General features: G+C 69.0%; 55 protein-coding genes and 4 tRNA genes (2 of these 59 only partly in view). 28 read left to right on the top strand and 31 right to left on the bottom strand.

What is annotated here, in order from left to right; genetic code table 11:
* The 3 genes from ASF88_RS08945 to ASF88_RS08935 form a co-directional block, all read right to left on the bottom strand.
* Positions 1–696, bottom strand: partial view of a hypothetical protein gene (locus ASF88_RS08945; protein ID WP_082518817.1) — the 5' portion only. Its footprint begins 384 nt before the window's first position; 696 of the gene's 1,080 nt are visible here — the first part of the coding sequence; its start codon is at positions 694–696; its stop codon lies off the left edge, out of view.
* Positions 697–757: 61 nt separating this feature from the next.
* Positions 758–1,549, bottom strand: coding sequence for a hypothetical protein (locus ASF88_RS08940; RefSeq protein ID WP_055916489.1), 792 nt, complete (start codon positions 1,547–1,549; stop codon positions 758–760).
* 320 nt (positions 1,550–1,869) lie between these two features.
* The gene (locus ASF88_RS08935) at positions 1,870–3,132 is read right to left on the bottom strand and encodes an MFS transporter (RefSeq protein ID WP_055916487.1); all 1,263 of its coding nucleotides are present in this window, start codon (positions 3,130–3,132) and stop codon (positions 1,870–1,872) included.
* A 75-nt stretch (positions 3,133–3,207) separates the two neighbouring features.
* On the opposite strand from ASF88_RS08935, the gene ASF88_RS08930 reads away from it, so the two are divergent.
* Positions 3,208–3,768, top strand: a complete 561-nt coding sequence (locus ASF88_RS08930; protein WP_055916485.1) for an ArsR/SmtB family transcription factor — start codon at positions 3,208–3,210, stop codon at positions 3,766–3,768.
* A 27-nt stretch (positions 3,769–3,795) separates the two neighbouring features.
* On the opposite strand, the gene ASF88_RS08925 is transcribed toward ASF88_RS08930, so the two are convergent.
* The 4 genes from ASF88_RS08925 to ASF88_RS08910 all read right to left on the bottom strand — a co-directional run bounded on the left by ASF88_RS08925 (position 3,796) and on the right by ASF88_RS08910 (position 7,668).
* A complete protein-coding gene (locus ASF88_RS08925; protein WP_055916483.1) occupies positions 3,796–5,838 on the bottom strand; it encodes a glycosyl hydrolase family 28-related protein in 2,043 nt (680 codons plus the stop codon).
* A 202-nt stretch (positions 5,839–6,040) separates the two neighbouring features.
* Positions 6,041–6,116 (bottom strand) — tRNA-His (locus ASF88_RS08920).
* A gap of 60 nt (positions 6,117–6,176) precedes the next feature.
* Positions 6,177–6,800, bottom strand: coding sequence for an oligoribonuclease (gene orn / locus ASF88_RS08915; RefSeq protein WP_055916481.1), 624 nt, complete (start codon positions 6,798–6,800; stop codon positions 6,177–6,179).
* A gap of 10 nt (positions 6,801–6,810) precedes the next feature.
* Positions 6,811–7,668 (bottom strand): SGNH/GDSL hydrolase family protein, encoded by an 858-nt coding sequence (locus ASF88_RS08910; protein ID WP_082518816.1) that lies wholly within the window; start codon positions 7,666–7,668, stop codon positions 6,811–6,813.
* A gap of 96 nt (positions 7,669–7,764) precedes the next feature.
* Between ASF88_RS08910 and ASF88_RS08905 the strand changes: the two genes are divergently transcribed.
* Entirely contained in the window at positions 7,765–8,067 is a 303-nt protein-coding gene (locus tag ASF88_RS08905) for a thioredoxin domain-containing protein (protein ID WP_055916962.1), read from the top strand.
* On the opposite strand, the gene ASF88_RS08900 is transcribed toward ASF88_RS08905, so the two are convergent.
* The 3 genes from ASF88_RS08900 to ASF88_RS08890 form a co-directional block, all read right to left on the bottom strand.
* Positions 8,030–8,563, bottom strand: a complete 534-nt coding sequence (locus tag ASF88_RS08900) for a 2'-5' RNA ligase family protein (RefSeq protein ID WP_055916479.1) — start codon at positions 8,561–8,563, stop codon at positions 8,030–8,032. The genes ASF88_RS08905 and ASF88_RS08900 overlap by 38 nt on opposite strands.
* Positions 8,564–8,623: 60 nt before the next feature.
* Positions 8,624–8,699, bottom strand: a tRNA-Arg gene (locus ASF88_RS08895).
* A gap of 43 nt (positions 8,700–8,742) precedes the next feature.
* The gene (locus ASF88_RS08890) at positions 8,743–10,047 is read right to left on the bottom strand and encodes an MFS transporter (RefSeq protein ID WP_055916959.1); all 1,305 of its coding nucleotides are present in this window, start codon (positions 10,045–10,047) and stop codon (positions 8,743–8,745) included.
* A 207-nt stretch (positions 10,048–10,254) separates the two neighbouring features.
* Between ASF88_RS08890 and ASF88_RS08885 the strand changes: the two genes are divergently transcribed.
* Complete coding sequence (locus tag ASF88_RS08885) at positions 10,255–11,109, top strand: LysR substrate-binding domain-containing protein (protein ID WP_055916478.1); 855 nt, start codon at positions 10,255–10,257, stop codon at positions 11,107–11,109.
* A gap of 18 nt (positions 11,110–11,127) precedes the next feature.
* Here the strand turns inward: ASF88_RS08885 and ASF88_RS08880 are convergent, their stop codons facing one another.
* Positions 11,128–12,345, bottom strand: a complete 1,218-nt coding sequence (locus tag ASF88_RS08880; protein ID WP_055916956.1) for a cation:proton antiporter — start codon at positions 12,343–12,345, stop codon at positions 11,128–11,130.
* 75 nt (positions 12,346–12,420) lie between these two features.
* Here ASF88_RS08880 and nadE point away from each other — a divergent pair, with 75 nt between their 5' ends.
* Positions 12,421–13,263: an ammonia-dependent NAD(+) synthetase gene (nadE, locus tag ASF88_RS08875; RefSeq protein ID WP_055916476.1), complete on the top strand. Its 843-nt coding sequence runs from the start codon at positions 12,421–12,423 to the stop codon at positions 13,261–13,263.
* 114 nt (positions 13,264–13,377) lie between these two features.
* Here nadE and ASF88_RS08870 read toward each other — a convergent pair whose 3' ends face one another.
* Positions 13,378–14,172, bottom strand: coding sequence for a hypothetical protein (locus ASF88_RS08870; RefSeq protein WP_082518815.1), 795 nt, complete (start codon positions 14,170–14,172; stop codon positions 13,378–13,380).
* Between the two features lie 107 nt (positions 14,173–14,279).
* Between ASF88_RS08870 and msrA the strand changes: the two genes are divergently transcribed.
* The 5 genes from msrA (at position 14,280) to ASF88_RS08845 (ending at position 18,183) form a co-directional block, all read left to right on the top strand.
* Positions 14,280–14,807, top strand: coding sequence for a peptide-methionine (S)-S-oxide reductase MsrA (gene msrA / locus ASF88_RS08865; RefSeq protein WP_055916475.1), 528 nt, complete (start codon positions 14,280–14,282; stop codon positions 14,805–14,807).
* 27 nt (positions 14,808–14,834) lie between these two features.
* Positions 14,835–15,323 carry a single-stranded DNA-binding protein gene (locus ASF88_RS08860; RefSeq protein ID WP_235493344.1) on the top strand — a complete coding sequence of 163 codons (489 nt, stop codon included), beginning with the start codon at positions 14,835–14,837 and terminating at the stop codon, positions 15,321–15,323.
* Between the two features lie 10 nt (positions 15,324–15,333).
* A complete protein-coding gene (locus ASF88_RS08855) occupies positions 15,334–15,876 on the top strand; it encodes a DUF6993 domain-containing protein (RefSeq protein WP_055916953.1) in 543 nt (180 codons plus the stop codon).
* A gap of 128 nt (positions 15,877–16,004) precedes the next feature.
* Complete coding sequence (gene ettA / locus ASF88_RS08850; RefSeq protein ID WP_055916471.1) at positions 16,005–17,687, top strand: energy-dependent translational throttle protein EttA; 1,683 nt, start codon at positions 16,005–16,007, stop codon at positions 17,685–17,687.
* A 10-nt stretch (positions 17,688–17,697) separates the two neighbouring features.
* Positions 17,698–18,183 carry an acyl-CoA thioesterase gene (locus tag ASF88_RS08845; RefSeq protein WP_055916469.1) on the top strand — a complete coding sequence of 162 codons (486 nt, stop codon included), beginning with the start codon at positions 17,698–17,700 and terminating at the stop codon, positions 18,181–18,183.
* Positions 18,184–18,193: 10 nt separating this feature from the next.
* Here the strand turns inward: ASF88_RS08845 and ASF88_RS08840 are convergent, their stop codons facing one another.
* The gene (locus ASF88_RS08840; protein ID WP_055916467.1) at positions 18,194–18,622 is read right to left on the bottom strand and encodes a QcrA and Rieske domain-containing protein; all 429 of its coding nucleotides are present in this window, start codon (positions 18,620–18,622) and stop codon (positions 18,194–18,196) included.
* Positions 18,623–18,747: 125 nt separating this feature from the next.
* Here ASF88_RS08840 and ASF88_RS08835 point away from each other — a divergent pair, with 125 nt between their 5' ends.
* Positions 18,748–19,260 carry a sigma-70 family RNA polymerase sigma factor gene (locus tag ASF88_RS08835; RefSeq protein WP_055916465.1) on the top strand — a complete coding sequence of 171 codons (513 nt, stop codon included), beginning with the start codon at positions 18,748–18,750 and terminating at the stop codon, positions 19,258–19,260.
* Positions 19,257–19,949, top strand: a complete 693-nt coding sequence (locus tag ASF88_RS08830) for an anti-sigma factor family protein (protein ID WP_055916463.1) — start codon at positions 19,257–19,259, stop codon at positions 19,947–19,949. The genes ASF88_RS08835 and ASF88_RS08830 overlap by 4 nt, the downstream gene beginning before the upstream one ends.
* 36 nt (positions 19,950–19,985) lie before the next feature.
* Here ASF88_RS08830 and ASF88_RS08825 read toward each other — a convergent pair whose 3' ends face one another.
* Complete coding sequence (locus ASF88_RS08825; RefSeq protein WP_055916460.1) at positions 19,986–20,867, bottom strand: acyl-CoA thioesterase; 882 nt, start codon at positions 20,865–20,867, stop codon at positions 19,986–19,988.
* Between the two features lie 39 nt (positions 20,868–20,906).
* Here ASF88_RS08825 and ASF88_RS08820 point away from each other — a divergent pair, with 39 nt between their 5' ends.
* Positions 20,907–21,665: a hypothetical protein gene (locus ASF88_RS08820; RefSeq protein WP_055916458.1), complete on the top strand. Its 759-nt coding sequence runs from the start codon at positions 20,907–20,909 to the stop codon at positions 21,663–21,665.
* Between the two features lie 13 nt (positions 21,666–21,678).
* On the opposite strand, the gene ASF88_RS08815 is transcribed toward ASF88_RS08820, so the two are convergent.
* From ASF88_RS08815 to pepN, 8 genes are all read right to left on the bottom strand, one after another.
* Positions 21,679–23,328: an FAD-binding dehydrogenase gene (locus tag ASF88_RS08815; protein WP_055916456.1), complete on the bottom strand. Its 1,650-nt coding sequence runs from the start codon at positions 23,326–23,328 to the stop codon at positions 21,679–21,681.
* A gap of 55 nt (positions 23,329–23,383) precedes the next feature.
* Positions 23,384–23,788, bottom strand: coding sequence for a globin (locus ASF88_RS08810; protein WP_055916454.1), 405 nt, complete (start codon positions 23,786–23,788; stop codon positions 23,384–23,386).
* A gap of 1 nt (position 23,789) precedes the next feature.
* Positions 23,790–24,953 (bottom strand): mechanosensitive ion channel family protein, encoded by a 1,164-nt coding sequence (locus tag ASF88_RS08805; RefSeq protein WP_055916452.1) that lies wholly within the window; start codon positions 24,951–24,953, stop codon positions 23,790–23,792.
* A 55-nt stretch (positions 24,954–25,008) separates the two neighbouring features.
* Positions 25,009–25,698, bottom strand: coding sequence for a response regulator (locus ASF88_RS08800; RefSeq protein ID WP_055916450.1), 690 nt, complete (start codon positions 25,696–25,698; stop codon positions 25,009–25,011).
* Positions 25,695–27,020 (bottom strand): sensor histidine kinase, encoded by a 1,326-nt coding sequence (locus ASF88_RS08795; protein WP_235493343.1) that lies wholly within the window; start codon positions 27,018–27,020, stop codon positions 25,695–25,697. Before ASF88_RS08795 ends, ASF88_RS08800 begins: the two co-directional genes overlap by 4 nt.
* Positions 27,017–27,868, bottom strand: a complete 852-nt coding sequence (locus tag ASF88_RS08790; protein ID WP_055916447.1) for an ABC transporter permease subunit — start codon at positions 27,866–27,868, stop codon at positions 27,017–27,019. Before ASF88_RS08790 ends, ASF88_RS08795 begins: the two co-directional genes overlap by 4 nt.
* Positions 27,865–28,776 carry an ABC transporter ATP-binding protein gene (locus ASF88_RS08785; RefSeq protein WP_055916445.1) on the bottom strand — a complete coding sequence of 304 codons (912 nt, stop codon included), beginning with the start codon at positions 28,774–28,776 and terminating at the stop codon, positions 27,865–27,867. Before ASF88_RS08785 ends, ASF88_RS08790 begins: the two co-directional genes overlap by 4 nt.
* A 140-nt stretch (positions 28,777–28,916) precedes the next feature.
* Complete coding sequence (gene pepN / locus ASF88_RS08780; protein ID WP_055916443.1) at positions 28,917–31,460, bottom strand: aminopeptidase N; 2,544 nt, start codon at positions 31,458–31,460, stop codon at positions 28,917–28,919.
* A gap of 114 nt (positions 31,461–31,574) precedes the next feature.
* On the opposite strand from pepN, the gene ASF88_RS08775 reads away from it, so the two are divergent.
* The 4 genes from ASF88_RS08775 to ASF88_RS08760 are packed head-to-tail and all read left to right on the top strand — an operon-like array spanning position 31,575 to position 35,149.
* Positions 31,575–32,063, top strand: a complete 489-nt coding sequence (locus ASF88_RS08775; protein ID WP_055916440.1) for a ribose-5-phosphate isomerase — start codon at positions 31,575–31,577, stop codon at positions 32,061–32,063.
* The gene (locus tag ASF88_RS08770; protein ID WP_055916438.1) at positions 32,063–33,037 is read left to right on the top strand and encodes an Fpg/Nei family DNA glycosylase; all 975 of its coding nucleotides are present in this window, start codon (positions 32,063–32,065) and stop codon (positions 33,035–33,037) included. The genes ASF88_RS08775 and ASF88_RS08770 overlap by 1 nt, the downstream gene beginning before the upstream one ends.
* Before the next feature lie 10 nt (positions 33,038–33,047).
* A complete protein-coding gene (locus ASF88_RS08765; protein WP_055916436.1) occupies positions 33,048–33,686 on the top strand; it encodes an FMN-binding negative transcriptional regulator in 639 nt (212 codons plus the stop codon).
* Positions 33,687–33,736: 50 nt separating this feature from the next.
* The gene (locus ASF88_RS08760; RefSeq protein WP_235493342.1) at positions 33,737–35,149 is read left to right on the top strand and encodes an amidohydrolase; all 1,413 of its coding nucleotides are present in this window, start codon (positions 33,737–33,739) and stop codon (positions 35,147–35,149) included.
* 93 nt (positions 35,150–35,242) lie between these two features.
* On the opposite strand, the gene ASF88_RS08755 is transcribed toward ASF88_RS08760, so the two are convergent.
* The gene (locus ASF88_RS08755) at positions 35,243–35,725 is read right to left on the bottom strand and encodes a Dps family protein (protein ID WP_055916432.1); all 483 of its coding nucleotides are present in this window, start codon (positions 35,723–35,725) and stop codon (positions 35,243–35,245) included.
* Positions 35,726–35,892: 167 nt separating this feature from the next.
* On the opposite strand from ASF88_RS08755, the gene ASF88_RS08750 reads away from it, so the two are divergent.
* The 3 genes from ASF88_RS08750 to ASF88_RS20060 all read left to right on the top strand — a co-directional run bounded on the left by ASF88_RS08750 (position 35,893) and on the right by ASF88_RS20060 (position 40,117).
* The gene (locus ASF88_RS08750; protein WP_235493341.1) at positions 35,893–37,314 is read left to right on the top strand and encodes a sensor histidine kinase; all 1,422 of its coding nucleotides are present in this window, start codon (positions 35,893–35,895) and stop codon (positions 37,312–37,314) included.
* 38 nt (positions 37,315–37,352) lie between these two features.
* Positions 37,353–38,009, top strand: coding sequence for a response regulator transcription factor (locus ASF88_RS08745; protein WP_055916427.1), 657 nt, complete (start codon positions 37,353–37,355; stop codon positions 38,007–38,009).
* 1,403 nt (positions 38,010–39,412) lie between these two features.
* Positions 39,413–40,117, top strand: coding sequence for a TIGR02391 family protein (locus ASF88_RS20060; RefSeq protein WP_082518813.1), 705 nt, complete (start codon positions 39,413–39,415; stop codon positions 40,115–40,117).
* Positions 40,118–40,166: 49 nt separating this feature from the next.
* Here the strand turns inward: ASF88_RS20060 and ASF88_RS08740 are convergent.
* Positions 40,167–40,237, bottom strand: a tRNA-Gly gene (locus tag ASF88_RS08740).
* 100 nt (positions 40,238–40,337) lie between these two features.
* Between ASF88_RS08740 and ASF88_RS08735 the strand changes: the two genes are divergently transcribed.
* The 6 genes from ASF88_RS08735 (at position 40,338) to clpX (ending at position 45,441) form a co-directional block, all read left to right on the top strand.
* Positions 40,338–40,412: transfer RNA gene (locus ASF88_RS08735), tRNA-Pro, on the top strand.
* A gap of 59 nt (positions 40,413–40,471) precedes the next feature.
* On the top strand, positions 40,472–41,881 hold the full coding sequence (gene tig / locus ASF88_RS08730) for a trigger factor (RefSeq protein WP_055916425.1): 1,410 nt from the start codon (positions 40,472–40,474) through the stop codon (positions 41,879–41,881).
* A 144-nt stretch (positions 41,882–42,025) separates the two neighbouring features.
* Positions 42,026–42,514 carry a tetratricopeptide repeat protein gene (locus ASF88_RS08725; RefSeq protein ID WP_055916423.1) on the top strand — a complete coding sequence of 163 codons (489 nt, stop codon included), beginning with the start codon at positions 42,026–42,028 and terminating at the stop codon, positions 42,512–42,514.
* Between the two features lie 110 nt (positions 42,515–42,624).
* Positions 42,625–43,218 (top strand): ATP-dependent Clp protease proteolytic subunit, encoded by a 594-nt coding sequence (locus ASF88_RS08720; protein WP_055916421.1) that lies wholly within the window; start codon positions 42,625–42,627, stop codon positions 43,216–43,218.
* A 29-nt stretch (positions 43,219–43,247) separates the two neighbouring features.
* The gene (locus ASF88_RS08715) at positions 43,248–43,931 is read left to right on the top strand and encodes an ATP-dependent Clp protease proteolytic subunit (protein ID WP_055916419.1); all 684 of its coding nucleotides are present in this window, start codon (positions 43,248–43,250) and stop codon (positions 43,929–43,931) included.
* Positions 43,932–44,166: 235 nt separating this feature from the next.
* Positions 44,167–45,441, top strand: a complete 1,275-nt coding sequence (clpX, locus tag ASF88_RS08710) for an ATP-dependent Clp protease ATP-binding subunit ClpX (protein ID WP_055916417.1) — start codon at positions 44,167–44,169, stop codon at positions 45,439–45,441.
* Here the strand turns inward: clpX and ASF88_RS08705 are convergent.
* Positions 45,398–46,705, bottom strand: a complete 1,308-nt coding sequence (locus ASF88_RS08705) for an ion channel protein (protein ID WP_055916415.1) — start codon at positions 46,703–46,705, stop codon at positions 45,398–45,400. The two genes, clpX and ASF88_RS08705, sit on opposite strands and share 44 nt — an antisense overlap.
* Positions 46,706–46,786: 81 nt before the next feature.
* Entirely contained in the window at positions 46,787–48,826 is a 2,040-nt protein-coding gene (locus ASF88_RS08700; RefSeq protein WP_055916413.1) for a M3 family metallopeptidase, read from the bottom strand.
* 106 nt (positions 48,827–48,932) lie between these two features.
* Here ASF88_RS08700 and ASF88_RS08695 point away from each other — a divergent pair, with 106 nt between their 5' ends.
* The 3 genes from ASF88_RS08695 to ASF88_RS08685 are packed head-to-tail and all read left to right on the top strand — an operon-like array spanning position 48,933 to position 51,054.
* On the top strand, positions 48,933–49,565 hold the full coding sequence (locus tag ASF88_RS08695; protein ID WP_055916411.1) for an ArsR/SmtB family transcription factor: 633 nt from the start codon (positions 48,933–48,935) through the stop codon (positions 49,563–49,565).
* On the top strand, positions 49,562–50,872 hold the full coding sequence (locus ASF88_RS08690; RefSeq protein ID WP_055916409.1) for an MFS transporter: 1,311 nt from the start codon (positions 49,562–49,564) through the stop codon (positions 50,870–50,872). Before ASF88_RS08695 ends, ASF88_RS08690 begins: the two co-directional genes overlap by 4 nt.
* Entirely contained in the window at positions 50,869–51,054 is a 186-nt protein-coding gene (locus ASF88_RS08685) for a hypothetical protein (RefSeq protein ID WP_055916407.1), read from the top strand. The genes ASF88_RS08690 and ASF88_RS08685 overlap by 4 nt, the downstream gene beginning before the upstream one ends.
* Before the next feature lie 25 nt (positions 51,055–51,079).
* Here ASF88_RS08685 and ASF88_RS08680 read toward each other — a convergent pair whose 3' ends face one another.
* The 5 genes from ASF88_RS08680 to ASF88_RS08660 form a co-directional block, all read right to left on the bottom strand.
* Positions 51,080–51,346, bottom strand: a complete 267-nt coding sequence (locus ASF88_RS08680) for a hypothetical protein (protein ID WP_055916406.1) — start codon at positions 51,344–51,346, stop codon at positions 51,080–51,082.
* Positions 51,346–51,816 carry a GNAT family N-acetyltransferase gene (locus ASF88_RS08675; protein ID WP_055916404.1) on the bottom strand — a complete coding sequence of 157 codons (471 nt, stop codon included), beginning with the start codon at positions 51,814–51,816 and terminating at the stop codon, positions 51,346–51,348. Before ASF88_RS08675 ends, ASF88_RS08680 begins: the two co-directional genes overlap by 1 nt.
* Before the next feature lie 70 nt (positions 51,817–51,886).
* The gene (locus ASF88_RS08670; RefSeq protein WP_055916402.1) at positions 51,887–52,333 is read right to left on the bottom strand and encodes a GNAT family N-acetyltransferase; all 447 of its coding nucleotides are present in this window, start codon (positions 52,331–52,333) and stop codon (positions 51,887–51,889) included.
* The gene (valS, locus tag ASF88_RS08665) at positions 52,330–54,939 is read right to left on the bottom strand and encodes a valine--tRNA ligase (RefSeq protein ID WP_055916400.1); all 2,610 of its coding nucleotides are present in this window, start codon (positions 54,937–54,939) and stop codon (positions 52,330–52,332) included. The genes ASF88_RS08670 and valS overlap by 4 nt, the downstream gene beginning before the upstream one ends.
* A 94-nt stretch (positions 54,940–55,033) precedes the next feature.
* On the bottom strand, positions 55,034–55,200 hold the 3' end of the coding sequence (locus tag ASF88_RS08660) for an MFS transporter (protein ID WP_055916398.1). Its footprint extends 1,195 nt past the window's final position; 167 of the gene's 1,362 nt are visible here — the last part of the coding sequence; the start codon falls outside the window, past its right edge; its stop codon occupies positions 55,034–55,036.

Raw genomic sequence — 55,200 nt, 5'->3', positions numbered from 1 at the left:
GACCTCCACGTCGTCGGGGACTGCGGCGGCCTGGCGGACGGCGCGAGCGACGACCCCGTCGAGCACCTGGTCGGAGCCGGCTTCCGCGAACCACGGTTCGATGCGGCCCTCGAGCAGGGCGAACTCGACGGCGGTGTCCCACTGGATCGCGAGATCGGCGTGCGGGATGCCGTCGAGGATGCGCGCGAGCTCGGCGAACAGCGCCCTCTCGTAGGCGGGTTCGACGGCTGCGCGATCCTCCGGCACGACGAAGGCGCCGATGACGGCCGCCGGGGTGGGGAGCGAGACCTGGAATCGTGTTCCGGGGGCGATGACGCCTGCGGAGCGCAGCCGGGCGAATTCGGAATAGGAACCGAGGGCGGCCTCCGCATAGCCGAGATCGGGGAAGACGAGGTCGTCGGCGCTGAGGCCCTCGTCGAGATGGAACGGCCGGCCGTCGAAGATGCCGCGGAGGTAGTACGGCTCCACCGGGATACGGGAGAGGCCGCTCATCGTGTCGAAGCGCTTGGTCTGGAACTGGATCCAGTAGAAGCGTTCGCCGACCTCCCCGTCGGGGATACGGCGCAGCCGATCGCCGAGATGTTCGCTCACCGTGCGGAACACCGTCTGGGCGTCGGGGAGGTTGACGCTCCCGACGAGGTGCGCTCCACGGATGTCGGGAGACGACGAAGGGACGGGGGCCGGGCCGGTGCTCACCTGGGCGAGTCTACCGGCGCGGCCGCCGTCCCTCGTGTCGCGGGATCGGCCCGCTCGTGGATCAGTACCAGTTGACGGATTGGGAGTGGCCCCACGCGCTGCACGGGGTGCCGTAGCCGCGCTTGATGTAGTCGAGACCCCACTTGATCTGGGTCGTCGCGTTGGATGCCCAGTCGGTGCCGAAGGACGCCATCTTGCTGCCGGGGAGCGCCTGCGGGATGCCGGTCGCGCCGCTACTGCCGTTGGAGGCCTGGTAGTTCCAGCCGGACTCCTTGCTCCAGAGGTTGCTGAGGCACTGGAACTGGTCGTCGCCCCAGCCGTAGGTGCTCGCGGCGATGCTGCGGGCGGTGGCCTTGGCGCCGTCCGGGGTGTTGGCCGCGGCCTGGGCGGCGGCTGCCGCGGCGGCGGCGGCAGCGGCTGCTGCAGCGGCGCGCTGATCGGCGGCGACACCGGCTGCGGCGAGCGATGCGGTCGCGGCGTCGGTCGTGTCGATGCTCTTGCGGAGCTTCGAGTCGTCGAGCTTCTTGTAGTCGTCGAGCCCGGCGATCGCGGTCTTGGCGGCGGAGGCGTCGGCCTTCGCCGCATTGGCCTGCACGGTGGCCTGGGCCTTGGCGAGGCTCTGCTGGGCGACGCCCTCGAGGCGGTCGCGCCAGAGCTTGTCGTAGACACCGAGCTGGTCGTGGTGGATGCCGGTCGACTGCGAGAGTTCGGCGGTGGCGCGCTCGCTCTCCTGCTGCTGGGCGAGCATCGGCGTGACGATGCTCGCCGACATGATGATCGCCGCCGCGCCAGAGACGACACGGCCGAAGGAGAGGTTGGAGGAACGCAGGGTGGAACGAAGAGAACTGAGCATTGGTTTCCTGGGTCGGGCTTCCCCGCCAGGCCGCGCGCGAGCTTCTCAGCTGCGCGCACAGCGGTGACCACTCCCGGGGGGTGAGTGGTCGAAAGGGCGGGCTGGAACCGCGCCGGGACGCACGGGAGCGCCCGTGGGCCTGTGGCCCTGAGCGCAGCGTTCGACGCGGGTGTGCCGCACCAGGATCTTCGGGGGTGTCGTCCGCGGGTCAGGGTGGGACGCACGGCGCAGCACGGACGGCGATCGATGCCGTCGGGTATTCACGCTAGACGCCTACTCTGGACAACTCGGGCATGATCCCTGGAAAAGTCGTGTGTGCGTCAGCGCTCGGCGGCCGCGGCCTGTGTCTCACCGTCCAACTGTTCGGCCTCCGCTTCTGCCGCCTCCATGCGGCCGTCGGTCACCCAGATCATCCCGATCGTCAGACACAGGACGATGCCTCCCATGGTGAGGAAGACCGCGGGGATCCCGAAGAGTTGCGCGATGATCCCGGCGGCGGCGGCGCCCAGCGGCATGGTGCCCCACGCCAGCAGCCGATAGGCGGAGTTCAGCCGGCCCAGGAGGCGCTGCGGTGTCACGCGCTGGCGCAGGGAGACGGTGATCACGTTCCAGATCGAGACGGTGATGCCGCCGACGAAGAAGCCCGCGCCGATGATCACCGGGTTCGTCGTGAACGCGGGCGTCGCGACGGTCAGGAGGGAGCCGAGGATGGTGAGGGTGAGCGAGCGCGACCTCCCGAGCAGACGCTCCGCCGGCTCCGCCAGGAACGTTCCGAGTACGCTGCCGACCGCTGACGCGGTGAGCAGGAGGCCGTAGCCGGGGTCGGTGAGCTTCATCGCGGAGGTCGGCCCGACGGCGTAGAGCACCAGGACGGTGAAGACCGCGCTGCTGGCGAAGTTGAAGCCGCCGACCATCACGGCGAGCGTGCGCAGCAGCGTGTTGTCCCGGAGGAATCGGAGCCCCTCGGCGATGTCGGCGCGGATGGTCGTGGTGCGCGCGTGGTCGGCGGTGAAGCGGCCACGGACGAGCAGCAGCATTCCGATCGCGGCGACCCAGAGCAGCACGGGCGTGCCGAACGCGAGGCCGACGCCGAGGGCGACGAGGAAGCCGCCGAGCGGCGGCCCGATGAACTGGTTGGTGGTGAGCTCCGCGGCATAGAGGCGCCCGTTGGCGCGCGACAGGAGGTCCCTGCCGACGAGCTGGGGGAGGATCGACTGCGACGAGGTGTCGTAGACGGTCTCGGCGACGCCGATGCAGACGGCCGCGGCGTAGAGCAGCCAGATCGATCCCGCTCCTCCGACCGCCGCGACGGTGAGACAGGCGAGGAACGCCGAGCGAGCCGCGTTCGCGACGAGCATGAGCCGACGGCGGTCGAACCGGTCGGCGAGCGCGCCGGCCAGCAGGGCGAACAGGAGCCAGGGGAGCGTGAAGGCGAACGTGAGGCCGGCGATCAGCGCGGGGGAGTCCGTGTAGCGGATGGCGACCAGTGGGAGCGCGACCTTCATGACGCCGTCGGCGAGGTTGGAGAGCGCGGAGGAGGTCCAGAGCTTCCAGTAGCGGGATCCGAGACGTTCTGCTGTCACGACTCTCACGCTTCCACAATGATTGAGAAAATTCAATCGGTGTGAGAAAACTCAATCAGCGAATACGATGGCTGCATGTCTTCGCAGGATGCTGCCGTACCTCTGCCGTCGGGCGACCCCGACGCCAAGCGGCGTCCGGCGTCGGCGAAAGAGATCAAGGCGCTGTCGCACCCGTTGCGGGTGCGCATCCTGCGGCTGTGCGGCGACCGCGAGCTGACGAACAAGCAGCTGGCCGATCGCCTGGGGGAGGACGCGGGCACCGTCTACTACCACGTGCGCCAGCTCGTGGCCGCGGGATTCCTGGAGCCGGCCGCGGTGCGCTCCGGCGAGAGCGGCGCCCTGGAGAAGCCCTACCGGTCGACGCGCAAGAGCTGGTGGCTGTCGCTGCCCGTGGACGATGTCGCCACCGGCCAGGGCCTGGCACCCGTCGAGGCGTTCCAGCAGGAGCTCGCGGAGGCGCGGCCGGCCTCCATCGCCACATACTCGCGGTTCTCGCTGCACCTGTCTCCGGAGGATGTCGCCGAACTCGACCGCCGGATCGTCGCGGTCATCGACGAGTACGTCGAGACCGATGACCAGCGCAGGCATCTGCCGGCGCACGGGGGAATCTTCCTGCTGCACCGCTCCGCCGACTGAACCCGGCCGGGCGGATCCGTCAGGCCGTCATGACCAGGGCGACGGCGCGGGAGGGGCCACCACCGGCGGACGGTCGTCGCAGGTGATCGTGTTCGGAAGCTCCCACGGGGCGAGCCACGCACCGGTGGTGCCGCCGCCGTCGTTGCCCCCGAGGTCGTCGAGCGAGAACTCCGAACCGGCCGGTGTGAAGTGGAACGATCCGCAGTTGTTCACCCCGACGGCGCCCACATTGCGCGCGTCCACGTTCTGGAACGACGCCGAACCCGCCGCGCGGGCGCTCACGACGCTCGTGCCGGTGCCATCGACGTGGATGTCCGCGAAGTGCACGTTGGTGATCGAGTACAGATCCTTCACGGGCCAATCGGCGACGAGCATGATCGCGTTGTAGGTGTTGTCGAGGAACGCGTCCCCGGTGACTTCGATGTCCGCGTCGATCGAGTGCTCGAGCGCGTAGAACCAGATCGCGCCGAGTCCGATGTTCCAGTTGAGCTCGTACGTTCCCGCGCGCACGGTGGTGTTGTCCGCGATCGCGAGCCGACCGCTGAACGGCACCGCGCCGAAGCGGCTGCCGACCTGAATGGCGCTGCCCTCCCTGATCGGGTCGGCGACGAGGTTGGCCGACACCGTGTTGTCGGTGCCGCCGTAGACCGCGATCCCGTTCGCCAGAGTCGGCGTCTGGACGGTGTTGTGGTCGAACGTGTCGCCGGCGTCGGCTGTCGTCTCCGACCACATCGCGAGCCCATCGTCACCGGTGTTGCGGATCAGGCTGTTCGAGACGCTGGAGTCCGTCACCCCGCGGTGGAAGTTCACGCCGTCCGCGATCTGGTCGGCGATGACCGTGTCGGCGATCTTCAGCCCGTGCATCGGACCGTCCAGCCAGATCCCGACCTTGGTGTGGTGGATGTACAGGCCCTGGATGGTGGAGTCGCTCAAGGCGCCCCCGATCCCGTTGACCTGATCGAGGTCCACGCGCTCGCGGACGTCGCCTTCGATCGCGAAACCCGAAAGGTGGACGTTGTGGGAGCCTCCGGCCGCTGCGTCCTTGCCGTAGAAGCCGACGCCCGTGTGCACGGAGCCGTCGGGGGCGGGGGTCGCGAGCGCGACCTCATGGCCTCTGATGATCGTGTACCAGCTGCCTGCGCCCTCGATCGTGACGTCGTCGACGATGATGTGGCGGTTCACCTGGTAGATCCCCGGCGGAACGTAGACCGGCAGGTGGGCCTTCTTGGCGAAGGCGATGGCCTTGTCGAACGCCGGCGCAGCATCTCTGCGACCGGTGGGGTCGGCACCGAACAGGAGGACGTTCGCTGCTACGAGTCGTACGTGGGGCGGAGCGACCAGCTGCGAGTCGAGGAGGTCGATCGTGGTGGTGGCGGCGGGAGTGCCGGCCGGGGCGGCGAGGCGCACGCGGGTGCCTGCCGGATAACTACGGCTCAGCAGGAGGCGCTGCTCGTCGTAGAAGTGCATCGGGCGGAACGGTGTGGAAACGGTCGGCGCCGGAGTCGTCGCATCGGGTACGCAGTTGCATTCGGTGATCCACCAGTCCGGGTGCAAGAGCCCGGCGTTCGGGTCGTTGCTGAACGAGTACTGGTTGTACAGCCAGCTGTACTGCGAGGTCAGGGTCATCCGCTGTTGTGCGCCGCCGTTCAGCGTGACGGCGAGGGGTGCCGTGATCCCGCCGCCATTGGGCGCGTCGGGCAGGCTGTAGCGCACCGTGAGGGCGTTGGTGGGGGCGGCGAGGGTGAACTCGACGTATTGGCCCGCTTTGAGGGAGACGGCGGAGCGTCCGGAGGCCTCGGCGGCGAGCGTATAGGCCGTGCGATCCGGTCCGATCACCGTGCCGGTGGTCGTGGCCTTCTCGGCCTCCTGCTCGGTGATGCCGAGGTCTGCGCCGCGGCCCGCGGTGAGCGCCGGATCGAGGGCGGCGCGGCTGACCGGGCTCGGCGTCGCGGGCGCGGATGGTGCGGGTGCCGCGAGTGCCGGTCCGCCGGTGAGGCCGATGCCGAGGGCGGCGGCAGCGGCGGCGATCGCCGCGATCGTGCGGAACCGGGCGGGAGTTCGTGTCGTCATCGACGGTCCTCTCGAGAGGCGGGCGGCCCCGACGCCGCCCGACTGCGCCCGAGAATACGGGCACCCGAATCGGGCCACAAGGCCTTCACGTGAATTGTCGAGAAACTGTCGATTCTTTGCGCAACTGTTGCAATATCGTGCAAGCGGGCCGCGAACGACGAAGGGCACGTCGTCGTTGTGACAACGTGCCCTTCGGTCTATTTGGGGTGAGTAACGGGGCTTGAACCCGCGACCTCCTGGACCACAACCAGGCGCTCTACCAGCTGAGCTATACCCACCATGCTCCACGTTCGGAGGTCATCCGGGATGACCGTTCCGTCCGAGGCAACTCATCGATTCTAATACATCCGAGCGGCCCATTTTTCCACCACGCCCGCGGCGGCCTCCTGGGTCTGCTCCGTGGTCGGCCCCGGCTCGCCCACGAACGCCGCTGCGCGATAGTAGTCGAGCTCGCGGATCGACTCGAGGATGTCGGCCAGCGCGCGGTGCCCGCCGTTCTTCTCCGGCGCGTTGAAGTAGACGCGCGGGTACCAGCGACGGGCGAGCTCCTTGATGGAGGAGACGTCGACATTGCGGTAGTGGAGGTGGTTGTCGAGGCGGGGCATGTACTTGGCCAGGAACATCCGGTCGGTGCCGATCGTGTTACCGGCGAGCGGGGCGGTGCGTGCTCCCGGCGCGAACTTGAGCACGTACTCCAGCACCTCGTACTCGGCTTCGGCGAGGCTCTTGCCGTGCGGGATCTCCTCGATGAGTCCGGAGGTCGTGTGCATGTCGCGCACGAAGTCGTTCATGTTGGCGAGGGCGGAGGCGTCGGGCTTGATGACGATGCTGAGGCCGGGGTCGAGCACGTTCAGCTCGAAGTCGGTGATCACGACGGCGATCTCCACGAGCTCGTCGACCTCGAGGTCGAGTCCGGTCATTTCGCAGTCGATCCAGACCAGTCGATCCGTAGAGGCAGCCATGCTGGCCAGTCTAGTGCGGGCCTCCGACCATCCGCGGCTGAGTGCCCAGGGCCTGAGCACGCAACGGCTGAGTGCGCACGGGCTGCGCCTGCGGGAGCTTGGGGCTGAGCCCGTCGCCGGACGAGATCCCGCGGAGGCGCCGGGCCGCCCACGGGATGGCGTGGACGCGGAGCCAGGTGCGGAACGGCAGGTCGTCGGTCGTCTCGGTGGACGGCATCGGCGGTTCGTGGCCGTCGGAGGCCTCGACGACCGTGGTCTCCGCATACGGCACGCCGAGCGCGTGGGCCGCGTGCGCCGCGAGGAGGCGGTGGCCGCGCGAGCTGAGGTGCACGCGGTCCGCGCCCCACATCGCCGGGTCGCGGAACTCGCGCACGCCCCAGACGTCGAGCACGACGGCGTGGTGATCGCGTGCAATGCTCCAGATGTTCGCGTTGAACACCGCCGCACGGCCGCGGAACGGCTTGAGGAAGAAGGCGAACTGAGGGTCGAACAGATTGGCGAGCAGCACGGTCGTGCCGTGCGCCCGGAGCATGCGCACGCCGTCGGCGAGCCGCTCGGCCAGGGCGTCCGGGTCCGCCGCGGGACTCATCAGGTCGTTGGCGCCGACGAGCACCGAGACGAGGTCGGGTTTCAGGGCGAGCGCGCCGGGGACCTGCTCTCCGACGACGTCGGCGATGCGCCGGCCGCGCACCGCGAGGTTGGCGAACTCGACGGTGTGTCCGGAGAGACGGGCGTCCCCATCGAGGATGCCTGCGAGCCGATCGGCCCACCCCAGCCAGGTCCCCGGGCGGGCGGGGGCAGGATCGCAGAGCCCCTCGGTGATCGAGTCCCCGAGGGCCACGTACCGTGTATAGGTGGTCCGGCTCACGTCCCGATTGTCGGTCGCCCGGGTTGCGCCCGGGTGTCGCGCCGTGGTTGGTTGCGGGATCGTCGCCGGGAATTCGCCGGACGTACACTGGTGGTCGTGGATGCGACACCCTCTGTTGACCGTCCCGTCACCCGGGAGGTCGAGCTGACCCTGTACTCATCGGCCTTCTGCGAGCCGTGCATGCAGACCAGAGCGGTGCTCGCGGAGGCGGCCAGGATCGTCCCGTCGTTGCGGGTGGTCGAACACGATGTCGCGCGCGAGTCCGAGCGCGCCGAGGACGCCGGCATCCACTCGACGCCGACCGTCATCGTGAACGGCGCCGACGGCTCGGAGGTGTTCCGTGCGGTGGGCGTTCCCACGCTCAATCAGGTGCTCGTCGCGGCAGCGCGCGCGCTCTGATCGATCGAGTGCGTGACCCGCGCGCAGTCGGCGCTCCGCCGAAGAGTAGAGCGCGGACCTTGGCGTCGCTGTCCAGGATCTCCACGACCGCGACGTAGCTCGCAGTTTCGCGGTCGCCCTCCTTCGCGATCACCGATGGGCCGAGGGTCAGGTGGGGCCGGTATCCCTCTCGCCAGTACGCCGGCTCTTCAGCCGCGAAGCCGTGGAGGGATTCGAGGTTATCAGCAAGGAGGTTGTGCACCCTGACCGCCTGTTCCGAATCCACGACCCGGACTGGCACATCGTTGTTCGGCCCGAACAGCGCGGCTTCGCCGATGCGAACGCTCAATGGCTCGGCGATCGGGGCGGCGTCTGCGACGACCCCGACAATCTGGTCAGCGGGCGCGGCAGCGGTGAAGTTCGAGGCGAGGGTGACGTGCGCCGGCCATGCCTGGCGACTGAGAGTCGTCCCGATGTCGAGCGGATCGAACAATGCGACGACCGCATAGGTTTTCACGAACCGACTCTATGGCAAGCGCGGAGCCCCGGAGGGGCCGCGAGAGCTGCTCCGGCACAGTGGTGCCCCCGGCAGGAATCGAACCTGCGACCAAGAGATTAGAAGGCTCCTGCTCTATCCGCTGAGCTACGGGGGCGCGGATTCCACGATACCGCAGCCGTTCCCCGCTTGATTTCGAGCTACAGCGACGCGCCCGCCTTTCCTGCGCGGTTGACGATCGCGATCACGGGGCGGCGTCCGCGGAGGCCGAACCGCAACCGCAGGCTTGCGTTCCGGGCGATCATCAGCGCCACGACCACTGCGGCGACCGCGGGCACGAGCCCAGAGATCGCCATCGCGACGTGCGGGCCGAGCGCCTCCACGATCCAGCCCATGAGCGGGCCGCCGAGCGCCTGTCCGCCAAGGAGGACGAGGATGTAGAGCGAGATCACGCGGCCGCGGATCTGCACGTTCGACGACATCTGCACCAGCGAGTTGGCCGCGGTGATGAACAGGAGGTTGCCGACGCCGATGCCGACGAGCAGCACGCTGAAGGCGATCTCGCCCGGTGCGAATCCGGCGAGCGCCTGCACGACGCCGAGCGCGGCTGCCGTTCCGACGACCATCGAGAGCCGCACCGAGGTGCGCCGGGTGGAGGCGAGGGCGCCGGCGAGCGCGCCGGCGGCGACGAGCGCGTTGAACATCCCGTAGCCCTGAGCCCCGACGTCGTAGACGTCGTTCGCGTATGCGGCCAGGAACACCGGCATGTTGAACGCGAAGACCGCGAGCACCGCGACCATCACCACGGTCCAGAAGATGACCGGCTTGCGCCGCACGTAGCGCATCCCCTCGGTCAGCTGGCCCTTTCCGCGCGGGACCGCGGGGGAGTGGTGCAGCTCGCCGCGGCGGAGGCTGAGCAGCGACCCGACGACCGCCAGACAGGCGACCGAGTTGATGGCGAACGACCAGCCGCCGCCGACCGCGGTGATCAGGATGCCTCCCAGCGCCGGGCCGATCAGGCCGCCGAGCTGGAAGATGGAGGAGTTGAGGCTGATCGCGTTGCGGAGGTAGGTGGGGCCGACGAGCTCATTGACGAAGACCTGGCGGGTGGGGTTGTCGACGACGGTGACGAGGCCGAGCGCGAAGGAGATCGCGTAGACGTGCCAGACCTGCACGGCGCCGCTGAGTGTCAGCACGGCGAGCAGCGCGGCGAGGGCCGCCGCCGCCGACTGCGTGCAGACGAGCAGGCGCTGCTTCGAGTAGCGGTCGGCGATGACGCCGCCCCAGAGGCCGAAGATCAGCATCGGCGTGAACTGCATGAAGACCGTGATGCCGACGGCGGCCACGCTTCCCGAGAGCTGGAGGACGAGCCAGTCCATCGCGATGCGCTGCATCCACACCGCCGTGTTGGCGACCAGGTTGCTGGCGGCGAAGCGGCGGTAGTTGGTCACGCGGAGCGAGATGAAGGTCTCGCGCCACGGCGGCCGTGCCGAGAGCACCGGCATCGGGCCGGTGGGCGGGGCCGAGGGGGTGGAGGTGGCTGGGGCGGGGACGGCTGCGGAGGTGTTCGCCACGGGGATTTCCTGCGTTCCTGGTTTCGTATGCTGATCTGCTTCCTTCAACGCTACGGAATCCGCGCTATTCTTTCAGCGAATCGACCCTATAACTCCCATTGGGTTTCGCAATGATTCTCTCGACGCGATGGAGGTCGTATGTTCGACCCGGTCCTGCTCCGGACGTTCCTGGCGATCGCCGACACCCGCTCGTTCACGCGGGCGGCCCAGCGCCTCGGCATCAGCCAGCCGACCGTGAGTCAGCACGTGCGGAGGCTGGAGCAGGCGGCGAAGCGCCAGCTCGTCGCCCGGGACACGCGGGAGGTGCGGCTCACCGACAACGGGGATGCGATGGCCGGGTTCGCCCGCACGATCCTTGCCGCCCACGCCGAGGCGGACAGCTACTTCAGCGGGTCGGCGATGCGAGGCAGGCTGCGCTTCGGTGCCGCGGACGACCTGGCGATCACGACCCTCCCGCGCATCCTCCGGCACTTCCGGCAGCAGAACCCCCAGGTCAATCTCGAGCTCACGGTCGACCAGTCGGGCCCGCTGCATCGCCGTCTTCAGGCCGGCCATCTCGACCTGATCTTCATCAAGCAGAACCCCGGCACCACCGAAGGCACGGTCGTCGCCACCGACGAGCTGGTGTGGATCGGGCAGGAGAAGACCGCGCTCGAGCCGGATGCGCCGGTGCCGCTGATCGCCTACCAGGGCCCGAGCCTGAGCCGGCAGATCACGATCGAGGCGCTGGAGCAGGCCGGGCGCACCTGGCGGATCACCTGCAACACGCGCGAAGTCAACGGCGTGCTGGCGGCGGTGCGGGCGGGGTTGGGGGTCGCCGTCTTCCCGCGTTCGCTCATCCCGACCGATCTGATCAAGGTGACCAATCGCTTCGGGCTGCCGGAGCTCGGCCATGTCGACTTCACCCTGCTGTCGAACCCGTCGGCGGCGCGCGAGCCGGTGGAGGCGCTCACCACGGCGATCCTGGCCCGAGCGGTCACACGAGTGCCCTGACCTGCGCGCGGCGCGGTCTCATCCCTCCAGCGGCACGCGATCCGGGTCGGGAGGGCGGAGGCCGCCGTCGGCCGAGCGGCGGCGCAGCGTGAGCGCGACGACCGGGAAGATTAGCACCGAGAGCATTCCGGCGCCGACCAGCGCGGTCGCCGTGGCCTTGGTCAGATCGTGGTCGGCGACGCCGATGCTGGTGACCGCCACGATGATCGGCAGTCCGGTGGCGCTGAACAGCGTCAGGGAGGCCCGGTCGGCGAAGGTGGACCCGGCCGGGGCCGCGATCGAGCCGGGGAGGCCGCGGACGACGAGCAGCAGGACCAGGAGGATCGGCAGCAGCAGGAGCGCGTGCGGGTCGCTGACGAGCGTACGGAGGTCGAAGGTGATCCCGGTCTCGATGAAGAAGACCGGCACCAGCACGCCGAACGCCACGGCCTCCAGCTTGGTCTCGATCAGCCGGGCGTCCTCCTCCTTCGCCCCGCTGAGCAGCACGCGGCAGATGACGCCGGCGGCGAAGGCGCCGAGCAGCATGTCCAGCCCGAGGGCGAGGCTCAGCCCGACGAGCGCGGCCACCACGAGCACGACGAACCGGATGGCGAATTGTCCGCTCGTGTGCAGCGTCGCCCGCACCAGGGCGTGGAAGCGTTCGTGTCCTCCCCGCGCCGCGAACCAGACCGCCGCGGCGGCGATCAGTGCGAACGCGATCAGCACCAGCGCGGCCGCGAGCGGTCTGCGCCCGCTCAGGAACAACGAGATCGCGAGCAGCGGCCCGAACTCGCCGACGGCGCCGACCGCGGTGACCGCGAGCCCGAACGGTGTGCGCAACTCGCCCGCGTCGCGCAGCATCGGCATCAGGGTTCCCAGCGCCGTCGAGCACAGGGCGATGCCGACGTAGACGCCGGCGATCGGATCGGGCGCCAGCAGCACGCCGATCAGCACACCGGCGACGAGGGAGATCAGCCAGCCGAGGGAGGCGCGGCGCAACGGCCGCCCGCGGATCGCGTGGAAGTCGATCTCGTTGCCCGCCATGAAGAAGAGGAACGCCAGGCCGAACTGGCCGACCGCGTGCAGGGCGCCCGAGGCCGGGACCCAGCCCAGCACGCTCGGCCCGACCAGGATGCCGAGCACGATCTCGAACACGACGAGCGGGATCTTGGCCACCCGCCCGACCAGCGACGCGAGGAGGGCGGCGACGACCGCGAGCAGTGGGACCAGGACGATGGTGGCGACCTTCGGATCCATGGTGCCGATGCTAGAGGCCCGCGCGCCCGACGGGGAGTTCATACGCACGAAATCCGCGCGGGCTAATGTGTCGTCATGCGTGATCTCCAAGCCAGAATCATCGACGAGCTGAATGTCTCCCCGGTCATCGACCCCGCGGGGGAGGTCGAGCGCAGAGTGGACTTCCTCGTCCGGTATCTGAAGGCGACAGGGGCCTCCGGTTTCGTGCTCGGTATCAGCGGCGGGCAGGACTCCTCGCTCGCCGGCCGGCTGTGCCAACTCGCGGTGGAGCGCCTCGGTCAAGACGGCGTCGATGCCGAGTTCTTCGCCGTGCGCCTGCCGTACGGCGTGCAGCACGATGAGGACGACGCGCAACTGGCGCTGTCGTTCATCCGGCCGCAGCAGGCGGTGACGTTCAACATCCAGCGCGGCGTCGACGGAGTTCAGGCCGAGTTCGCCGACGCGCTCGGCGAATCGCTGACCGACTTCAACAAGGGCAACGTCAAGGCGCGCGTGCGGATGGTCGCGCAGTACGCGATCGCCGGTCAGCGCCGGCTGCTGGTGGTCGGCACCGACCACGCGGCGGAGGCGGTCACGGGCTTCTTCACCAAGTACGGCGACGGGGGTGCCGACGTCCTCCCGCTGACCGGGCTCACCAAGCGACAGGGCCGGGCGCTGCTCGAGCATCTGGGCGCGCCGGCTCGACTGTACGAGAAGGCGCCGACGGCGGACCTCCTTGATCTCGACCCCGGTCAGACCGACGAGGCGAACCTGGGCATCCAGTACGGCGACATCGACGACTTCCTCGAGGGCGCGGAGGTGTCGGAAGAGGTCGCGTCGGCGATCGAGACCCGGTATCTGGCGACCGAGCACAAGCGGCGCGTGCCGGCGAGCCTGTTCGACGACTGGTGGATCGAGCGCGGCGACTACACGCGCTGATCCGGCCGTCGCCTGTGTGCGACGAACGACGAAGGGGCGCCGACCGGATGGTCGGCGCCCCTTCGTTCCGTGGTGGGTGGCCCGGAGCGGGTTCGGGTGGCTGTGGTGCGCTGGTCAGCCGACGGGCTGGCCGAAGCGCGGGCTGGGGGACGTGTCGTTGTTGTCGCCGGAGGCGGCGAAGGCCGACACCGGGAGGGACGCCTGCTCGCCGGTGGCAACCGGACTCGTGGCACTCGGGTCGGTGGCGAAACGCGTCGTCGCGGGAGCCGTCGGAGCTGCGGGGGCCGCCTGGGCCGCTTGGGCGGCCGGGGCGGTCGGCGTGCTCGATGCGGCGGCAGGCTGAGCGTACTGCTCGTGGTGCTGCTGGGCGACCCAGGCATCCTGCTGGGCCAGCAGCGTGCGGTCGGTGTCGGTTGACTCGAACCGCCAGCGCTCGAGGTCGCCCTGGAAGATGCGGCGTGCGCGGCTCGGTTTGTTCTGCCACTCGATGAGACGGTCGCGGAATTCCGCGATCGCGGGGTCGAGCTGGTATCCGAAGGTCGCCGACGCGCGCTTCATCTCGGCGAGTTGGTGGCCTGCCCAGGTGGCGGCGATCCCCGCTCCCTTGATCGGGAGCAGCCGCACCAGGATGTCGGCCTGGCCGACGGCGCGGTCCGAGAGCACCTGCTCCGCGGGGGTCAGCGAGTTCCAGACGGACGCCTCGGTCGCCGCGTCGACGAGCGCGGCGATCGCGCTGGCCTTCTGCTGGCGGTCGGTGCGTTTGAGGAGTCCGCGGAGGGCGCCGCGCGCGATCCACGCGGCGAGCAATCCGGAGACGATGACGGCGATCGCGAGGACCACCGCATTGAAGACCGCGGGCTGGGCGGCCGACGAGTTGAGCCAGTCGACGAAGTCATTCCACCACTGCATGCCGCGATGGTAACGGCGTCTCGACGCCGGGGCGGGCAGGGCGGGCGCTGTGTCGCGCATCCCGCGGAGGAGAATGAGGGTGACGACGATCGAAGGGAATGTGAGCGATGGAGACTTTCGTCCTCGCCGGCGGCTGCTTCTGGTGCCTGGACGCGGTGTACCGCGTCCTTCGGGGCGTGCAGGACGTGGTGTCCGGCTATACCGGCGGCACGACCGTCGACCCGAGCTACGAGGAGGTGTGCACCGGCACGACCGGACACGCCGAAGCGGTCGCGGTGACATTCGATCCGGAGGTCATCCCGGCCGACGTGATCCTCGACGTGTTCTTCACGTTGCACGACCCCCGTCAGCTGAACCGCCAGGGCGCGGATGTCGGCACGCAGTACCGTTCGGCGATGTTTCCCGACGGCGACGCGCAGCGGCAGCTGTTCGAGGCGGCGCGCGACCGGGCGTCCGAATACTGGGAGGGCGGCGTCGTGACGACGATCGAGCAGCTCGGCGCGTTCTACCGGGCGGAGGAGTATCACCAGGACTTCTTCGCGAAGAACCCCGGCCAGGGCTACTGCCTGGCCGTCGCCCTTCCGAAGGTCAACAAGATCCGCGCGTCGTACGCTCCGTACGTGATCGCGGCCTGATGGCTTCGCTCCTCCACAGTTCTCGGAGTGATCGGGTTCTCCACTGATCCACGGCTTCCCGCAGTGGGCCGAGCCGCCGTCGGCGAGAGTGGTCTCGACCTCGTCGGGAGGTCGGAGACGGGGGAGACGATGACGGATGCGGTGGCGGTGCGCGGGGTCGTGGCGACAAGGCCGAGGCACGTGACACCGGAGGCCGGTGCGCCGGTGACGATCTTCCGGTTGGTGACCGGGCACGGGCGGAGCGCGGAGCACAACTGGTACACCGTGACCGCCACGCACCAGCTGGCTGTGAGCGCCGCCGGCTGCGTGGCCCGGGGCGATCCACTGGTGGTGTCAGGACGACTGCGCGTGCGCGACTGGGAGGGTGAACCGGAGGGCGTGACCGCCGAGATCGAGGCGGACGCCATCGGCCACGACCTGAGTTGGGGGAGCAGCGTGTTCACGCGGTTCGTGGCCCACGCGCCGCTCGTCGAGCATGAGGAGGTTCGAGGAGATCCCACAGCTCGGGAGCCCTAGTGTGGTCAGCATGACAGCGAAGGCCCGTCCGACCGCCGCCCGACACCGGTGGAGGTCGCCTGCGGCGGGCCTCGCCGGCGCGGCTCTCGCCGGCATGGCCCTCGCTCTCGCCGTCGCGCTGAGCGCGTGCAGCGCGCCGCCGCACGCGATCCCGACGCAGACGCACTCGGCCCCGGCCCCCAGCTCGACTCCCACACCGACGTCCTCGGCGCCAGCCGCGCCCGCCCTCGTGCCCGGCGGCACGGCCAGCCAGAACCTCCCGTACTTCGACAAGGTCAACCAGGCGACCATCGCCGCCAACGCGGGGGCGCACGGCCGCGACTTCATCGACGCGCTCGTCGCCGCCGGGTTCACCAAGAGCGACATGCAGGTCACGGCTGACACGACGACGATCGGCCTCGCGGCCAACTCGATCCAGTTCTCGGTGCAGCTGGGCGACACCTGCCTCATCGGCCAGTACGGTGCCGACGCGGGCGGCTACGAGAGCACGACGTCCGCCACATTGGCCACCGGCGGGTGCCTGATCGGCCAGACCCGACCTATCGACTGGTAGTAGCCGGTATCCTCGTACAGGGCTGCGCGCCCCGCGGTCGAGCCGCCGGCGCGCCGGTTGCCTGTGCGAATCCAGGGCAGCGCGAATCCAGGGCAGCGCGAATCCACGACAGGGAGTTTAGGAAAAGAGTGGCCGAATACATTTACTCGATGGTCAGGGCGCGCAAGGCGGTCGGCGACAAGGTGATTCTGGACGATGTCACGATGGCGTTCCTCCCGGGGGCCAAGATCGGCGTCGTCGGGCCGAACGGCGCCGGTAAGTCGACGATCCTGAAGATCATGGCCGGCCTCGACACCCCGTCCAACGGCGATGCGAAGCTGTCTCCGGGCTACACGGTCGGCATCCTCATGCAGGAGCCGCTGCTCGACGAGAACAAGACGGTCCTCGAGAACGTGCAGGAGGGCGTCGGCGAGATCAAGGGCAAGGTCGACCGCTTCAACGAGATCTCCGGCCTGCTGGCCGACCCGGACGCCGACTTCGACACCCTGTTGGCCGAGATGGGGACGCTGCAGGAGCAGATCGACGCGGCCGACGCCTGGGACCTCGACTCCCAGCTCGAGCAGGCGATGGACGCGCTCCGCTGCCCGCCGGGCGACTGGCCCGTGAACACGCTCTCCGGCGGCGAGAAGCGTCGCGTCGCGCTCTGCAAGCTCCTGCTGCAGAAGCCCGACCTCCTGCTGCTCGACGAGCCCACCAACCACCTCGACGCCGAGAGCGTGCTCTGGCTGGAGCAGCACCTCGCCAAGTACCACGGCGCCGTGCTCGCCGTCACACACGACCGGTACTTCCTCGACCACGTGGCCGAGTGGATCGCCGAGGTCGACCGCGGACACCTGTATCCGTACGAGGGCAACTACTCGACCTACCTCGAGAAGAAGCGCGATCGCCTGGAGGTGCAGGGCAAGAAGGACGCCAAGCTGGCCAAGCGTCTCTCCGACGAGCTCGACTGGGTGCGCAGCAACGCCAAGGGGCGCCAGGCCAAGTCCAAGGCGCGTCTGGCGCGCTACGAGGAGATGGCGGCCGAGGCGGAGCGCACCAGGAAGCTCGACTTCGAAGAGATCCAGATCCCGCCGGGGCCGCGCCTGGGCCAGATCGTGATCGACGCGAAGAACCTGCAGAAGGGCTTCGGCGACCGGGTGCTGATCGACGGCCTGACCTTCACGCTGCCGCGCAACGGCATCGTGGGCGTGATCGGCCCGAACGGTGTGGGAAAGACGACGCTGTTCAAGACGATCGTGGGCCTCGAGCCCCTCGACGGCGGTGACCTCAAGGTCGGCGAGACCGTGCAGATCTCCTACGTCGATCAGACCCGCGGCGGCATCGACCCGAACAAGAACGTGTGGGAGGTCGTCTCCGACGGTCTCGACTACATCCAGGTGGGCAAGACCGAGGTGCCGTCGCGCGCCTACGTCTCCACCTTCGGGTTCAAGGGACCGGACCAGCAGAAGAAGGCCGGCGTGCTCTCGGGCGGTGAGCGCAACCGTCTCAACCTGGCGCTCACCCTCAAGCAGGGCGGCAACCTCCTGCTGCTCGACGAGCCGACCAACGACCTCGACGTCGAGACGCTGTCCAGTCTCGAGAACGCGCTGCTGGAGTTCCCCGGCTGTGCCGTGGTCATCACCCACGACCGGTGGTTCCTCGACCGCATCGCGACCCATATCCTCGCCTACGAGGGCACCGAGGAGAACCCGTCCGACTGGTACTGGTTCGAGGGCAACTTCGAGGCGTACGAAGAGAACAAGGTCCAGCGCCTCGGCCCCGACGCGGCCAAGCCGCACCGGTCGGCCTACCGCAAGCTCACCCGCGACTGAGGCAGGGTCGATGCGACTGCACGTTCCGATCAAGCTGCGCTGGAGCGATCTCGACGCGTACGGGCATGTCAACAACGCCGAGATGCTGCGCCTCCTCGAAGAGGCGCGCATCGAGGCGTTCTGGGCACCCGACGATTCGGGTCACGGCAGCGGCGAGGCGGTCGGCGGCTCGACGGCGGTGCTCGACGGCCGTCCGGGAGCGGACACCCTGACGTTGATCGCGCGGCAGGAGATCGAATACCTCGCACCGATCCCGTACCTGCGGCAGCCGCTCGACGTGCAGCTCTGGCTCGGACGTCTCGGCGGTGCGAGCCTCGAGGTCAACTACGAGGTGTGGTCGCCGGAGGGCGTCGAACCGCGAACGCTGTTCTCGCGGGCGGCGACCACGATCGTGCTGGTCGACGCCACGACCCAGCGACCGCGTCGCATCAACGACCGTGAGCGCTCCGCCTGGACGCCCTACCTCGACGACCCCGTCACCTTCACGAAGCGCTGAACGCCTCGCGCTACGAGGTGATCGTGACCTTGTTGCCGGAGACGGTGGCCGTGAGCTTGGTCAGCGGCTTACTGGCCGGGCCCTGCAGAACATCGCCCGTCGACCCGTTGAAGCGCGAGCCGTGGCACGGGCAGTCGAACTCGTCGCCCTGCGGCGCGACCGTGCAGCCCTGATGCGTGCACACGGCACTGAAGGCCACCACCTCGCCGGCCTTCGGCTGCGCGACCACGATCGGCGTCGAACCGAGGGAGGCGGAGACCGCACCGCCGACAGGGATCGACGAGAGTTCGACGGTGGCCGTGCCGCCGTTGCCCGACCCACCGGTCGCTCCGGACCCTCCCGGCGTGCACGCCGCGAGCAGGAGCACCCCCGCGCCTGCTGCGGACGCGCCGCCGATCTGGACGAGGGTACGTCGCGTGAGCGGTGTGGAATCGGTCATCGTGGATCCTCCCGTTCGGCGGTGCTTTCTCCTAGCGTAAGCACGAGAGCGAAGAGGGTCCGGTTCACTCACGGTGTTCTGAACCTTTTCATCACCGGCTTCGTGCTAAAGGTCAGGAGGTGACTATGCCGGATGAGGACGCACGCCTGTTGCGGGAACTGCACGACCAGCACGCGCAGGCCGTGTGGCGCTATGTCGTCCACCTCACCGGCGATCGAGCGATGGCCGACGATGTCGTGCAGGAGACCCTGCTGCGTGCCTGGCGCAGACCAGCGGTGCTGGACCAGTCCCAGCAGTCCGCGCGCGCCTGGCTGTTCACCGTCGCGCGCAACATCGTCATCGACGACAAGCGCAGCGCGCACAGCCAGCACGAGTTCGGCACCGACACGCTTCCGGAGCGGCCCTCGGCCGACGACGGCGCCGACGCGGTGCTGGACGCCTGGCTGGTCTCCGACGCGCTGGCCGAGCTCTCCGACGAGCACCGCGCGGTCATCGTCCACGCGTACTACGGCGGCCGGTCCATCGCCGAGATCTCGCGCGAGCTCGAGATCCCGGAGGGCACGGTCAAGTCCCGGCTGCACTATGGACTGCGCGCCATGCGCTTGGCGCTGCAGGAGCGGGGGGTGACGGAGCGATGAACCACGACGAGTTCGCCACCTGGGATGCCGCCTACGTGCTCGGCTCCCTCTCGCCGAGCGAGCGCAAGCAGTACGAAGAGCACCTCCACGAATGCGATCGGTGCGCCTCCGCCGTCGGCGAGCTGGCCGGGATGCCCGGGCTGCTCGGCCGGGTGCCGCGGGAGCAGGCTTTCGCCCTCCTCGACGAGGAGGCGCCGCAGGATGCCGGTCTGGGCGCCGAGGTGCTTCCCTCCCTGCTCGATCAGGCGCGCAAGCGCCGACGCCGGTCGCGCTGGCTGGTCGGCGGCCTGGCGGCCGTCGCCGCCGCGGTGCTCGTCGGCGTCCTCGCGATCGCGATCCCCGGCGCGCTCCAGACGCCGTCGCCCGGCACGAGCGTCGCCATGGAGCAGGTCGTGCCGAGCGCGCTGGCCGCCGACGTCCGGCTCACCTCGGAGCCGTGGGGAACCCGGATCGACTCCCGGTGCACCTATGCGAAGGTACCGGGAGACGACGGCGGACACACCTGGACCTACGCGATGGTCGTGACCGACCGCTCCGGGAAGCAGACCCAGATCTCGACGTGGACCGCGACGGAAGGAAGCACGGTCGTCCCGATTGCGACCACGAGCGTGCCGGTCTCCGACATCGCGGCGATCGACATCAGGTCGGCGGCGAACGGAACGGTACTGCTGCGCAGCACCTTCGGCTAGCGGGTCGCCGCTCACCGCAGCGGCGCAGCGCCGCCGTCAGTCGCGCGTCGCGGCTCCGGGAACGCGGATGGTCGCCTCCTGGGCCACGCTGGCGACCAGACGCCCGTCGCGGCTGAAGATCCGCCCGAGCGACAGGCCGCGCCCGCCGCTGGCGCTGGGGGATTCCTGCACGTAGAGCAGCCACTCGTCGACGCGGGCGGGCCGGTGCCACCACATGGCGTGGTCGAGGCTGGCGGCCTTGAGCCCGGGGGTGGCCCAGGCCACGCCGTGCCGGCGCATCACCGACTCCATGATCGTGTAGTCGCTCGCGTAGGCGAGCGCGGCACGATGGAGGGAGGGGTCGTCCGGCAGGGTTCCGATCGCGCGGAACCAGACCGCCTGGTGCGCGACGTGCGGGCCTTCGACCGTGAGGTAGATCGGCGACGGCACGTGCCGCATGTCGAACGGCCGCTGGCTCGCCCAGTACTGCGCCACCGGGTGCTCGACGTCTTCGAGCGTGGCGGCGGAGTTCGGCAGCGTCTCAGGGTTGGGAAGGCCCTGCGGCATCGTCACCTGGTGCTCCACCCCGTCGTCCTCGGTCTGGAACGACGCGATCATCGACAGGATCGGCAGGCCGTTCTGGTACGCCTGGGTGCGCCGGGTCGAGAACGATCGGCCGTCGTGGATGCGGTCGACCGAGAAGGTGATCGGGAAGTTCACGTCGCCCGGCCGCAGGAAGTACCCGTGCATCGAGTGGATGCTGCGGTCGTCGGTGACCGTGCGTGTGGCCGCCACGATCGACTGCGCGAGCACCTGACCGCCGAACACGCGGCCCAGCGGCATCCACTGGGAGGGTCCGGTGAAGATGTCCTCGCTCGTCCGGGCACCGGTGTCGGTGAGGTCGAGCGCGGCGAGCAGCGATTCGAGGGGCTCTGTCACAGTGTCTCCGTCCGATGTCTCTAGTAGCTTAGAGCGCAGATGAACCAGTCGTTTTCTCTCCAGGACACCCTCGCCGCCGCCGACCTGCAGACCTACCTGTCTCGGGCCGCCCGTGTCGAGGAGGGGTCGGTGCGCCTGATCGCCGGATCGGGCGTGCTGGCCGTGTACACCGCCATCCTCTATCCGCGGGGGCTGCTCGATCAGACGCCGACGGTGCTCGGGCTGCGCACCTTCCTGACCGGCCCCGAGGTCGCCTTCGACGTCGTCGTGCCCATCCGCTCGCTCCTCGACCGGCTGGCGCGGGTGCGTGAGGCGGCCGAGAGCGCCGCAGCTGCGTCGGAGCAGGGCTCCGTCGAAGAAGAGGGGCGCGACGGCGACGAGAGCGGCGCCGTCGACGGTGCGGTCGAGAGCGCTCCGCTGGAGGTGCGGCTGCCGATGGAGGCCCCCTCGGTGACCTGGGCGGGCATCTCCCCGCCGCGTGGCGGGTGGCGCCAGGTGGGCGAGACGACGTACGAGCTGCTGGAGTCGACGGCGGCCACGGGCATCGCGGAGGTCGCGAACGCGGTGCCCACCGGCACGGGGGAGCAACTCGTCCAGCGGGTGCGCGCCGAGGTGTGGGGCCGGCCGATCGACGGTCTCGAATACGTTCCGGCCGGTGCTGCGTTCGCCGCGGAGAGCCTGGGCTTCCTGGCGGCGGGCGAGCCGGTCACGATCCTGGAGACGGGGCCGTGGACCCGGCTGACGACCCGCCGCGGTCACACTCTCATCCGCCGTCAGGCCTGGAGCCTGCGCGGCTGACGCGAGGGGCGGGTCAGACCGCGCGGGCGATCGCGCGTCCGGCCTGCCTTCCCGAGAAGAGGCAGCCGCCGAGGAAGGTGCCCTCCAGCGCCCGGTAGCCGTGCACGCCGCCACCGCCGAAGCCGCTCGCCTCGCCGGCCGCGTACAGTCCGGGCACGGGTGTCCCGTCTGCCGACAGCACGCGACCGTCGAGATCCGTCTCGATGCCGCCGAGGCTCTTGCGGGTGAGGATGTGCAGCTTCACGGCGATCATCGGCCCCGCCTTCGGATCGGTGAGCTTGTGCGGCGACGCGACCCGGATGAGCTTGTCTCCCCGGTATGCGCGGGCGGCCCGCACCGCGGCGAGCTGGAGGTCCTTGCCGAAGTCGTTGTCGAGCTCCCGGTCGCGCTCGCGCACGTGGCGGGTGACGAGGTCGAGGTCGAGCGGCACCTCCGAGAGCCGCTGCATCCCGGCCAGCAGCTCGTCGAGCGTGTCGGCCACGACGAAGTCGGCGCCCTTCTCCTTGAAGGCCTCCACCGGGCCGGGCGCTCCCGGGCCCACCCGCTTGGCGAGCAGCCCGAAGTCCTTCCCGGTCAGATCCGGATTCTGCTCGCTGCCGGAGAGCGCGAACTCCTTCTCGATGATCTTCTGCGTGAGGATGAACCAGCTGTAGTCGGAGCCGGTGCGGCGCAGGTGCTCCAGAGTGCCGAGCGTGTCGAAGCCGGGGAAGAGCGGCGCGGGGAGGCGGTCGCCGCAGGCGTCGAGCCACAGGGACGACGGGCCGGGGAGGATGCGGATGCCATGGCGCTGCCAGATCGGGTCCCAGTTCTGGATGCCCTCGGTGTAGTGCCACATCCGGTCTCCGTTGATGAGACGGGCGCCTGCGGCCTCGGCGATGCCGAGCATGCGGCCGTCCACGTGGGCGGGCACGCCGGAGAGCATGAAGTCCGGGGGAGTGCCGAGCCGCTCGGGCCAGGCCGCGCGCACCAGGTCGTGGTTGCCGCCGATCCCGCCGCTGGCGACCACCACGGCGGGCGCGCTCAGTTCGAAGTCCGCGATCTGCTCGCGGTTGCTCGGCGCCCCGCGACCGGCAGCGTCGGGCTTGAGGATCGCGCCCCGCACGCCGGTGACCCGGCCGTCCTCGACGACGAGTTCGTCGACGCGGTGGCGGTGCAGCAGGCGTGCCTGCCCGGTGGCGGCGGCCTCCTGGACGCGCCGCGCGAAGGGCTCCACGACGCCGGGTCCGGTTCCCCAGGTGATGTGGAAGCGCGGCACCGAGTTGCCGTGGCCTCCCGCAGTGCCGTCGCCGCGCTCGGCCCAGCCGACGACCGGGAAGAACCGCACTCCCTTCTCGTGCAGCCACGCCCGCTTCTCGCCGGCGGCGAACTGGAGGTAGGCCTCCGCCCAGCGCTTCGGCCAGTGGTCCTCGTCACGGTCGAACGCGGCGCTGCCGAACCAGTCCTGCCGGGCCAGTGCCAGCGAGTCGTGTACGCCCATGCGGCGCTGCTCGGGCGAGTCGATGAGGAACAGACCGCCGAACGACCAGAACGCCTGACCGCCGAGGGAGGCCGCCGGTTCCTGATCGACGATCGTCACGGTCTTGCCCGCGTCGAGCAGCTCGCTCGCGGCGACCAGTCCGGCGAGGCCTGCGCCCACCACGATGCAGTCGGGTTCGGGTGTCATGGCGTGTCTCCTTCGGCACGTCGGGGGAGGAGCCGGGCTGCTCCTCGAGGCGGGATCACTCCTCGAATGTGTTGACCATAGCGAACGCCGCGCGCTCCAGGTAGCTCCAGAGGGTCTCCTCCTGCAGCGGAGGCAGACCCAGCTCGTCGACAGCGACGCGCATGTGCGCGAGCCAGCGGTCGCGTGCGTCGGGGTTCACGCGGAACGGGTTGTGCCGCATCCGCAGGCGGGGGTGCCCGCGCTCCTCGCTGTACGTGGTCGGACCTCCCCAGTACTGCTCGAGGAAGAGCGTCAGGCGCTCGCGGGCCGGCCCGAGGTCCTCCTCGGGGTACATCGGCCGCAGCACGGGGTCGTCGGCGACCCCGCGATAGAAGGCGTCGACGAGCCGGACGAACGTGTCGTGGCCGCCGATCTGGTCGAAGAACGAGCCGCCGGAGGGGGATCCGATCGGGATTGTCATGTCACTCCGAGGGATGTTCGTCGGGCGCGGTGGGCTTCGGTGTGCGCGGCTTGGGTGGCGTTGCGGGCTTCGCCGTCGCCGCGCCGTCGTGCGGCGTCTCGATCGCCGGACGGATGCGGATCGCACCAGGGTCGGTGGCCGGTCTGGGCGTGCGCTTGGCCGCGGCGCGCGCCTTGCGACCCGTGAGGGGCTTCTCAGGCACCACGGGGGTCGGACGCGTGCGCGGGGGCTTGGCGCCGTTGACGCTGCCCGCGCTGTCGAACCCGGTGAGCACGACGGCCGAGAGCGAGGGCAAGGTGACCCCCAACTCGTCGGTGGCCTGCTTGAGGCGCAGTCGCAACTCGCGCGAGACGTCGTCCTTGGCGGTCGTGCGTGTCTTCAGCACGAGGCGGATCACCATGGCATCGGCCGAGACCGACTCCAGCCCCCACAACTCCGGCTTGTCGAGGATCCGGGAGCGCCACTTGGGGCTGGTGGCGAGGGCGTTCGCCGCTTCGAGCATCTTGGTCTGTACGGCCTCGATGTCGGTGTCGTAGGGCACCGCGAGGTCGATGATCACGCGGGACCAGCCCTGCGACATGTTCCCGACTCGCAGGATCTCGCCGTTGCGGACGAACCAGAGCGTGCCGTTGACGTCACGCACTTGGGTGACCCGGATGCCCACGGCCTCCACCACGCCGGTGGCCGAGCCCAGATCGACGACGTCGCCGACGCCGAGCTGGTCCTCCATGACCATGAAGAGGCCGTTCAGCACGTCCTTGACGATGTTCTGGGCGCCGAAACCGAGACCGGCGCCGATCGCGGCAGTGAGGAGCGCGAAAGACGTGAGGGCGTCAGGAGCGAAGACCTGGATCACCAGGATGATCGTGATGATGCCGATCGTCACGTTGACGATGTTGCTGAGCACCGATCCGAGCGTCCGCGTGCGCTGCACGACCCGTACGGCCGCAAGCGGAGACGCCACGAGCGCCTGCGTGTCGGTGACGCTCTGGCCCTTCTTCACCCCGCTGACGATCTGCCGAACGATGCGGCGGATGATGACACGGAGGATCCAGCTGAGGACGAAGGCGCCGACGACGATCCCGGCCGCGTGGACGAGGTTCCATCCCGCCTGGGTCGCCCAGACGCCGAGGTTGGTCCAGAAGTTCGCTTTCAGAATTCCCATACGTCCGAAATCCTATCGAGTGGGTCCTTGGCATCCCCTGGACCCTGCGGCGTGGTCAGCGCTCGACGAGCCCGTTGTCGTAGGCGAAGATCACCGCATGCACGCGGTCGCGCAGCTGGAGCTTGGCCAGCACGCGACCCACGTGCGTCTTCACGGTCGACTCGGTGAGGAAGAACTTGGCGCCGATCTCTCCGTTCGTGAGACCGTCGGCCATGGCGAGGAGGATCTCGCGCTCGCGCGGGGTCAGGGCGGCGGCCGGGTCGACCCCGGTCGGTGCGCCGCCGGAGGCCGGGAGCCGGTCGGCGAAGAGCTCCAGCATCGCGCGGGTCACCCGGCCGCTGACGGCGGCGTCGCCGCTCGCGACCGAACGGATCGCTGACGTCAGCTCGGACGGCCGCGCATCCTTGAGCAGGAACCCGCTCGCTCCCGCGCGCAGGCCGCCGAAGGCGTACTCGTCGAGGTCGAAGGTCGTGAGGATGATGATCCGCGCGGCCGGGTTGGCGGCGACGATGCGCCGGGTCGCCTCGATGCCGTCGAGGGCCGGCATGCGCACGTCCATGAGGATCACGTCCGGCCGGGTCTCGACGGCGAGCCGGACCGCCTCCGCGCCATCGGCCGCCTCTCCCACCACGTGGAGGTCGGGTTCGGCCTCCAGCACCATCCGGAAGCCGAGACGCACGAGCGCCTGGTCGTCGACGAGGAGGATGCGCACGGGACGGTCGAGGGCGGGCATGGGGTCGGTCATTCGTGACTCCTGGGTTCTGGCTGTGGTGCCGGTTCTGGTTCTGCGGCCGCTGCGGGCGCGGCCGCCGCCGCGGCGGAGGGTCGAACGGTTGGGATGTCGGCGACGACGCGCCAGCCGCCGCCGCGACGCGGTCCCGCCTCCAGCGTGCCGCCGTACAGGGCGACGCGCTCGCGCAGGCCGAGCAGGCCGCTGCCCGAGCCCTGGAGCGAGCCGGTGTGCACGGTCGCGTCGTCCTCCACGACGATGCGGATGCGGTCGTCGCCGAACTCGATCGTCACGGAGACCTGGGTGGCGAGAGCGGCGTGGCGGAGGGCGTTGGTGAGGGCCTCCTGCACCACCCGGAACACGGTGAGCTGCTGACCGACGTCCGTCGGCGCGGCGCCGGAGACGGTGATGCGCACCGGGAGACCGGCCGCCCGGAAGCGCTCGACCAGTTCGCCGAGCTCGCCGAGGCCGGGTTGCGGGGCGTGAGCGGCGGCCTCCTCGTCGCCCGGGCGAAGCACGCCGAGCAGGCGGCGCATGTCGCCGAGCGCGCTGCGGCCGGTCTCGGCCACGAGTCGCATCGTCTCAGCCGAGCGCTCCGGTGCGGTGGCGGCGAGCCCGGCCGACCCGTCGGCGAGCGTGATCATCACTGTCAGGCTGTGCGAGACGATGTCGTGCATCTCGCGAGCGATGCGACTGCGCTCGGCCGCGGTGGCGATCTCGGCCTGCTGATCGCGCTCGCGCGCGAGCTGGCGTGCGCGGTCGATGAGAGCGCGGAGGTAGCGGCGCCGGTTGCCGACGTTGGTACCGACGAGCACCGCGACCGTGCAGAAGGAGAGGGCGGCGAATCCGGAGGGGATGGCCTCCGTCGAGAGCGGCGCGAAGTCGTGGACCGAGACCACGATCTCGGTGACGCTGAGGACGCCGATGGTCGCGACGGCCGTGATCGCGTAGGCGATCCACGCCGAGCGCGCCGAACGGTACACCGCAAGGGCGTACAGGGCGAAGACGGTCGGCACGAAGTCGACGTTGCGGCCGACGAAGACGCTCAGCACGAGCACCGTGAGCGCGATGGCGAAGACGATGCGGGGAGACCGGCGTCGGGCGAAGAGGGCCACGCCGGCCACGGTCGCGAGGACCACCCGCAGCGCCACCGACCAGCTCGGGTCCCTGACCATCTCGACGACGCCTTCGGCCAGCGCCGGCACGAGATAGACGGCGACGACGAGGGAGTCGACGAGCAGAGGGTGCGCGCCGAAGTAGCGCCGCACCGCCCCGGGCGGCCTCGGGAGTTCGAGGTCGGCCGGGGCGGCGTCGGGAGCGGTCACCGGGGAGGTCACGCGTCCCGTCGCTGCAGCAGGATCGCGCCCACGATGAAGGAGACGGCGGTCCAGATCACCACGGTGAGGATGTTCTGCCACGGCTCGAGGGAGCCGTTCGCCAGGCCGGCCAGGCCGTCGCCGTTGTTGCTGATCAGGTAGTGCGACCAGTCGGCCAGCCAGGTGACCTTGGGCAGCAGCCCGACGGCGACCTGGACGAGGATCGGCAGGAGGAACAGCACACCGACCACCGCGGCGATTCCGCCTGCGCTGGCCTTGATGATCGTTCCGAGGCCCAGAGCGAAGACGGCGATCAGGCCGAGATAGACAGCCCCGCCGAGAATCGACCAGAGGGTGGAGGCCTCGAACAGCTCGCGCTCGTAGCCCTTGCTGCTCATGACGCCGATCGCGATCGACCACGACGCCGCGAGGCTCACCAGGCCGATCACGAACGAGACGACGAAGAGCATGATCGCCTTCGCCGCGAGGACGGGGAAGCGGTGCGGAACCGCGGCGAACGACGAGCGGATCATCCCGGTGGAGAATTCGCCGCTGATCGCGAGGACACCCAGCACCGCCACCACGAGCTGGGCGAATCGAAGCCCGAAGGTGGCCGCCGTGGCGACGATGTTGTTCAGATCGAGGGTCGCACCGCGCGGTCCGGACTCGGTCGCGAGGGTCGTGGCGGACGGGATCGCGAGGCTCAGCAGCGCGGCGAACCCGACGACGAGCACGACCACGCTGATCAGCGTCCAGAACGTTGAGCGGAGCGAGCGGAGCTTGATCCACTCCGAGCGCAGCACGCGCGGGAAGCTGAGCCGGCCGATCTCCGAGTGCTGGTGGGGTGCGGCGGCGGTTGCGGCGCTCATCGGGTGACCTCCGAGTGGTATTCGACTTCGTCCTGGGTGAGTTCGAGGTAGGCCTCCTCGAGGGAGGCGCTGAGCGGCGTGAGCTCGTGGAGCGCGACGCCCGCCGCAGCAGCTGCGTCGCCGATCTGCGCGGCCGAGAGCCCGCTGATCTCGAGCAGTTGGGCCTCGACGCCGGTGACCGTCACGTCGGGACCGTTGATCGCGTTGACGAGCCGCTCGACCTCCGGTGTGCGCACGCGGACGGCGCTGCGGGTAGCACCGGCGAGGATCTGGTCGACAGGTGCGTCGGCGAGGATGCGGCCACGGCCGAGCACGATGATGTGGTCGGCGGTCTGCGCCATCTCGCTCATCAGGTGCGAGGACAGGAACACGGTCCGGCCCTGTCCGGCGAGGTGGCGGGCGAACTGACGCACCCAGAGCACGCCTTCGGGGTCGAGGCCGTTGACCGGCTCGTCCAGGATCAGCGTGGCCGGATCGCCGAGCATCGCGACGGCGATGCCGAGACGCTGGCCCATGCCGAGCGAGAAGCCGCCGACGCGCTTGCTCGCCACCGACTCCAGACCGGTCAGCGCGATGACCTCGTGGACGCGGTTCTTGGAGATGCCGTGCGTCGCGGCCATCGCCAGGAGGTGGTTGTAGGCCGTGCGACCGGTGTGCACCGCCTTCGCATCCAGCAGCGCACCGACTTCCCCGAGCGGCGAACGCAGCTCGCCGTACCGCTTGCCGTTGATGGTCGCGGTGCCCCGGGTGGGGCGGTCGAGGCCCATGATCATGCGCATGGTGGTGGACTTGCCCGCGCCGTTCGGGCCGAGGAAGCCGGTGACTTTGCCCGGCTGGATCGTCGCCGAGATGCCGTCGACAGCGGTCTTGCTGCCGAAGGTCTTGGTGAGGTTGTCGAGTTGGATCATGAGACCGAGACTAGGGCCGTCGTGCCGGCCGCGTCATCGAACCGCGGTACGACCTGCGGACGGGCCGTATGGCCCGGCAGTGCGAAACGGGGGCCGCGGCTCGGAACGAGCCACGACCCCCTCGGCCGGTGCGGTGCGGGTCAGCCGGCGTCGCGGGCCTGCGCCGCGAGCGCGCGCTCGACACCGGCCAGGTTCTCCACCACGAGGCGGCGCAGCGCGGCCGGCTCGGGATTGGCGTCGAGCCAGGCGCGCGTCGCATCACGGAGCGCCGCGTTCGCCAGCGGCGCCGGGTACATTCCGGCCACCAGGTACTCGGCGATCTTGTAGGTGCGCGAGGTCCAGACCTCCTGCAGCGCCGCGAAGTACGGCTCGACGAACGACGCGAGCACCTCCCTGTCGGCGGCGCGCTGGAAGCCGAGCCCGGTGAACCGCACGATCGTGTTCGGGAGGGCGTCGGAACCGAACACCGAGTCCCACGCGGCCTGCTTGCCCGCGAGCGTCGGGATGGAGGCGCGGGCCTGCGCTGCGAACTGGGCGCCGTTGGCGGTGTTGTCGGCGGCGAGCGCGGCATCCACCTCGGCGTTGCCCGCTGCGCCGCCGGCGACCAGGGCGACGAGCAGCTCCCAGGCTAGGTCGGTGTCGACGGTGAGTCCCTGCAGTGTCAGCGAGCCGTCGCGCAGTCGGGCGACGACGGCGAGCTGATCCGGGGTGGAGGCGAGTGCCGCGAAGAACTTCACGAACTGGAACTGCGCGTCGCTGCCGGCCTCGGCGTGCTGCGCGAGCTCCCAGAGCGTCGAGGCAGCCTCCTCGCTCGTCTGCTTCTGACGCTCGGGCGCCACGTAGCTTCCGGCGGCGAGCACCAGCTGGTTCAGCGTGGTGCGCAGCGTCGTCGACTCGGTCTCGGAGGCGATGTTGCCGAGCACCAGGCGCACGTAGTCGCTCGCGCTCGACTCGGCGTCGCGCGTGGCATCCCACACCGCGCCCCACACCAGCGACCGCGCGAGCGGGCTCTCGATCGACGAGAGGTGCTCGAGAGCGACGCGGTGCGACTCGTCGTCGAGACGGATCTTCGCGTAGGCCAGGTCGTCGTCGTTGAGGAGCACGAGCGCCGGACGCTTCGTGCCGACGAGCTCGGCGACCTCGGTCCGCTCGCCGTCCACGTCGAGCTCCACACGGGAGGTGCGCACGAGCCGGGCGTCGACGAGGTCGTAGAAGCCCACGGCCAGGCGGTGGGGGCGGATGGTCGGGTAGTCGGCCGCGGCGGACTGCAGGATCGCGAACGCCGTGATGGTGCCGTCCGCGTCCACCGCGATCTCCGGGCGCAGGGTGTTGACGCCCGCGGTCTCCAGCCACTTCTCGGACCACTCCGTGAGGTCGCGGCCGCTGGTGGCCTCCAGCTCGACGAGGAGGTCGGTCAACTCGGTGTTGCCGTGCTGGTGCTTCTTGAAGTACTGCGCGACGCCCGCCAGGAAGTCGTCCTGGCCGACCCACGCCACCAGCTGCTTGAGCACCGACGCGCCCTTCGCGTACGTGATGCCGTCGAAGTTGACCTGCACGTCCTCCAGGTCGTTGATCGTCGCGACGATCGGGTGGGTGGAGGGCAGCTGGTCCTGCTTGTACGCCCAGCTCTTCTCCATGGCGGCGAAGGTCGTCCAGGCCTCGGTCCACTCGGTGGCCTCCGCCGTGGCGAGGGTGGAGGCGTACTCGGCGAACGACTCGTTCAGCCACAGGTCGTTCCACCACTTCATGGTGACCAGGTCGCCGAACCACATGTGCGCGAGCTCGTGCAGGATCGTGACGACCCGGCGCTCCTTGATGGCGTCGGTGACCTTCGAGCGGAAGACGTAGGTCTCGGTGAAGGTGACGGCGCCCGCGTTCTCCATCGCGCCCGCGTTGAACTCCGGCACGAACAGCTGGTCGTACTTCTCGAACGGGTAGGCGTAGTCGAACTTCTCCTCGTAGAAGGCGAAGCCCTCCCGGGTCTTCTCGAAGATGTAGTCGGCGTCGAGGAAGCCCGCGAGGCTCTTGCGCGCGTAGACGCCGAGCGGGATGGCGCGGCCGTCGCGGCTGGTGAGCTCGCTGTGTACCGACTCGTACGGGCCGGCGATCAGTGCCGTGATGTAAGAGGAGATGACCGGGGTGGGGGCGAACGACCAGGTCTTCGTGCCCGCGCCGGCCTCCACGGGCTCGGGGGTGGGGGAGTTGCTCACGACCGCCCAGTGCGCGGGGGCCGTGACCGTGAACGTGAACTGCGCCTTGAGGTCGGGCTGCTCGAACACGGCGAACATGCGGCGCGAGTCCGGCACCTCGAACTGCGAATAGAGGTACACCTCGCCGTCGACGGGGTCGACGAAGCGGTGCAGGCCCTCACCGGTGTTCGTATAGATCGCGTCGGCGTCGACCGTGAGCTCGTTCTCCGCCTGCAGGCCGTCCAGCTGGATGCGCACACCGTCGGCGACGACCGCAGGGTCGAGCTCGACGCCGTTCAGCACGACGGAGTGGACGGTGCGGGTGATCGCGTCGATGAAGGTCGAGGCACCCGGCGTCGCGGTGAAGCGAACGGTGGTGGTGCTGCGGAAGGTCTCCGGACCCGTGGTCAGGTCGAGCGCCACGTCGTAGCTGTGGGTGCGGACGAGCGACGCGCGCTCCTGGGCTTCGATGCGGGTGAGGTTTTCTCCGGGCAACGCTGACTCCTTGAAAAGCGGTTTGGGGTGTGGATCGTGTCCACCCGATCCACCTTAGTGAGGTCGCGCCGCGGGTGCTGCGGCGGCGTCGGCGGCCTTCCCTAGACTGTGAGCATGCGCATCCACATCGCCACCGATCACGCCGGTCTCGAGTTCAGCACGCACCTCCAGCAGCACCTCTCGGAGGCCGGCCACGAGGTCGTCGACCACGGTCCGGCCGGGTACGACCCGATCGACGACTACCCGGCGTTCTGCATCAACGCGGCCAAGGCCGTCGTGCGCGACCAGCAGGCCGGTGTGGAGGCGCTGGGAGTGGTGTTCGGAGGCTCGGGCAACGGCGAGCAGATCGCCGCGAACAAGGTCCTCGGCGTGCGCGCGGCCCTCGTCTGGAACGAGAGCACCGCCCGGTTGGCGCGCCAGCACAACGACGCCAACGTCATCTCGATCGGCGCACGCCAGCACACCGTCGAGGAGGCCACGCGCTTCATCGACATCTTCATCGCCGAACCGTTCTCGCTCGAAGAGCGGCACGTGCGACGGATCGCCCAGCTCGCCGAGTTCGAGGCCACCGGCGACATCGCGGGCAAGAACGTGGACCGCTGATGCCCGAGGGTCACTCCGTCCACCGCATCGCGAAGCAGTTCGCCGTCAACTTCGTGGGTCACCGTATCGCGGTGTCCTCCCCGCAGGGCCGGTTCGCCGCCGATGCCGCGCGCATCGACGGACACGTGATGGTGGCGGCCAAGGCCGTCGGCAAGCAGATGTTCCTGGAGTTCGACAACGACCTCTGGTTGCGCATCCACCTCGGCATCTACGGCGCGTGGGACTTCGCCGGCGACATCAGCATCGATCCGACCATCGCGAGCGCGAACGGGCGGGTGGGCCAGACCAACCAGACCGGCACCGTCTTCGATGAGGCCGGCGAGAACTCCCTGCACTCGATCGGCGCCCCGCGCCGCACCCGGCTGCGCATGTCGGAGTCCGAGAAGGTGGAGGCCGATATCGACGTCTTCCCGCCGGAGCCCGTCGGCCAGGTGCGCGTCCGCCTCCTCAGCGACACGGCCGTGGCCGATCTCCGCGGGCCGACCGCGTGCGAGGTGCTCGACCCCGCCGAAGTGGACGCCGTGATCGCCAAGCTCGGGCCCGACCCGCAGGTCGACGACGGCCCGGAGGCCGAGGAGGCCTTCGTCGCGAAGGTGCGCAAGAAGCCGACCGCCATCGCTCTGCTGCTCATGGATCAGAGCGTCGTCAGCGGCATCGGCAACGTCTACCGCGCCGAACTGCTGTTCCGCGCCCGGCAGAACCCGCACACGCCGGGCAAGCTCGTGCCCGAGGAGACCGTGCGCGAACTGTGGCGCGACTGGGTGCACCTGCTGCGGATCGGCGTCGAGACCGGCCAGATGATGACGATGGACGACCTCGACGAGGAGTCGTACCGCAAGGCGATGGCCAAGCGGGAGGACCGGCACTGGGTCTACAAGCGCGAAGGACTGCCCTGCCGGGTCTGCGGCACGCACATCCTCATGGAGGAGCTGGGCGGTCGCAAGCTCTACTGGTGCCCGAAAGACCAAGCCTAGGAGGCCTCCGATGCGTCAGAATCCCAGCTTCGCCCTCGGAGAGCGCGCCGAGATCGAGCGGATCATCCGCGAGAACCCGTGGGGAACGTTCGTCAGCAACGCGTCGACAGGTCTTGTCGCCTCGCACTACCCGGTGATTCTCGACGACACGCGCGACGAGCTCAGCATCGTCAGCCACGTGGGCCGGCCCGACGAGCAGTTGCACGAGCTGGGGGAGCACGAACTTCTCGTCATCCTCCAAGGCCCGCACGGCTACATCTCGTCGTCGTGGTACGACGCCGACCCCGCGGTGCCTACGTGGAACTTCGTGGCGATCCATCTTTCGGGCGTGCCCGAGATCCTGAGTGCGAGCGAGAATCTCCAGGTGCTCAAGAAGCTCGTCGACCACTTCGAACGCGAGCTGCCGAACCCTCGGCAGATGCGCGGCACGCTGGAGGACGAGCGCTATGCCGAGCGCATCTCGTCCGGCACGGTCGGCCTGCGCCTGACGCCGACGAAGATCGTCGCCAAACAGAAGATGAGCCAGAACCGGCCCGATCACATCGTCGACTCGATCATGGCCGAACTCGGTGGCGACTCGGGCTACGCGAGCCCGGCGCTGCTGCGCGAGATGCAGCTCGTGCACGACCGCCGACGCGCTGCCCGGTGAGCTTCGTTCTGGCCGGCGCTCGGCTGCCGGGCTCCGATCGGCTTGTGGACGTGACGGTTCGTGATCGGTCGATCGCGTCCATCCACCCGGCCGGGGTGCCGGGCGAACGGAGCCTCGAACGCATCCCTCTCGACGGGCGCTGGCTGGTCCCCGGACTGTGGGACCAGCACGTCCATTTCACGCAGTGGGCGCAGACGGCGCGGCGGCTGGATGTGTCGCGGGCATCGTCGGCCGAGGAGGCCGCATCGCTGGTGCGAGCGCGAACCGCAGCGGACCCGGGAACGGACGTGCTCGTGGGCTTCGGTTTCCACGACGCGCTCTGGCACGACCTCCCGAGCCGCGAGCTGCTCGATGCGGCAGCGGGTGACCGACCGGTCGTGCTGATCGCCGGCGACCTCCACTGCTCGTGGCTGAACTCTGCCGCGATGGCCCGCTACGCGCCCGGCGTGGAGGGTGCCCTGCTGCGCGAGGACGCGAGCTTCGCCCTGACGAGCGCGCTCACGCCGTCGGACGAGTCGATCCTCGACCGCTGGGCGTCCGACGCGGCCGACGGGGCGGCGACGCACGGCGTCGTCGGGATCGTGGATCTCGAGTACGGCTGGAGCCTCGAGACGTGGACCAGGCGCATCGCGGCAGGCGCTCGATCGCTTCGCGTCGAGTTCGGCGTCTACCGCGACCGGATGACCGACGCGGTCGGCCTCGGCCTCCGCACCGGCGAACCGATCGAGGGCACCGACGGCCTCCTGACGATGGGCCCGTTCAAGGTGATCTCCGACGGCTCGCTCAACACCCGCACGGCCCTCTGCCTGCACGCGTACCCTGGCGGCGGGCACGGCGTCGCCAACCTCACGCCCGATGAGCTCCTGGCCGATCTGCGGTTCGCCGCTGCGAACGGCATCGAACCGGCCGTCCACGCGATCGGCGACGAGGCGAACCGGCGCGCGCTCGACGCGTTCGAACAGCTCGGGGCATCGGGCCGGGGAGGTCAGATCGTGGGTCGCATCGAGCACGCGCAGCTCATCGATCCCGCCGACATCCCGCGGTTCGCCGCCCTCGGCATCGCGGCGAGCGTCCAGCCCGAGCACGCCATGGACGACCGCGACGTCGCCGACCGGCTCTGGGCCGGGCGCACGCGCCACGCGTTTCCCCTCGCGTCGTTGCTGGCCTCCGGCGCTCGCCTCGCGTTCGGCTCCGACGCGCCCGTCGCACCGCTCGACCCGTGGGCGGCGATCGCTTCGGCCGTCGGCCGCACGCGCGACGGCCGCGAGCCGTGGCATCCCGAGCAGCGCATCCCCGTGGAGGCCGCCCTCGACGCGTCGACCCGATCCCGCGTCGCCGTCGGCGAGCCCGCCGACCTCGCGATCATCGAGCGCGACCCCTTTGCCGCGACCCCGGACGAGCTGCGCGCCATGCCCGTCGCCGCGACCCTCCTCGCCGGCCGCTTCACCCACGACACCCTCTGAACGCGACGCCCGCCTGAGACGCCGAAGGGCACGTTGTCGTCCCTTTCGACGTCCGAAGGGGACAACAACGTGCCCTTCGGCACGCGTCGAGCGTTACTCGCTGATGTGCGCGAACAGGAACCAGCGGTCCTTGTCGAGACCGCGGGCGATCTCGATGGCGACGTCTTGGCTGGTCTGGTCGAGCTCGTCCAGCTCTGCGACCGCGGTGTTGACGCTCGCGAGCGCGGCGTCGATCTGAGCGATAACTTCGGCGATGGTCTCGTTCGACGGCCGGAAACCGGCCGTGAGCTCGGAGGTGGTGGTCTTGGCCGCGACGGTGCCGAGCCGTGCGTCGACGGGGAGGCCGAGGGCGACGATCCGCTCGGCGGCCAGGTCGGCCCACTCCTGAGCGTGGTCGACGATCGTGTCGAGCAGCTCGTGCACGCCGATGAAGTTGGCGCCGCGCACGTGCCAGTGCGCCTGCTTGCCGTTCACGACGAGGGCGGTGAGGTCGATGACAACGGGGGTGAGGAACTGCGCGACCCCTGCGGCGACGTCGGGGTTCGAAACGCTCTGGCTTGCAGCGATGTCCGTCATGGTGGCGTCCTTTCTTCTGCCTGACCACAACGCTACTGCGCGCCCGGAATTCCGCAACGAAGCTGAGGCTGCGCTTACGAAGGCGACCCTTGGTCGGGTTAACCCCCGCACGGATCCGGCGGCGGGCGGGATGGGGTCGACCCTGGCGCGAACGGGAGGCTGGACCCATGAACGAATCGACCACCGCGTCCCTCCCCATGGGGAGCATCGAATCCGCCGGGGCGTCTGCCAGTCTGGACCCTGTGACCGTCTCCTCCGCCCCTCCGACGACCGCCGAGCGCACGACCTACGGGTCGCTGTGGCGACGTGTGCCGCGGGAGCTCGGCTTCCTCCTCCTGACGATGCCGATCGCGATCATCGGGCTGTCGGTGCTCGCCTCCCTGTTCTGGACGGGCATCGGCACGGTCGTCATCTACGTCGGCTTCTTCATCGTCGTCGCGACGTTCTATGTCGCGCGGGCGTTCGGCACCGTGGAGCTGACGCGCCTCGACTGGGCGGGCGCCGCGCCAGTCCCGAGGCCGGTGTGGGAGCCCGCCGACCGACCGCGCACGTTCTGGCGTGCGATCTTCGGTCCGTGGGCGAACGGCCACTACTGGCTGTACCTCTTGCACGGGATGATCATCAACCCCATCGTGAGCGTGATCAGCTGGAGCATCACGATCACCTGGACCGCCGGTGCGCTCGGTGGCCTGACCGGCTGGATCTGGCTGGGCTTCATCCCGACCGGGAACCGGGACTTCTTCCTCTCCCGTGTGCTGGCGGATTCGATCTTCGGCATCCACTCGACGTTCGATCCGGTCGCCGGCGACCGCGTGCTCTACCTGATCTTCGGCGTGATCTTCGCCGTGACCCTGCCGTTCGTTACCCGTGGCCTCACCCTCCTGCACCACGCGATCGCGCACGGGCTCCTCGGCGCCTGGCGCTCGGAGGCCCTGGAGCGGGAGGTCGCCGACCTGTCCGCGCAGCGCGGTGCGGCGGTGTCAGCGGAGGACCAGTCGCTGCGTCGTCTGGAGCGCGACCTCCACGATGGCCCGCAGCAGCGCCTGATCCGCCTGCAGATGGACATCGCCTCGGCCGAGCGCAAGCTCACGGACGACCCGGAGGCCGCCGCGGCGCTGCTCGCCGAGGCGCGCAAGCAGGCCGGCGACACCCTGGAGGAGCTGCGGGCGCTGTCCCGCGGGTTCGCACCGCCGATCCTGCAAGACCGGGGCCTCCAGGCCGCCGTCGACTCGCTGGCGGCGCGCAGCACCATCCCGACGACCGTCGAGTCGTCGCTGCAGCCGGGGGAGCGGTTCAGCCCGGAGGTGGAGCGCAACGCGTACTACGTGCTGGCCGAACTGTCGGCGAACCTGGCGAAGCACTCGGGGGCGACGGCCGCGCGGCTCGTGCTCGACCGTGCCGTCGACGAGGCGGGACGCGCCTGGCTGGCGGTGTGGTTGACGGACAACGGGAACGGCGGCGCGACGATGGTCGCGGGTCACGGCCTCAGCGGCCTGGCCGAGCGCGTCCACGGCCTCGGCGGCGAGCTCGTCGTCGACAGCCCGGTCGGAGGCCCGTCGCGGATCGGGGCGCGCATCCCGCTCGCCTGAGACGGCGGCGCGCCCGAGTCGGGCAATAGGGTGGTGGCGTGCCTGCCACCACCCCGCTCCGTCTCGTCGTCGCCGACGACTCCGTGCTGCTGCGCGAAGGCCTCGTGCGCCTCCTCGACGAGGCCGGGTTCGAGACCGTGGGCGCGTTCGGCGACGCGGAGTCGCTGCTCGCCGCCCTCCCGTCGCTGCAGCCGGACGTCGCCATCCTGGATGTCCGGATGCCTCCCACGTTCCGCGACGAGGGCGTGCGCGCGGCGCTCGAGCTGCGCTCGTCGTTCCCCGGGGTGGGTGTGCTGCTGCTCAGCCAGTACGTGGAGGGCACCTACGCGCAGGAGCTGCTCGCGAGCGGCCGCGGAGGCACCGGCTACCTCCTCAAGGACCGCGTGGCCTCCCTCGACGAGCTGCGCGACGCCGTGACCCGCGTCGCCGCCGGCGGCACCGTGCTCGACCCGGAGGTGGTGCGCGAGCTGCTGGTGCGCCGCACCGACCCGCTGGAGTCGCTGACCCCGCGCGAGCGCGATGTCCTAGGCCTCATGGCGGAGGGCCGCACGAACGCCGCCATCGCGGCGCGTCTGGTCATCGGCGTCGGTGCGGTCGAGAAGAACGTGACGTCGATCTTCCAGAAACTGGGGCTCGAGGACTCGGGGGACGACCACCGGAGGGTGCTCGCGGTGCTGGCGGTGCTGCAGCGGTGAGACGACGGTGGCGGCAAAACGTAACCAACAGGCGGCAGCGGAACCTTGTCCGGATTCGACGACATCACCAGGAAGGGCCGGGAATTCTTGAACGACGCCAACGTCAAGAACGCTTAGTGTTCCGAAAAGGCCGAAGGCATCAGCGACAACCTGCTCGACGGAGTCGGCAGGGCGACCGCTAAAACCCATGGGGCAGGATCAACACGGCGCGCGAAGTTGCGTATAAGCACATCGGGAACGAATAGCACTGTAGATGAAGTCGAGAGCACACGAGAGTGGTTCATTGAGTCGTCGATGGCTCACGGCAGGTGGAGATAATCTTGCAGTTCGCTACGGGTCATAGCGCTTGCCCATCTGGACACTAAGAGTGCGGACTCCCGTCTGAGTCCACGGTGGGATCGTTTCGGTTGTGTACTCCCACTCGAAGGGCGTGTCGGCGTTGAAAACCGCCGAGAATCCCTGACTTGAATTCATGACGGCCGGCGGGAACACTGATCGGGAGCTGACTAGGGCAGGGGTATAACCCAACCGGTCATCAATTACCCCGGTGTCGCGGAAAAAGCGAAAGCTCGCTGGACTCTCTGGAGGCAGAGCAGGCAAGCACACCGACATAACGTCCGAACCAACTCGGCTACCAGGAAGGTCCGCCACAGATCGGATCGCTCCTACAAGCGACCGTTCTACCTCGTCGCGACCGAACGGGTCGCTTTCCGCAAGCAATTCTTGATTTATCGCCTCGCAATTCAGGAGATCGGCTCGACCGATCCCCGCGATAGCCCAGCGACGACTCGGGTCTCGAAATCGGAGCCTGGTCGTTGGCCTAATCTTGCATCTGGCGCCTTGAACCCCAGAGTGCGTCAACTGCCAGATGAACGCGGTCGGACGTTTGCTGTTGCGTAGTCGACGGGGATATCCCCAGCCACAGATCATCAATTCAAGCCGTTGACGTCTCCCAACCCGCTGAGAGGATGGAAACTCGCGCTCGACGCCGCCGATGACTCTGTCGCGAACGTCTCCGAGCCAAACAGGGGAGACTCCGCCGAATTGAAAGGACGTGAACGGTTCCTTCGCCGCGGTTATTTTTCGGACCAGCCACTCAGAGGTGGGTTCACCCCGAATGTGCGCGAGGCCCGCATAACCTAGTACTGCGCGTCCATTTCTTGCTTCAACGACGATTGTCTTATTTGAAGTTGCGTCCCACGGGTCGGTGTTGACGGTCAAAAGGCGGTCACTGCACTGAACTATCGACGCTTCGCTTACGAAAGCCACGTGCAGGGTCATGAAGCCGAGTATCGCCGTCGCTAATGCCACGGTGGAATAGGCGTCCGGTTTTTGGATTTCCTCATTTTGGATTTGCGAGAGCAATGAGTCATCCACGTTCGGCCGATGAGTAGGTTCTGGCTATGGATATCGGGTACGCCCTAGAACAGATCGAACGACACATATGGCTTCGCGAGCGCGTCCCGCTGCCGCCTGATGAAATGCGCGCAAACAGGAAGACCCGGATTCGGGGAACTTCAACCGAGCTTCATGACAGCGACAACGCAATACGCGCAATCGCCGAAGCCATTTACGGTCAAAGTCCCCGCTGGATCTCGAGCGATTTCGTGTACACGTTGAAATGGGAACTCACGGAGGGCGACGAAGTGAGGTCCAAGCTGGGGCTCGACGCTCCTGCTCCGACCTTCAACGCGAACTCTCTTCACCCTTGGGTGTGGGATGCCGCTCGCCCACACTGGCTTAGTGGGAATCACGACGCAGCAGTATGGGCGGCCGCCGTGAACGTGAATTCTCGGCTCCAACAGAAGGTGGGTCGATTCAACCTTGGGGAGACAAGGCTTTTGAATGAGGTGTTTAGCCTTCACGCGCCTGAAGCCAATCGTCCGCGTCTGAGGCTGGTAGACGACGTCAACCCCGACCTCTTCAAGGATGTTCATCTCGGAGCGGCTGCGCTTGGGCACGGACTCTACTCAGCCGTGCGGAATCCGCTCAATCATGTGGACGCGGACATTCATCAGATAGGAGAGGCCGAAGCCCTAGAGGCTTTGGCAGGGTTCAGCTTGCTCTCGCGCTGGATCGATCGGGCACGCGTGGTCGCCTCAAGCTGATGGAGGCGTCCAGAGGAGAGGTCGCTCAATCTGGGAGCGCGTAATTCGGAGGGGATGACGGGAATCGAACCCGCGTAATCAGTTTGGAAGACTGAGGCTCTACCATTGAGCTACATCCCCGAAGGCCGCCCTGAGCGGACGGCCGTCGACCATCGTAGTACACGCGGGCGACTGCTCGCGTGCAGTAGACTTGCGCACGGTCTTTCGCACCGCTTGAAGCCGGGGCGTAGCTCAGCTTGGCTAGAGCGCCCGCTTTGGGAGCGGGAGGTCGCAGGTTCGAATCCTGTCGCCCCGACGAGGACCTCGTTCCTTGCGAGTAGACCATCGTTCGATCATCAGGAGAACCCAGACATCGTGAAGACCACGGTCGAGAAGCTCAGCCCCACCCGCACCAAGCTCACCATCTCGGTGACGCCGGAGGAGCTGGAGCCGTCCATCAAGCACGCTTACGAGCACATCGCCGAGCAGGTGACCATCCCCGGTTTCCGCAAGGGCAAGGTGCCGCCGCCCATCATCGACCAGCGCGTCGGCAAGGCCGCCGTGCTGGAGCACGCGGTCAACGAAGGTCTCGACACCTTCTACCGCCAGGCGGTGGAGGAGAACGACGTGCGTCCCCTCGGCCGTCCGGAGGCCGACATCACCGAGTGGCCGAACGAGAAGGACTTCTCCGGCGACCTGCTGCTGACCATCGAGGTCGACACGCGGCCCGAGATCACCCTTCCCGACTTCAGCGACCTCACCCTCACCGTCGACGCGGCCGAGGTCTCGGTCGACGACGTCGAGGAGGAGCTCGACCGTCTGCGCAGCCGCTTCGGCACGCTCGTCACCGTCGACCGCCCGGCCAAGTCGGGTGACTTCGCCCAGATCGACCTGGTCGCCACCATCGGCGACGAGGAGGTCGACACCGCCGCGAACATCTCCTACGAGATCGGCTCCGGCGAGCTGATCGAGGGCATCGACGAGGCGCTCGACACGCTGACCGCCGGCGAGACCACCACCTTCGAGGCCCCGCTCATGGGCGGCGACCACGAGGGCGAGAACGCGCAGATCACCGTCACGCTCAACGCCGTCAAGGAGCGCGAGCTCCCGGAGGCCGACGACGACTTCGCGCAGATCGCCAGCGAGTTCGACACCATCGGCGAGCTGCGCTCCAGCCTCCGCACCCAGGTCGAGCGCGCCAAGGCGTTCGGCCAGGGCACGGCCGCCCGCGACCAGCTGGTCGACAAGCTCCTCGAGCTGGTCGAGATCCCGGTCCCGGCGCAGCTCGTGGAGGACGAGGTGCACCGTCACCTCGAGCAGGAGAACCGTCTCGACGACGACACCCACCGTGCCGAGGTGACCGAGTCGAGCGAGAAGACCTTCCGCACGCAGATCCTCCTCGACGAGGTGGCGCAGACCGAGAACATCAAGGTCAGCCAGGACGAGCTCACCCAGTACCTCGTGCAGGGCGCCGCCCAGTACGGCATGGACCCGAACGAGTTCGTCAAGATCCTCAGCGAGAACGGCCAGATCCCGTCGATGGTCGGCGAGGTCGCCCGCAACAAGGCCCTCGCGATCATCCTCGGCAAGACCGAGGTCGTCGACACCGACGGCAAGAAGGTCGACCTCTCCGAGTTCGTCGCCCTCCCCGAGAGCGACGACGAGGCAGCCGACGACGAGGCCACCGCAGACGAGGCCACCGACGCCGCTGCCGAGGCTCCGGCCGAGGAGCCGGCCGCCGAAGAGAAGCCGAAGAAGCGCGCCGCCAAGAAAAAGGCCGAATAGCACACGCTTCCGCGTAAGGCCGGGCACCCGACGGGTGCCCGGCCTTTGTGCTGTCGGGCTGAGGACTAGGGACGCAACACGCCGTCTGCCACCATGGGGAAGCGGCGTGTTGCGTCCCCTGTGCACGCGCAGAGAGGAGCGGGAATGGACGACTGGCGGCAGCGCGTGGACGCGGTGTGGGCGGCGGCGGACGACCTGGGGGAGGAGCGCACGACAGAGGCCATCGACGCACTCGTGGCCGAACGGGCCGCGGACGACCCCGTCGCGTTGTTCGAGGCGGCCGGGGCGCGGGACTTCGCGGGCCGTGAGGCCGAGGCCGAACCCCTGTACCGGTCGGCGCTCGCCAACGGGCTCGCCGAGCCCGAGCGCGGGCAGGCCATCGTCCAGCTGGCGAGCACACTGCGCAACCTCGACCGTCCCGACGAGTCGCTCGCCCTGCTGCGCGACTTCCTCCTCGCCGAGCCCGAGCATCCGCTCTCTGACGCCGCGCGCGCGTTCGCGGCGCTCGCGCTCTTCGACGACGGCCTCCACGCCGACGCTCTGCGGGAGGCCCTCGGCGCTCTCGCTCCGCACCTGCCGCGGTACCGTCGCTCGGTGGAGGCCTACGCCGCCGCTCTCGACGACGACCACTGACGCTCCACTCGCCCGCGCGCGACACCCACTCTGCCCAGGGCGAACAGCGCGGAATTGCGCTCCGCCCTCCGATAGATTCGATGCCAAGCGACAAAGGAAATGGAGCGAACATGGCCGACATGGGTATCCAGCCCAGTGTTTTCGACAGACTGCTGAAGGACCGCATCATCTGGCTCGGTTCCGAGGTGCGCGACGAGAACGCCAACGAGATCGCCGCGAAGCTGCTGCTCCTGGCCGCAGAAGACCCCAAGCGAGACATCTACCTCTACATCAACTCTCCCGGCGGCTCGATCACCGCGGGCATGGCGATCTACGACACGATGCAGTTCGTGCCGAACGACATCGTCACCGTCGGCATCGGAATGGCCGCGTCGATGGGCCAGCTGCTCCTGACGGCCGGCACCAAGGGCAAGCGGTACATCACCCCGAACGCGCGCGTGCTGCTGCACCAGCCGCACGGCGGCTTCGGCGGAACCGCGAGCGACATCCAGACCCAGGCCCAGCTCATCCTCGACATGAAGAAGCGTCTGGCCGAGATCACCGCTGCGGCGACCGGCAAGTCGGTCGAGCAGATCAACGCCGACGGCGACCGCGACCGCTGGTTCACCGCCCAGGAGGCCCTGGACTACGGCTTCGTCGACCACATCCGGGAGTCCGCGCTGGACGTCTCGGGCGGCGGCGGCACCGACCAGGAATCCAATTAGGAACCGCCGGAAGGATTAAGGACATCATTATGAACACTCCCATGCTCGGCGGCTCCAGCCTCGGCGGACAGGCCTTCGGTGGCGTGCAGGCGCCCGGCGCCCGCTACATCCTGCCCAGCTTCGAGGAGCGCACCGCCTACGGCTACAAGCGCCAGGACCCGTACGCCAAGCTCTTCGAGGACCGCATCATCTTCCTCGGCGTGCAGGTGGACGACGCGTCGGCCGACGACATCATGGCCCAGCTCCTCGTTCTCGAGAGCCAGGACCCGGACCGCGACATCGTCATGTACATCAACTCGCCCGGTGGCTCGTTCACCGCGATGACGGCGATCTACGACACGATGCAGTACATCCGCCCGCAGATCCAGACGGTCGTCCTTGGCCAGGCCGCTTCCGCGGCCGCCGTGCTGACCGCCGCCGGCACCCCCGGCAAGCGACTCGCGCTGCCGAACGCCCGCATCCTGATCCACCAGCCCGCCGTCGGCGAGGCCGGCCAGGGCCAGGCGTCCGACATCGAGATCCAGGCCAACGAGATCATGCGCATGCGCACCTGGCTGGAGGAGACGCTCGCGCGGCACTCCAACCGCTCGGTCGAGCAGGTCAACAAGGACATCGACCGCGACAAGATCCTCTCGGCCGAGGAGGCGCTGGAGTACGGCCTCATCGACCAGGTGCTCACCAGCCGGAAGACCCTGCCCGCGCTCGTCAAGTAGCACTCCGGCCGACCGGTCGGGATGATCCTCGGGATGATCCCAGCCGGAAGCGGAGTCCGAAGAACGCCCCCGTCCCACGCGGACGGGGGCGTTCGTGCGTCCGCACAAGCGCCGGCGTCGCCGTCTGCTGTCGGCATAATGACCGTCACCGCGTGTCGAAAACGCCCTGGTGCGCGCCTTTGTCGTCGTCACGGGTTAGGCTCGACGAAGAAACCCGAGAAGGAGGGGGAGACGGATGGCACGCATCGGGGAGAGCGCCGATCTGCTCAAGTGTTCCTTCTGTGGCAAGAGCCAGAAGCAGGTTCAGCAGCTGATCGCCGGTCCGGGCGTGTACATCTGCGACGAGTGCGTCGAACTCTGCAACGAGATCATCGAGGAACGACTGGCCGAAGCGGGCGAAGAGGCCTCCGGCGAGTTCGATCTCCCGAAGCCGAAGGAGATCTTCGGCTTCCTCGAGGAATACGTCATCGGCCAGGAGGCGGCGAAGCGCGCGCTGGCTGTGGCCGTCTACAACCACTACAAGCGGGTGCGGGCCAAGCAGACACTGACGTCGGCCGACGCCATGGACGATGTCGAGATCGCCAAGTCGAACATCCTCCTGATCGGCCCGACCGGCTGCGGCAAGACCTATCTCGCCCAGACGCTGGCCCGACGGCTCAACGTGCCGTTCGCGGTTGCCGACGCCACCGCGCTGACCGAGGCCGGCTACGTCGGCGAGGATGTCGAGAACATCCTCCTCAAGCTGATCCAGGCCGCCGACTACGACGTCAAGCGTGCCGAGACCGGCATCATCTACATCGATGAGGTCGACAAGATCGCCCGCAAGGCCGAGAACCCGTCGATCACGCGCGACGTGTCCGGCGAGGGTGTGCAGCAGGCGCTCCTCAAGATCCTGGAGGGCACCGTCGCCTCGGTGCCGCCGCAGGGCGGCCGTAAGCACCCGCATCAGGAGTTCATCCAGATCGACACGACGAACGTGCTGTTCATCGTCGCCGGCGCCTTCGCGGGGCTCGAAGACATCATCTCGCAGCGGGCGGGCAAGAAAGGCATCGGCTTCGGAGCCCCGCTGCACTCCAAGGGCGACGACATCAACCTCTTCAGCGAGGTCCTGCCCGAAGACCTGCACAAGTTCGGGCTCATCCCCGAGTTCATCGGGCGTCTGCCCGTCGTCACGACGGTCACGCCGCTCGACCAGGACGCCCTGATGCAGATTCTCACCGTGCCGAAGAACGCACTGGTCCGCCAGTATCAGCGCATGTTCGAACTCGACGGCGTGCAGCTCGAGTTCGAGCACTCCGCGCTGGAATCGATCGCCGACCTCGCGGTGCTGCGCAAGACGGGAGCCCGCGGCCTCCGCGCGATCATGGAGGAGGTGCTCGGGCCGATCATGTTCGAGGTGCCTTCGAGCTCCGAGGTCGCCCGGGTGGTCGTCACGAAGGAGGCCGTGCTCGAGAACGCGGCGCCGACTATCGTCCCGCACCGTCCGCGGCGCGAGGAGAAGTCGGCGTAATCGCCTTCGGGGTGATCAGGAACTCTGGCGCCTTCGTCACCATCAGCCACGCCGGCAGGACGGCCAGCGACAAGATCGGCAGCACCAGCAGGTTCTGCGTCACCGCCACGCCGACGAAGATCGCGATCCAGCCGTCCCGGGTGACCGCGAGCGTGATCCCCATGACCGCGGCGGCGATCGCGACCGGGAGCGGGACCACCGGAACGAGGGCGACTGTGAGGGTTCCCAGCGCTGCGCCGATGAACACGGCGGGGAAGACGCGGCCGCCGCGGAAGCCCGAACTGGCGGCGACGAGCAGGGCGACCAGCTTCACCACGACGATCAGCACCAGCTGCCCGATGGAGTAGTCGGCGCGGTTCACGACGAGCGTACCCATCTGCTCCAGCCCCTTGAACAGCGTGATCGGGCCGCCGACGGCTCCGACGAGGCCGAGGACGATGCCGCCGGCCAGGGTGATCAGCACTGGCTGGCGCAGGGCGTGGAACGCGCGGTGGATCAGCGGGAAGAGCACGGCGCCGAGTAGTCCGACACCGGTCGCCACCGCGCCGATGATCAGCGCCGCGAGCACGTCCCAGCCGGTCACGTGGGTGTAGGCGGGCATCGGGATCGCGAGGTGCGGATGCGCGAGGAGCGTCATGGTCAGCGACCCCGCTGCGGCCGACACCAGGGGGAGGAAGAGCTTGTCCCACAGCGCGCCTCCGCCTTTCACGGCCGCGACGATGCCTGTGAAGACCAGTGCGGCCGCGACCGGCGTGCCGAACAGCGCACCGATGGTCCCGGAGGCCGCCATCAGCATCACGAGCTGAGACGGCACCGCCTTCCAGATCCGGCCGACCAGCGCGACGAGGATGCTCACGTTGATGGCGATGATCGGGTTCTCGGGCCCGAGGCTGACGCCTCCGGCGAGTCCGAGCACGGCCGCGAGGGCGAGCGACGGGACGATCCCGATCCGCAGCGGGGTCGTGACCAGCTCCGTCGTCGCCGAGTCCGGTCCCGCGTGGCCGGGGACGAGCCATACCGTCAGCCCCACGGCCAGGCCGGTGACGGTCAGGATCAGGAAGATCCACCAGCCGGACGAGGGGTCGATGCCGAGCGCGGAGGGCAGTGACTTCCAGATGCCGTCATCGATGACTCCGGCGACCTCGTCGACGACCCAGAGCGTGAGGGCGCTGATGACACCGATCAGCACGGCCGGGATCGACAGAAGCACGAGCGAGCGTACGGATGGCGCGGCGAGCTCCGGTTGCGGCTCCCTCGACGTCATGGTGCGCCCCTTCCCGCGCTGGGGCCCCAGCGGCGATGCGCTCAGGGTAGAGCCTCGCGCGGGAAGGGGGCTAGGCCCCGCTCAGCCGTCCAGGCCGCGGCGCTTGAGCAGCGGCTCGATCACCGCATCGCGTCCGCGGAAGTCGCGGTAGGCCTCCAACGGGTCCTTCGAGCCTCCCACGCCGAGCAGCCGGCGCCGGAACCGGTCGCCGTTCTCGCGCTTCAGGCCGCCATTCTCCTTGAACCACTCGACAGTGTCGGCGTCGAGCACCTCGCTCCAGATGTAGGAGTAGTAGCCCGCGTCGTAGCCGCCGGAGAAGGTGTGCGCGAAGTACGTGCTCGCGTACCGCGGAGGCACGGCCGGGTTGTCGAGCCCGACGGCGGCGAGGGCTGTGGCCTCGAACGCGGCGACGTCGGTCACCTCGTCGTCGGCCGTGATCGCGTGCCAGGCCTGGTCGAGCAGTGCCGCGGCCAGGTACTCGCTGGTGGCGAAGCCCTCGTTGAACGACTCCGACGCGTGGAGGCGGTCGATCAGGTCCTGCGGCATCCGCTCGCCGGTCTGGTGGTGCACGGCGTAGTTGGCGACGATCTCGGGCCAGAGCATCCACATCTCGTTCACCTGGCTGGGGAACTCGACGAAGTCGCGGAACACGTTGGTGCCGGCGAACTTCGGGTACGTCACACGTGCGAACAGGCCGTGGAGGGCGTGACCGAACTCGTGGAAGAGCGTGTTGGTCTCGTCGTAGGTCAGCAGCGTGGGCTCACCGGCAGCCGGCTTCGGCACGTTGAGGTTGTTGACCACGACGGTCGGGTAGTCGAGCAGCGCCGACTGGGAGATGAGCGGGTTCATCCAGGCGCCGCCGCGCTTGGAGTCCCGGGTGTACAGGTCGAGGATGTAGAGGCCGACCCCCGTGCCGTCCTCGTCGCGCACCTCGAACACGCGCGCTTCGGGGTGGTAGGCGACCAGGTCCGGGCGCTCTTCGAAGGTGATGCCGTAGAGCTGCGTCGCCGCGTAGAACACGCCGTCGCGCAGGACGCGCTCTGCCTCGAAGTACGGGCGCATCGCCGCGAAGTCGACGTCGAACTTCTCCTGGCGCACGGTTCCCGTGAGCGCCGCCCAGTCCCAGCTCTGTACGGTCTCGCCGTCTGCGAGCTGCTTCTGGAGGTCGGCCTCCTCGGCGCGCGCGTTGCGAGCCGCGGGAGGCGCCAGCCGGCCGAGCATGTCGGCGACCGCCTGCGGGGTCTTCGCGGTTTCGTCGGCGGTCACGAAGGCGGCGTGCGTGTCGAACCCGAGGAGCCGGGCGCGCTCGGCCCGCAGCCGGGTGATCTCGAGCACGAGCTCGCGGTTGTCGTGCTCGCCGCCGTGGATGCCGCGGGACCGCGATGCGGTCATGATGCGCTCCCGGGACGCGCGGTTCGTGAGACTCGCCAGCCACGGGTGACCGGTGGGCAGCACGAGGGTGACGACGTACTTGCCGTCGAGGCCGCGCTCGCGGGCCGCTTCGGCCGCGGCGGACAGCTCGCCGTCGCCGAGGCCGTCGAGCTCCTCCGCCGAGTCGAAGACCACGGCGAGCTCGTTGGTGTCGGCGAGCAGGTTCTTCTCGAACCGGGTGGTCAGCGTCGACAGGCGCTGGTTGTAGTCGCGCAGCAGCTGCTTCTGCTCGTCGTCGAGGCCGGCGCCGGCGAGTGTGAACTCAGTGTAATAGCGCTCGATGAGGTACACGCCCTCAGCGTCGAGCCCGAGGGACGCGCGGCGCGCGTGGAGGTCCTGGATCCGGCCGTAGAGTGCCGGGTCGAGCCGGATGGCGTCCTGGTGCGCGGCCAGCAGGGGAGCGATCTCCTCCTCCAGAGCGTTCGTGAAATCGGTGCTGTCGGACGAGCTCTTGTTGAAGAAGACCTCCGCCACTCGCTGCAGGGTCTGGCCCGACCGCTCCAGCGGGATCATCGTGTTCTCGAAGGTCGGCGACTCGGCGGACGAGGTGATCGCGGCGATCTCGGCGAGTTGCTCGGCGAACCCGTGGTCGAACGCGGGGCGGTAGTGCTCGTCGCGGATCTCGGCGAACGGCGGGAGCTGATACGGGAGCGTGCTGGGGGAGAGGAACGGATTCGCGGTGTCTGCCATTCGACCAGCCTAGAGGCACCCCGGCCTCGGTCCAAAGACATCGCTGCAAAGAATCAATTGCAAAGAACTGCTTGCAAAGAAGCCTTTGCATCGCTAGGGTGGTCCCATGTCCACCGACGAGCCCACCCCCGCAGACGCCGAGAAGTCGACCGACGAATACGAGCCGCATTTCGAATCGATCGGCATGCCGGCCCTGCGGGCGCTCGCGCATCCGCTTCGGGTCGAGATCATGAACGAGCTCTCGGACTTCGGTCCGGCGACCGCCTCGATGCTGGCGGAGCGGCTGGGGGAGTCGAGCGGCTCGACGAGCTACCACCTCCGCCAGCTCGCCAAGCACGACATCGTCGTCGAGGATCCGGAGCGCGGGAGCGGCCGAGAGCGCTGGTGGCGCATGGCGGCGGGCGGCGTGACCATCGGCGGCCCCGAGACGCTCGAGACGCCGGCAGGCCGCGAGATCACGGAGCAGATCTCGCTCAATTGGCAGCAGAACAACGAGCGCCGCCTCAACGCCTTCCTGCGTCGCGGACTCGACACCTTCGGCATGGAGTGGATGGAGGCCGCCGCGCTGTCGACCTCCCATCTGGAGGTCTCGCGCGAGCAGCTCTCCGAACTCTCCACCGAGTATTACAAGCTGCTGAACCGCCTCAAGGAGAAGTGGAAGACCGAGCAGGACGACGATCGCAAGCGCGTCCAGGTCCAGTTCAACGCCTTCCCCCTGGTCGAGCAGGAGCACCGATGAGCACCGGGGCCTCCGTGGGCGCGGCGCGCACCGGCCTCGGTGGCGGCTTCGGGCGGCTCTGGACCGCGGCGATCGCCAGCAACCTCGCCGACGGCATCGGGCGCACGGCGGTTCCACTCATCGCTACGACGCTCACCCGCGACCCGGCGCTGATCGCCGGTCTCACGGCGGTCACGTTCCTGCCCTGGCTGTTGTTCGGCATCCCGGCCGGGATGCTGCTCGATCGCGTCGACCGGCGTGTCGCCATGGCCGTCGCCAACGGCCTCCGGTTCGCCGTCGCCGCGCTGGTGGCTCTGCTCATCGCGACCGATGCCCTGACGATCTGGAGCCTTTACGGATGCGTGCTGCTGTTCGGGCTGGGCGAGACGGTGTTCGACAACGCCACGACGACGGTCGTGCCGAGCCTGGTGACCCGCGACCAGCTCGACCGGGCGAACGGCCGGATGCAGTCGGCTGAGATCGTCGTGCAGAACTTCATCGCGACGCCCATCGCCGGCTTCCTCTTCGCTGCGGCGATCGCGCTGCCGATGTGGCTCACCGGCAGCGGGTTCCTGATCTCGGCCCTGCTGGTGCTGAGCGTCCCCGTCGCGGCTGCTCGGGCACATCTGATCGGCGCTCAGCAGGGCGACGAGGAGGCCGTACCGCGGCCCGGCATGAAGGCGGTCGTCCGCTTCCTGTGGGACGACCGGTTCCTCCGGAAGATGATCATCCTGACCTCCATCACCGCCTCCGCGCTGTCGTTCGCTCAGGGGAGCGTGGTGCTCCTGCTGCTGCAGACCTACGCTCTGCCCGCCTCGATGGTCGGCGTCGTCACGGCCGCCGTCGGTGTCGGAGCACTCATCGGCGCCCTGCTCTCCAGCAGGTTCGTCGCCCGGTTCGGGCGGGGCCGCGTGATGTACGTCGCGATCCTCATCAGCGGGTTCGGCGTCCTGGGTGTCGGGCTCACCGGCGACGTCGTCGTCGGCGTGCTCGCCTACGCCGTCGGAGCGTTCGGCGTCGCCGTCTGGAACGTGCCGTGGGGCGCGCTGCGGCAGGCGATCATCCCGGGCGCGATGCTCGGCCGGGCGATGGGGATCGTGCGCACCATCGGCTGGGGGCTCACCCCGATCGCCACCGTCCTGGGCGGCTTCGTCGCCCGCATCGACCTGCGGCTGCCGTTCGTCATCGGCGGGGCCGTGGTCGTGGTGCTCGCGCTGATCGCGACGCGCCTTCTGCTCAGCGCCGGCCGTTACGGGCAGGCGCAGGCCTCCACCTCACGATCATCGGACGACCAGAACCAGACCATCTCGGAAGGAACCGCATCATGACCGCCATCACCGTGCCCGCGCACCGGCCCTTCAGCCACCGCGCAGCACTCCGGCTCGGTCGCGCCCTCACCGCGTGGGGGATGCGTCAACCGGCACGACACTCCCGTCACGCCGAGCTCGTGGCCGCTGCCGAGCAGCACCGCGATCGCGCAGCCCGTATGCTGCCCCAGCTGCCGCGCTGAGCGCGCGCTCCCGAAGCGCGAAGAGCTAGGCCTCGTCGAAGTCGGAGGGCTCGGCCTCGACCACCTGGGTGATCGTCGCCGAGTCTTCCGCGTCGTTGTAGCGGATGACCGTGCCGTCGTCGAGCTCGACCACGGGCTTCCCCTCCAGCCAGGTCAGCGTCCAGCGCCAGCCGCCGGTCTCGACATCGGTGGCCGTCAGCTCCTCTTCGACGGTGGAGACGGCGTAGGTCACGACCTCGGGGAGGTTCGCGGGAGGGGCCTCACCGACGGCCCAGCGGGTGCCGAGCTGCATCAGGCCGTCTCGGCTTTCTGCGCGGCGACGAGGTCGATCTCGTAGGTCACCCAGGCGGTCTTGCTGGCGACCGAGTCGTAGACGCGCTGGGCGTCGGCGTTGTCGTTCGCGGTGATCCACTGCACGACGCCGAGCCTGCGCTCTTCGGCGAGCGAACGGACCGAGGTGATCAGCTGGTGGCCGACGCCCTTGCCGCGCTCGTCCTCCAGGACGTAGAGGTCGTCGAGGAAAAGCCCCCGGTCGCCCTCCAGCGGCCGCGCGAACTCGCGCACGTGCGCCAGCCCGACGATGCGGTCGCCGTCGACGGCGACGTAGCCCTCCTCCTCGTGGTCGGCGTCCGTGAGCCACGACCAGAGCACGAGTGCCCTCTGGTCGGTCAGCTCGGTGTCGTAGAACTCCGCGTACTTCGCGTAGAGATCGAGCCAGGCGAAGAAGTCGCCATCCTTGACCGGTCGAACTTCGATCGACATCAGCCCCTCCGTTCGGCTTCCCTGCCCGGCTCGCATCACCGGACGTGTATCGACCATATCGCGGACCCGTTCAGGGGACGAGGTCGTAGGTGACCCACTTCGTCTTCTCCGCGACACGGTCGTAGAGCTTGCGCGCCTCCTGGTTGTCCTTCGCGGTGATCCAGCGGACCACCGAGAGGCCGCGATCCTTCGCGACGGTGCGGAGCTCTTCGAGCAGCGCCGTGCCTGCACCCGCGCCGCGCGCGTCCGGCACGACGAACAGGTCGTCGAGGTAGAGCCCTTTGCTGCCGTCGAGCGGGCGGGCGAACTCGCGCACGTGGGCGATGCCGATGGGAGTGCCCTCCTCGTCGACCGCGAAGTACGCCTCGACGCCGCTCGCGGGGTCGGTGATCCAGCTCCAGACGAGAAGCGCCTTCTCGTCGGTGATGGGCGTCTCGTAGAACTCGCCGTACCCCGCGTAGAGGTCGAGCCAGGTGAAGAACTCGTTGTCCTCCACGCGCCGGACATCAGCCGTCATCGTTCCTCCTCGCTGGGCACCTGCGTGAGGAGGATATCGGTCACCGAGAGCTCATCGGCGGATGCGAAACGCAGTTCGGCGATTCTGCCCACCGACGCCAGGTCTGCCGCGGCCGACTCGATGGCCGCGATCTCGTCGGCCGGCCCGCTGATGACGGCGGAGTCGACGGGCGTGCGCTGTGAGGCCTTCGCGGCCGTCTTGGCGCCGCGGATGGCGGTCAGGGCGCGGCCCACCACGGTCAGGACGCTGTGCGCGTCGGCCCAGTCGGCGGCGACCTCGTCGGGGCGCGGCCAGGGGGCGACGTGCACCGAGCCGGCCTCCGACCAGCTCCAGGCCTCCTCGGACGCGAACGGGAGCACCGGCGCGAACAGGCGCAGGAAGGCGGACAGCGCCACGCGGAGGGCGACGACGGCGGATACCTGCCCCGCGTCCGATTCGCCGTACGCGCGCTCCTTGACGAGCTCGAGGTAGTCGTCGCAGAAGGTCCAGAAGAACGTCTCGGCGATCTCGAGCGCGCGGGCGTGGTCGTAGCCGTCGAGCGCCGCGGTGGCGTCGCCGACGACGACCGAGAGCTGCTGGAGCATGCTGCGGTCGAGCGGAGAGGTCACCTGCGACAGGTCGAGTGAGGCGGGCGCGTCGAAGCCGTGGATGAACTTCGCGGCGTTGAGCAGTTTGATCGCCAGGCGCCGCCCGATCTTGATCTGGGTCGGGTTCTGCGGGTCGAACGAGGCGTCGGTGCCCAGGCGCGAGGACGCGGCCCAGTAGCGCACCGCGTCGGAGCCGTGGCGCTCGAGGATGTCGGCCGGGGTGACCACGTTGCCCTTCGACTTCGACATCTTCTTGCGGTCGGGGTCGACGATGAAGCCGGAGATGGCGGCGTTCGTCCACGGCGAGACACCGTCCTCCAGCTGCGAGCGCAGCAGCGTCGAGAACAGCCAGGTGCGGATGATGTCCTGGCCCTGCGGGCGCAGGTCGAAGGGGGAGACCGTGCGGAAGAGCTCGGGGTCGTCCACCCAGCCGCCGGCCAGCTGCGGCGTGAGCGAGGAGGTCATCCAGGTGTCCATCACGTCGTGCTCGCCGATGAAGCCGCCGGCCTGGCCGCGCTGCTCCTCCGCATAGCCGGGGGCGGCGTCCGACGACGGGTCGACGGGGAGGCTGTCCTCCGACGGGAGGATCGGCTGGTCGAAAATCGGGTTGCCGTCGGCGTCGAGCGGGTACCAGACCGGGATCGGCACGCCGAAGAACCGCTGCCTGGAGATCAGCCAGTCGCCGGTGAGGCCGTTGACCCAGTTCTCGTAGCGCACCCGCATGAAGTCGGGGTGCCAGTCGATGCCGCGGCCGAGCTCGATGAGCCGCTCGCGCAGCTTCTCGTCGCGGGCGCCGTTCTTCACGTACCACTGGCGGGTGGAGACGATCTCGAGCGGCTTGTCGCCCTTTTCGAAGAACTTGACCGGGTGCTGGATGGGCTTGGGCTCACCGACCATGTCGCCGGAGGCGCGCAGCAGCTCCACCACGGCCTGCTTGGCCGAGAACACGGTCTTGCCGGCGAGCTGTGCGTAGGCCTCGCGGCCCGCGTCGCTCTCGATCACCGCGGGCGGCTCGGGGAGGATGCGCCCGTCGAAGCCGATGATCGCGCGGTTCGGGAGGTCGAGCTCCCGCCACCAGGTGACGTCGGTGATGTCGCCGAAGGTGCAGATCATTGCGATTCCGGTGCCCTTGTCGGGCTGCGCCAGATGGTGCGCGACCACGGGCACTTCGACGTCGAACAGGGGGGTGCGCACGGTGGTGCCGAACAGCGGCTGGTAGCGCTCGTCGTCCGGGTGCGCCACCAGGGCCACACAGGCGGGGAGGAGTTCGGGACGCGTGGTCTCGATGTAGATCGGGCCGTCGGCGCCGTGGAAGCCGACGCGGTGGTAGGCGCTCGGCTGCTCGCGGTCCTCCAGTTCGGCCTGGGCCACTGCTGTGCGGAAGGTGATGTCCCACAGCGTCGGCGCGAGGGCCTGGTAGGCCTCGCCGCGAGCGATGTTGCGGAGGAACGCCCGCTGGGAGGTGTGCAGCGCCTCCCGCCCGATGGTGCGGTAGGTCTGCGACCAGTCGACGGACAGACCGAGGGTGCGCCAGAGCGCCTCGAACTGCTTCTCGTCCTCGGCGGTCAGCCGCTCGCAGAGCTCGATGAAGTTGCGGCGCGAGATCGGCTTCTGGTCGGCAGCCCTGCTGCTCTTGTTGTCGCCGCCTTCGAACGGCGGCACGAAGTCGGCCTCGTAGGGCAGCGACGGGTCGCAGCGCACGCCGTAGTAGTTCTGCACGCGGCGCTCGGTGGGCAGGCCGTTGTCGTCCCAGCCCATCGGGTAGAAGACGCGCTTGCCGCGCATGCGCTGGAAGCGGGCGACGATGTCGGTGTGCGTGTAGCTGAACACGTGACCGATGTGCAGCGAGCCGGAGGCCGTGGGCGGGGGGGTGTCGATCGAGTAGATCGCGTCGCGGCCGGCGGCGATGGCGCCGTCGCGATCGAAGGCGAAGGTGCCGTCTTGCTGCCAGCGGTCGCCCCAGACGGCCTCCAGGCCTTCGAGTGCTGGCTTGTCGGGCACGGGGTTCGCGGCGGTCATGGCTCTCCGATTCGATATGTGCGGCACCGTGTCAACGGGGTGCCTGAGTGTGGGTTACCGATCAAGGGTACCGGAGAGCCACGACCACCCGGGATCAGACGACGTCGGTCGCCGGCACCCCGATCTCGACTGCGGCATCCTCGTCGAGGATCGGCCTGCGGCGGGCGGCCGCCCAGGCCGCGACCAGGGTGATGATCGACATGACAGCCAGGACGATGCCCGGGTGCCACCAGGCGTTGCCGACCGCCTGGCCGAAGACCA

It is taken from the genome of Leifsonia sp. Leaf336, assembly GCF_001423695.1.
In the GTDB taxonomy this organism is placed as follows: Bacteria; Actinomycetota; Actinomycetes; order Actinomycetales; family Microbacteriaceae; genus Leifsonia.
Note: the sequence above shows the minus strand (reverse complement) of the source record. Positions and strands in the feature narration are given on the sequence as shown.

Coding starts and splice junctions, on each gene's coding strand:
- ASF88_RS08940 (WP_055916489.1), bottom strand. CDS start 1,549: ATGCTCAGTTCTCTTCGTTCCACCCTGCGTTCCTCCAACCTCTCCTTC.
- ASF88_RS08930 (WP_055916485.1), top strand. CDS start 3,208: ATGTCTTCGCAGGATGCTGCCGTACCTCTGCCGTCGGGCGACCCCGAC.
- ASF88_RS08925 (WP_055916483.1), bottom strand. CDS start 5,838: ATGACGACACGAACTCCCGCCCGGTTCCGCACGATCGCGGCGATCGCC.
- orn (WP_055916481.1), bottom strand. CDS start 6,800: ATGGCTGCCTCTACGGATCGACTGGTCTGGATCGACTGCGAAATGACC.
- ASF88_RS08890 (WP_055916959.1), bottom strand. CDS start 10,047: ATGCCGGTGCTCTCGGCACGGCCGCCGTGGCGCGAGACCTTCATCTCG.
- ASF88_RS08885 (WP_055916478.1), top strand. CDS start 10,255: ATGTTCGACCCGGTCCTGCTCCGGACGTTCCTGGCGATCGCCGACACC.
- ASF88_RS08880 (WP_055916956.1), bottom strand. CDS start 12,345: ATGGATCCGAAGGTCGCCACCATCGTCCTGGTCCCACTGCTCGCGGTC.
- nadE (WP_055916476.1), top strand. CDS start 12,421: ATGCGTGATCTCCAAGCCAGAATCATCGACGAGCTGAATGTCTCCCCG.
- ASF88_RS08870 (WP_082518815.1), bottom strand. CDS start 14,172: ATGCAGTGGTGGAATGACTTCGTCGACTGGCTCAACTCGTCGGCCGCC.
- msrA (WP_055916475.1), top strand. CDS start 14,280: ATGGAGACTTTCGTCCTCGCCGGCGGCTGCTTCTGGTGCCTGGACGCG.
- ASF88_RS08855 (WP_055916953.1), top strand. CDS start 15,334: ATGACAGCGAAGGCCCGTCCGACCGCCGCCCGACACCGGTGGAGGTCG.
- ASF88_RS08845 (WP_055916469.1), top strand. CDS start 17,698: ATGCGACTGCACGTTCCGATCAAGCTGCGCTGGAGCGATCTCGACGCG.
- ASF88_RS08840 (WP_055916467.1), bottom strand. CDS start 18,622: ATGACCGATTCCACACCGCTCACGCGACGTACCCTCGTCCAGATCGGC.
- ASF88_RS08835 (WP_055916465.1), top strand. CDS start 18,748: ATGCCGGATGAGGACGCACGCCTGTTGCGGGAACTGCACGACCAGCAC.
- ASF88_RS08830 (WP_055916463.1), top strand. CDS start 19,257: ATGAACCACGACGAGTTCGCCACCTGGGATGCCGCCTACGTGCTCGGC.
- ASF88_RS08820 (WP_055916458.1), top strand. CDS start 20,907: ATGAACCAGTCGTTTTCTCTCCAGGACACCCTCGCCGCCGCCGACCTG.
- ASF88_RS08815 (WP_055916456.1), bottom strand. CDS start 23,328: ATGACACCCGAACCCGACTGCATCGTGGTGGGCGCAGGCCTCGCCGGA.
- ASF88_RS08810 (WP_055916454.1), bottom strand. CDS start 23,788: ATGACAATCCCGATCGGATCCCCCTCCGGCGGCTCGTTCTTCGACCAG.
- ASF88_RS08805 (WP_055916452.1), bottom strand. CDS start 24,953: ATGGGAATTCTGAAAGCGAACTTCTGGACCAACCTCGGCGTCTGGGCG.
- ASF88_RS08800 (WP_055916450.1), bottom strand. CDS start 25,698: ATGACCGACCCCATGCCCGCCCTCGACCGTCCCGTGCGCATCCTCCTC.
- ASF88_RS08790 (WP_055916447.1), bottom strand. CDS start 27,868: ATGAGCGCCGCAACCGCCGCCGCACCCCACCAGCACTCGGAGATCGGC.
- ASF88_RS08785 (WP_055916445.1), bottom strand. CDS start 28,776: ATGATCCAACTCGACAACCTCACCAAGACCTTCGGCAGCAAGACCGCT.
- ASF88_RS08775 (WP_055916440.1), top strand. CDS start 31,575: ATGCGCATCCACATCGCCACCGATCACGCCGGTCTCGAGTTCAGCACG.
- ASF88_RS08770 (WP_055916438.1), top strand. CDS start 32,063: ATGCCCGAGGGTCACTCCGTCCACCGCATCGCGAAGCAGTTCGCCGTC.
- ASF88_RS08765 (WP_055916436.1), top strand. CDS start 33,048: ATGCGTCAGAATCCCAGCTTCGCCCTCGGAGAGCGCGCCGAGATCGAG.
- ASF88_RS08755 (WP_055916432.1), bottom strand. CDS start 35,725: ATGACGGACATCGCTGCAAGCCAGAGCGTTTCGAACCCCGACGTCGCC.
- ASF88_RS08750 (WP_235493341.1), top strand. CDS start 35,893: ATGAACGAATCGACCACCGCGTCCCTCCCCATGGGGAGCATCGAATCC.
- ASF88_RS20060 (WP_082518813.1), top strand. CDS start 39,413: ATGGATATCGGGTACGCCCTAGAACAGATCGAACGACACATATGGCTT.
- ASF88_RS08725 (WP_055916423.1), top strand. CDS start 42,026: ATGGACGACTGGCGGCAGCGCGTGGACGCGGTGTGGGCGGCGGCGGAC.
- ASF88_RS08720 (WP_055916421.1), top strand. CDS start 42,625: ATGGCCGACATGGGTATCCAGCCCAGTGTTTTCGACAGACTGCTGAAG.
- ASF88_RS08715 (WP_055916419.1), top strand. CDS start 43,248: ATGAACACTCCCATGCTCGGCGGCTCCAGCCTCGGCGGACAGGCCTTC.
- clpX (WP_055916417.1), top strand. CDS start 44,167: ATGGCACGCATCGGGGAGAGCGCCGATCTGCTCAAGTGTTCCTTCTGT.
- ASF88_RS08705 (WP_055916415.1), bottom strand. CDS start 46,705: ATGACGTCGAGGGAGCCGCAACCGGAGCTCGCCGCGCCATCCGTACGC.
- ASF88_RS08700 (WP_055916413.1), bottom strand. CDS start 48,826: ATGGCAGACACCGCGAATCCGTTCCTCTCCCCCAGCACGCTCCCGTAT.
- ASF88_RS08695 (WP_055916411.1), top strand. CDS start 48,933: ATGTCCACCGACGAGCCCACCCCCGCAGACGCCGAGAAGTCGACCGAC.
- ASF88_RS08690 (WP_055916409.1), top strand. CDS start 49,562: ATGAGCACCGGGGCCTCCGTGGGCGCGGCGCGCACCGGCCTCGGTGGC.
- ASF88_RS08685 (WP_055916407.1), top strand. CDS start 50,869: ATGACCGCCATCACCGTGCCCGCGCACCGGCCCTTCAGCCACCGCGCA.
- ASF88_RS08680 (WP_055916406.1), bottom strand. CDS start 51,346: ATGCAGCTCGGCACCCGCTGGGCCGTCGGTGAGGCCCCTCCCGCGAAC.
- ASF88_RS08675 (WP_055916404.1), bottom strand. CDS start 51,816: ATGTCGATCGAAGTTCGACCGGTCAAGGATGGCGACTTCTTCGCCTGG.
- ASF88_RS08670 (WP_055916402.1), bottom strand. CDS start 52,333: ATGACGGCTGATGTCCGGCGCGTGGAGGACAACGAGTTCTTCACCTGG.
- valS (WP_055916400.1), bottom strand. CDS start 54,939: ATGACCGCCGCGAACCCCGTGCCCGACAAGCCAGCACTCGAAGGCCTG.